The 57,671-nt window shown below is 38.5% G+C and carries 44 protein-coding genes (1 of these 44 running past the window's edge); 5 read left to right on the top strand and 39 right to left on the bottom strand.

All coding sequences use genetic code 11. The features are described 5' to 3' along the window. The 13 genes from G622_RS0108330 to G622_RS0108270 all read right to left on the bottom strand — a co-directional run. Positions 1-1,871, bottom strand: the 5' portion of a protein-coding gene (locus G622_RS0108330) for an ABC-F family ATP-binding cassette domain-containing protein (RefSeq protein WP_026510337.1). 127 nt of this gene lie to the left of the window's left edge; only the first 1,871 of its 1,998 coding nucleotides appear in the window; the start codon lies at positions 1,869-1,871; the stop codon falls past the left edge of the window. Positions 1,872-2,032: 161 nt separating this feature from the next. Continuing rightward, positions 2,033-4,297, bottom strand: a complete 2,265-nt coding sequence (gene bglX / locus G622_RS0108325; RefSeq protein WP_026510336.1) for a beta-glucosidase BglX — start codon at positions 4,295-4,297, stop codon at positions 2,033-2,035. A gap of 97 nt (positions 4,298-4,394) precedes the next feature. Next, a complete protein-coding gene (locus tag G622_RS0108320; RefSeq protein ID WP_026510335.1) occupies positions 4,395-6,590 on the bottom strand; it encodes a glycoside hydrolase family 3 protein in 2,196 nt (731 codons plus the stop codon). A 125-nt stretch (positions 6,591-6,715) separates the two neighbouring features. Continuing rightward, complete coding sequence (locus G622_RS0108315) at positions 6,716-7,798, bottom strand: hypothetical protein (RefSeq protein ID WP_026510334.1); 1,083 nt, start codon at positions 7,796-7,798, stop codon at positions 6,716-6,718. A 114-nt stretch (positions 7,799-7,912) separates the two neighbouring features. Further along, positions 7,913-9,367 (bottom strand): MBOAT family O-acyltransferase, encoded by a 1,455-nt coding sequence (locus tag G622_RS0108310; RefSeq protein WP_026510333.1) that lies wholly within the window; start codon positions 9,365-9,367, stop codon positions 7,913-7,915. 122 nt (positions 9,368-9,489) lie between these two features. Further along, positions 9,490-10,698 (bottom strand): NADP-dependent isocitrate dehydrogenase, encoded by a 1,209-nt coding sequence (locus G622_RS0108305; protein WP_026510332.1) that lies wholly within the window; start codon positions 10,696-10,698, stop codon positions 9,490-9,492. A 103-nt stretch (positions 10,699-10,801) separates the two neighbouring features. Further along, on the bottom strand, positions 10,802-11,482 hold the full coding sequence (locus tag G622_RS0108300) for a GntR family transcriptional regulator (protein WP_044914651.1): 681 nt from the start codon (positions 11,480-11,482) through the stop codon (positions 10,802-10,804). Positions 11,483-11,514: 32 nt separating this feature from the next. After that, complete coding sequence (locus G622_RS0108295) at positions 11,515-12,948, bottom strand: 2-isopropylmalate synthase (RefSeq protein ID WP_026510330.1); 1,434 nt, start codon at positions 12,946-12,948, stop codon at positions 11,515-11,517. Between the two features lie 249 nt (positions 12,949-13,197). Beyond that, on the bottom strand, positions 13,198-14,910 hold the full coding sequence (locus G622_RS0108290; protein ID WP_026510329.1) for a methyl-accepting chemotaxis protein: 1,713 nt from the start codon (positions 14,908-14,910) through the stop codon (positions 13,198-13,200). A 33-nt stretch (positions 14,911-14,943) separates the two neighbouring features. Then, the gene (locus G622_RS0108285) at positions 14,944-16,029 is read right to left on the bottom strand and encodes an Ig-like domain-containing protein (RefSeq protein ID WP_026510328.1); all 1,086 of its coding nucleotides are present in this window, start codon (positions 16,027-16,029) and stop codon (positions 14,944-14,946) included. A gap of 182 nt (positions 16,030-16,211) precedes the next feature. Continuing rightward, the gene (leuS, locus tag G622_RS0108280) at positions 16,212-18,629 is read right to left on the bottom strand and encodes a leucine--tRNA ligase (RefSeq protein WP_026510327.1); all 2,418 of its coding nucleotides are present in this window, start codon (positions 18,627-18,629) and stop codon (positions 16,212-16,214) included. 139 nt (positions 18,630-18,768) lie between these two features. After that, positions 18,769-20,718, bottom strand: coding sequence for an EAL domain-containing protein (locus tag G622_RS0108275; RefSeq protein WP_026510326.1), 1,950 nt, complete (start codon positions 20,716-20,718; stop codon positions 18,769-18,771). Between the two features lie 252 nt (positions 20,719-20,970). Further along, positions 20,971-23,061, bottom strand: coding sequence for an elongation factor G (locus G622_RS0108270; RefSeq protein WP_026510325.1), 2,091 nt, complete (start codon positions 23,059-23,061; stop codon positions 20,971-20,973). 356 nt (positions 23,062-23,417) lie between these two features. Between G622_RS0108270 and G622_RS0108265 the strand changes: the two genes are divergently transcribed. Together G622_RS0108265 and aroA are read left to right on the top strand one after the other, a co-directional pair. Next, positions 23,418-24,518 (top strand): prephenate dehydrogenase, encoded by a 1,101-nt coding sequence (locus tag G622_RS0108265; RefSeq protein WP_081675240.1) that lies wholly within the window; start codon positions 23,418-23,420, stop codon positions 24,516-24,518. Positions 24,519-24,566: 48 nt separating this feature from the next. Next, positions 24,567-25,898, top strand: coding sequence for a 3-phosphoshikimate 1-carboxyvinyltransferase (gene aroA / locus G622_RS0108260; protein ID WP_044957371.1), 1,332 nt, complete (start codon positions 24,567-24,569; stop codon positions 25,896-25,898). A gap of 110 nt (positions 25,899-26,008) precedes the next feature. On the opposite strand, the gene G622_RS0108255 is transcribed toward aroA, so the two are convergent. From G622_RS0108255 to pheS, 5 genes are all read right to left on the bottom strand, one after another. Further along, on the bottom strand, positions 26,009-26,353 hold the full coding sequence (locus G622_RS0108255) for a PilZ domain-containing protein (protein WP_026510322.1): 345 nt from the start codon (positions 26,351-26,353) through the stop codon (positions 26,009-26,011). Between the two features lie 39 nt (positions 26,354-26,392). Further along, a complete protein-coding gene (gene queA / locus G622_RS0108250) occupies positions 26,393-27,472 on the bottom strand; it encodes a tRNA preQ1(34) S-adenosylmethionine ribosyltransferase-isomerase QueA (RefSeq protein WP_242832983.1) in 1,080 nt (359 codons plus the stop codon). 146 nt (positions 27,473-27,618) lie between these two features. After that, complete coding sequence (locus G622_RS0108245; protein WP_026510320.1) at positions 27,619-29,115, bottom strand: aminopeptidase; 1,497 nt, start codon at positions 29,113-29,115, stop codon at positions 27,619-27,621. A 45-nt stretch (positions 29,116-29,160) separates the two neighbouring features. Continuing rightward, positions 29,161-31,581 (bottom strand): phenylalanine--tRNA ligase subunit beta, encoded by a 2,421-nt coding sequence (pheT, locus tag G622_RS0108240; RefSeq protein ID WP_026510319.1) that lies wholly within the window; start codon positions 31,579-31,581, stop codon positions 29,161-29,163. 45 nt (positions 31,582-31,626) lie between these two features. Next, positions 31,627-32,646, bottom strand: a complete 1,020-nt coding sequence (pheS, locus tag G622_RS0108235) for a phenylalanine--tRNA ligase subunit alpha (protein ID WP_026510318.1) — start codon at positions 32,644-32,646, stop codon at positions 31,627-31,629. A gap of 527 nt (positions 32,647-33,173) precedes the next feature. Between pheS and G622_RS0108230 the strand changes: the two genes are divergently transcribed. Further along, complete coding sequence (locus G622_RS0108230; RefSeq protein WP_026510317.1) at positions 33,174-34,538, top strand: MATE family efflux transporter; 1,365 nt, start codon at positions 33,174-33,176, stop codon at positions 34,536-34,538. A 153-nt stretch (positions 34,539-34,691) separates the two neighbouring features. Here G622_RS0108230 and G622_RS24520 read toward each other — a convergent pair whose 3' ends face one another. From G622_RS24520 to G622_RS0108215, 3 genes are all read right to left on the bottom strand, one after another. Continuing rightward, on the bottom strand, positions 34,692-35,837 hold the full coding sequence (locus G622_RS24520; RefSeq protein WP_026510316.1) for an alpha/beta hydrolase: 1,146 nt from the start codon (positions 35,835-35,837) through the stop codon (positions 34,692-34,694). Between the two features lie 132 nt (positions 35,838-35,969). After that, a complete protein-coding gene (locus G622_RS0108220) occupies positions 35,970-36,272 on the bottom strand; it encodes a HigA family addiction module antitoxin (protein WP_026510315.1) in 303 nt (100 codons plus the stop codon). A gap of 13 nt (positions 36,273-36,285) precedes the next feature. Beyond that, the gene (locus tag G622_RS0108215; protein WP_026510314.1) at positions 36,286-36,567 is read right to left on the bottom strand and encodes a type II toxin-antitoxin system RelE/ParE family toxin; all 282 of its coding nucleotides are present in this window, start codon (positions 36,565-36,567) and stop codon (positions 36,286-36,288) included. A gap of 94 nt (positions 36,568-36,661) precedes the next feature. Here G622_RS0108215 and G622_RS24515 point away from each other — a divergent pair, with 94 nt between their 5' ends. After that, positions 36,662-36,862, top strand: a complete 201-nt coding sequence (locus G622_RS24515; RefSeq protein WP_026510313.1) for a hypothetical protein — start codon at positions 36,662-36,664, stop codon at positions 36,860-36,862. Positions 36,863-37,246: 384 nt separating this feature from the next. On the opposite strand, the gene G622_RS0108200 is transcribed toward G622_RS24515, so the two are convergent. The 11 genes from G622_RS0108200 to G622_RS0108155 all read right to left on the bottom strand — a co-directional run bounded on the left by G622_RS0108200 (position 37,247) and on the right by G622_RS0108155 (position 47,129). Next, a complete protein-coding gene (locus G622_RS0108200; protein WP_044957370.1) occupies positions 37,247-38,212 on the bottom strand; it encodes a Coenzyme F420 hydrogenase/dehydrogenase, beta subunit C-terminal domain in 966 nt (321 codons plus the stop codon). 172 nt (positions 38,213-38,384) lie between these two features. Next, the gene (locus G622_RS27005; protein WP_081675238.1) at positions 38,385-38,573 is read right to left on the bottom strand and encodes a 4Fe-4S binding protein; all 189 of its coding nucleotides are present in this window, start codon (positions 38,571-38,573) and stop codon (positions 38,385-38,387) included. A 56-nt stretch (positions 38,574-38,629) separates the two neighbouring features. Then, a complete protein-coding gene (locus G622_RS0108195; RefSeq protein ID WP_026510311.1) occupies positions 38,630-40,039 on the bottom strand; it encodes a lipopolysaccharide biosynthesis protein in 1,410 nt (469 codons plus the stop codon). A gap of 255 nt (positions 40,040-40,294) precedes the next feature. Continuing rightward, positions 40,295-41,404 (bottom strand): polysaccharide pyruvyl transferase family protein, encoded by a 1,110-nt coding sequence (locus tag G622_RS0108190; RefSeq protein WP_026510310.1) that lies wholly within the window; start codon positions 41,402-41,404, stop codon positions 40,295-40,297. Further along, positions 41,376-42,410 (bottom strand): glycosyltransferase family 2 protein, encoded by a 1,035-nt coding sequence (locus G622_RS0108185; RefSeq protein ID WP_026510309.1) that lies wholly within the window; start codon positions 42,408-42,410, stop codon positions 41,376-41,378. The genes G622_RS0108190 and G622_RS0108185 overlap by 29 nt, the downstream gene beginning before the upstream one ends. Beyond that, positions 42,410-42,892 carry a hypothetical protein gene (locus tag G622_RS25685; RefSeq protein ID WP_155831436.1) on the bottom strand — a complete coding sequence of 161 codons (483 nt, stop codon included), beginning with the start codon at positions 42,890-42,892 and terminating at the stop codon, positions 42,410-42,412. Before G622_RS25685 ends, G622_RS0108185 begins: the two co-directional genes overlap by 1 nt. Positions 42,893-43,577: 685 nt before the next feature. After that, positions 43,578-44,294 (bottom strand): glycosyltransferase, encoded by a 717-nt coding sequence (locus tag G622_RS24510; protein WP_026510307.1) that lies wholly within the window; start codon positions 44,292-44,294, stop codon positions 43,578-43,580. A gap of 173 nt (positions 44,295-44,467) precedes the next feature. Continuing rightward, on the bottom strand, positions 44,468-44,962 hold the full coding sequence (locus tag G622_RS0108170) for a glycosyltransferase (protein ID WP_026510306.1): 495 nt from the start codon (positions 44,960-44,962) through the stop codon (positions 44,468-44,470). A gap of 22 nt (positions 44,963-44,984) precedes the next feature. Beyond that, a complete protein-coding gene (gene pssD / locus G622_RS0108165) occupies positions 44,985-45,446 on the bottom strand; it encodes a PssD/Cps14F family polysaccharide biosynthesis glycosyltransferase (protein WP_330363587.1) in 462 nt (153 codons plus the stop codon). Positions 45,447-46,285: 839 nt separating this feature from the next. Further along, positions 46,286-46,711, bottom strand: a complete 426-nt coding sequence (locus G622_RS24505; RefSeq protein ID WP_049945751.1) for a DUF2752 domain-containing protein — start codon at positions 46,709-46,711, stop codon at positions 46,286-46,288. 1 nt (position 46,712) lies between these two features. Beyond that, on the bottom strand, positions 46,713-47,129 hold the full coding sequence (locus tag G622_RS0108155; RefSeq protein ID WP_026510304.1) for a hypothetical protein: 417 nt from the start codon (positions 47,127-47,129) through the stop codon (positions 46,713-46,715). Positions 47,130-47,320: 191 nt separating this feature from the next. Here G622_RS0108155 and G622_RS0108150 point away from each other — a divergent pair, with 191 nt between their 5' ends. Next, entirely contained in the window at positions 47,321-47,896 is a 576-nt protein-coding gene (locus G622_RS0108150; protein WP_081675237.1) for a TetR/AcrR family transcriptional regulator, read from the top strand. A gap of 58 nt (positions 47,897-47,954) precedes the next feature. On the opposite strand, the gene G622_RS0108145 is transcribed toward G622_RS0108150, so the two are convergent. The 7 genes from G622_RS0108145 to G622_RS22185 all read right to left on the bottom strand — a co-directional run. Next, positions 47,955-49,553 (bottom strand): AMP-binding protein, encoded by a 1,599-nt coding sequence (locus tag G622_RS0108145; protein ID WP_044957368.1) that lies wholly within the window; start codon positions 49,551-49,553, stop codon positions 47,955-47,957. Between the two features lie 20 nt (positions 49,554-49,573). Then, entirely contained in the window at positions 49,574-49,813 is a 240-nt protein-coding gene (locus tag G622_RS0108140) for a phosphopantetheine-binding protein (protein ID WP_026510301.1), read from the bottom strand. Between the two features lie 23 nt (positions 49,814-49,836). After that, on the bottom strand, positions 49,837-51,222 hold the full coding sequence (locus G622_RS0108135; RefSeq protein WP_026510300.1) for a condensation domain-containing protein: 1,386 nt from the start codon (positions 51,220-51,222) through the stop codon (positions 49,837-49,839). 252 nt (positions 51,223-51,474) lie between these two features. Continuing rightward, on the bottom strand, positions 51,475-53,025 hold the full coding sequence (locus tag G622_RS0108130; protein ID WP_026510299.1) for a Y-family DNA polymerase: 1,551 nt from the start codon (positions 53,023-53,025) through the stop codon (positions 51,475-51,477). 21 nt (positions 53,026-53,046) lie between these two features. After that, on the bottom strand, positions 53,047-54,237 hold the full coding sequence (locus G622_RS0108125; RefSeq protein WP_049945750.1) for an N-acetylmuramoyl-L-alanine amidase: 1,191 nt from the start codon (positions 54,235-54,237) through the stop codon (positions 53,047-53,049). A gap of 212 nt (positions 54,238-54,449) precedes the next feature. Continuing rightward, complete coding sequence (gene pyk, locus G622_RS0108120) at positions 54,450-55,865, bottom strand: pyruvate kinase (RefSeq protein ID WP_026510297.1); 1,416 nt, start codon at positions 55,863-55,865, stop codon at positions 54,450-54,452. 216 nt (positions 55,866-56,081) lie between these two features. Further along, on the bottom strand, positions 56,082-57,671 hold a 1,590-nt coding region (locus G622_RS22185; RefSeq protein WP_044957366.1), incomplete at its 5' end, for a leucine-rich repeat protein.

Genomic DNA, 57,671 nt, shown 5'->3' with positions numbered 1-57,671 from the left:
TTTATCTTTTCGTTTCTCTCTTCAAGCTTTGCTATTTCTTCTTCGCATTTTTTTAAGGCAGCTTCAAGCTTACGTTTCTTTGCAGCTTCTTCCTTTTGTGCCTTCCAGTCAGCCGCTCCCTTGCTGTTATCTGCCTGGCTCTGGGAGGCACAGCTTCCGGCGAGTTTTCCAAAGGATGTGCCTGCTGCAGCTGCCGAGGAATCCATTCCAATGCCTTTCTTTGCCACAACAGTATCACGGTTTTCTGCAAGAACTCTCTCTGTCTGCTCATCACAGTGAGCCATATAATAATCGTAATTGCCTATATAATTGATCATTTTGCCGTGAGTAAGATCAAGAATTCTGGTGGCAGTTTTATTTATAAAATAACGGTCATGACTTACATAAAGTACAGTTCCCTCATAACCGCTGATGGCATCCTCAAGTATCTCTTTACTTGTGATATCAAGGTGGTTTGTAGGCTCATCCAGGATAAGGAAATTGGCATCAGAAAGCATAAGCTTTGCAAGTGAAACTCTTCCCTTCTCACCACCTGAAAGATCACCGATCCTCTTAAATACATCATCACCTGTAAACAGAAATGCTGCCAGAGTATTTCTGATCTCAGTATTATTCATGTTTGGATATGCGTCTGACAACTCTTCAAACAGAGTCTTCTCATCATGCAATACCTGATGTTCCTGATCGTAATAACCTATGTGAACCTTAACACCAAGGATGATCTCACCGGCATCAAGAGATTCCATTCCGTTTATTATTTTAAGCATGGTGGTCTTACCGGTTCCGTTATCTCCTATTATGGCAACCTTCTCACCACGTTTGATATCGAAGCTGATATTCTCAAAAAGCTTCTCATTACCAAACGCTTTGGCTATGGAATCAACATGCATAACATCATTGCCGCTGACACATGAAGGTGTCAGAGTAATTCTCATATCGTCCCTGATTTCAGAAGGCTTTTCAAGGCGCTCTATCTTATCGAGCATTTTCTCGCGGCTCTCCGCTCTCTTAATGCTCTTTTCCCTGTTAAACTGTTTGAGCTTATCAATAACCTCTTCCTGATGCTTGATCTCAGCCTGCTGGTTCAAATAAGCCTTCAGCTTCGCAGCCCTTATCTGTTCACGCTTTCTGGCATAATCAGTATAATTCCCAAGATAAACCTCTGCGCTGGTTTGATCTATCTCAATTACTTTCTGAGCAATCCTGTCAAGGAAATATCTGTCATGGGAAACTATAAGAACGGCTCCCTTATAATTCATTAAATAGCCTTCAAGCCATTTTATTGAATTCATGTCAAGATGGTTTGTGGGCTCATCAAGAATGATCAGATCAGGACTTTTCAGCAAGAGCTTACCAAGTGCTACTCTGGTCTTCTGCCCGCCTGAAAGTGTGGAAATTCTCTTATCAAACTCTTCTTCCGTGAAGCCCAGACCCTTTGCTACTCCGATAACCTCGCTCTCCCAGGCATAACCATTTTTAAGCTGAAAATCATGGCTCATCTGAGCATAGCGCTCCATCAACCTGTCAAGATCATCTCCCCTCAGGACATCCATCTGCTGTTCAGCCTTGCGAATCTCTTTTTCAAGATCTATAACATCCCGTTTCATTTCGCGCAGCTCTTCATATATACTGTGCGCACTATCGATATTCTGACTCTGCGCAAGGTATCCAACAGTTGTATCCTTGGAAAGAGTAACCGTTCCGGTGTCCGGCGTCAGTTCTCCAATAAGCATTCTTATAAGTGTGGTCTTCCCGGCACCATTGATTCCGACAATAGCAGCCTTCTCATTATCTTCAATATGAAAAGAAACACCTTTTAATACATCTTTTCCGTCAAATGACTTTGAAAGATCATGACAATTTAAAATCATTACAATGCTCCATTAATATAAAAGTGTGCCCGCATACAATCATCGGGCACACATTAGATTATCACGAATAAATATATTGAGCAAATATTAAACAATATTTCAGTGCTCATAACCAAAACAAAATCAAAATCCATTCCAAATTAAAGGATTTTTTTCCTCTGTTATTCAAGAACAAATTCTGCTTCGTTCTCAGTCGCTGAATCCACTCCAATATATACTTTAAATTTGCCGCATTCACTGTCTGTCTTATTCTCAATAGTCCAGAATCTGAGCATTTCCTCACAGATTTCAAAGCAAACCTGTTTTTCCTCACCGGGAAGAAGTCTTACTTTCTTGAATCCCTTGAGTTCCATGACAGGACGAACTCTGCTTCCGGCAAGATCTCTTATGTACAGCTGCATAGTCTGAGTTGCAGGTACAAGACCTGTATTGGCAATCCTTACTGATGCGATGATCTTATCCTTTTCATTTACCCCTGAGTTCTTCTTAAGTGTGGTCTTATCAAGCTCTACGTCTGATATTTCAAACTCTGCGTATGTAAGTCCATATCCAAAGGGATATCTTGCCTCATTGGGGCAATCAAGATATCTGGTTGTAAAGTTTGAAGGTCCCTCTTCAGGCTTGGGTCTTCCTGTAACAAATGAGTTGTAATATATAGGCTCCTGTCCAACGCTCCAGGGGAAGCTCATAGGAAGCTTACCTGAAGGTGAAAACTTTCCTGAAAGTACATCCCATATTCCGTGTCCTCCTTCTGTGCCCGGTCTCCAGCAGATCATGGTAGCATCAGATAAATCCGGAATATGCTCAAGATCAAGAGGTCTTCCTGTAAATACCAGAGTTACCAGCTTCTTCGCATTTTTTCTGATTCCATAGAAAAGCTCCATCTGGATGTCAGGAAGCAGTATTTCTGCGCGGCTTGTTGATTCGCCTGACTGTCCGAAATCTTCACCCAGGCAAAGAATAACAGTATCAGCCCACTGTGCAACCTCCATGGCTTCATTGTAAAGTCTCTCGTTCTCTTCCTCAAAATTATCATTATGATAGGTATTTACACCCAAAACAGTATCGTTATCCAAAAGGGTACTTCCTTTTGCAACCCTTACTACAGTCTTTTGACCATCTGCAATGTCCTTATCCTGATTCAATCCAAGATAAAGTCTTACATTTTCATCTTCTCCTGCAGCCTCCATGAGGGTTACATTTTTCTCAGGGTCAGTTGCCAAAGCCCAGGAGCTCTGCAAATTCTTCTCAACTGCATAAGGACCGATAAGAGCTACCTTCTTTTCCTTAATAGGAAGTGCTTCCTCCCTGTTCTCAAGAAGTACCAGGGATTTTCTTACAGCATCCCTTGCAATCTCTCTGCTTTCTGCAGAATATGCGATCTCATCATGCTTTTCCTTTGATGCACCGTGATATGGATCTTCAAAAAGTCCAAGATCATTTTTAAGATCAAGAACTCTGAGAACAGCTTCATCCAAAAGCTTCACATCAATATCACCCTTTGCTATCAGCTCTTCAAGATTAGCGCCATAACTTTCGGTACACATATCGATGTCCACGCCTGCCTCCATGGCGAGCTTTGCAGCCTCTTTCAGATCCTCTGCGATACCCCATGAAGTCATTTCACTGATAGCGCCCCAGTCAGAAATAAGAACACCGTCAAAGCCCATCTCCTTGCGTAAAATATCGCGCATAAGCCACTTATTTCCTGATGAAGGAATTCCATTTAATGTATTAAAGGATGTCATCACCAGTCTTGCACCGGCATCAATAGCCTTGTTGTATCCTTTGAGATACTGATCTCTTAATGCATACTCTGATAATTCGCAGTTATTGTAGTCACGTCCTGCTTCAGCTGCACCATAGGCTGCAAAATGCTTTACACAGGCTGCTACATGGTCCTTATCAGCAATAGAATCTCCCTGATAGCCCTTTACCATAGCAGAAGCCATTTCTCCATTAAGATAAGCATCTTCACCGGTTGATTCGACGACTCTGCCCCATCTTGCATCTCTTACAAGATCAACCATGGGCGAAAAGGTTACATGTATTCCGTCAGCTGCTGCTTCTTTTGCCTGTACCTCTGCTCCCTTTCTTGAAACATCGGGTTCAAAGGTTGCACCCTGAGCAAGCGGGCAGGGAAAAACAGTGTCATGTCCGTGAATTACATCAAGCATAAACAGCATAGGAATATGATGCGGATGATTTTTTATATATTCATCCTGTATTGCCTTTACCTTATCTGCTCCATAAACACCAAGAGTACTGCCTGCAAGTCTGGTTGCCTTCTCTGTAGCCGGATTATCAGCTATACCTGTTACAGCTGCATTCTTTTCAAAGGTCCAGCCCGGAACCTGCACCAACTGCATGATTTTTTCTTCAAGTGACATGTCTTTAAGTAATGCTTCTAAGTTTTCTCGTGTCATATTTAACTCCTCATAACTTTAAAATACTTCATATAAAGATTTTTTATATATAAACAGCTACTTTTTTTTGCTATTTACTTTATAAGTCTGTTTCTCATTATCTCCTGTCTTTGACATATCTGTCCCATCTCTCATCCCTGATAACGCCGCTCCAGTTGAGTCCAAAGCCAAAGTCATAGGAATTGCCCTCAGAGTCTTTATATGGCTCATAATCAAAAGGAACGTCTTCACAATGCTTCTCTATTGTGTCCATATCCTTTGGAAGCTGGACAGGAAGCATTGCAGATGGTTCAGAATCACCATTTACAATTGAAAGAACAGCCTTTGTCTCAACACCGAAATTAACAAGTATTGCATCCGCATAGGGCTCGAATTCCGCAACAATACTTGGATTATTCATGCGAATTGACACTATAACAGGCTTATCCTTCATCTGCTCTTTGGTCTTAATAACTATATCAAGGTCATGCTCATTTGCTGCTTTATTGGATTTTCCTTTATAAGATCTGTTATCGGATTCCTCTCTGAAATCGCCACCTGCAATGCTGACCTCTCTCGCATTATCTGCAGTATAGCTTCTGTACTGAAGAGTTACCGGTCTGTATCCGGTCTCCTCCGTATATCCGTCACTTATAGGACTTTCGATAAAGCATATTGCAAAATCTGCTTCCCCGGGATTTTCGGTGAATTCAAAAAATTCCTCAACATCCTTTTGATTTGCTCCCGGGAGTGAAACAGCATCCACCATGTTTCTCAAAAACCCCTTATGAGCTTCAATTGTTCTTCCGGGAATATAAACCTTTTTCTTTCCCTTTATGGGAAGAACACCATTGTTTTTAACCATGACAATACTCTTAAGCTGAGCATTAAAGCCGTTCTCTACATATTCATCACAGCCAAGAATATTTTTACTCTCATTCGGATCAAGATACGGATTCTCAAAAAGTCCACAGCGGAAGCTGTTAAGCAGAAGTCTTCTTGCACTTTCCTCGAAACGCTTTCTCATTTTTTCTTCGCCGTATCTTTCACATCCAATGCGATATGCTTCAAGAATAGGCTTTATATCGTTGTTACCGCCAAACTGATCCACACCATTTTCAATGATGCAAAGATGTCTCTCAGCCTCAGATAAATCCTCTGTTCCGTAGCATCTTGAGCCAAAGGAATCAAGCTTATCCGAAGGATCCCCTGTAATTCCCCAATCGGTACATACAACACCGTCAAATCCGTACTTATCTCTGAGAAGGTCACCTATTATGTATTTGCTGTAGCTGTTACCTACATTTTTGCCTGAAGGGTCGATGCCAAAGCTGACTGTGTAATATGGCATAACGGCTGAAGCCTTACCTGTACCTTCAAGTTTGAATGCACCTTCAATAAACGGCTTTAAATGCTCCTCAAAATTCTTGCCCGGATATACTGCATATTTTCCAAAAGCATAATGAGCATCTCTTCCTGATTCACAAGGACCGCCGCCCGGCCAGTGCTTTACCATAGCAGCAACGCTTCCATTTCCCCAGCTGTCTCCATCACCATTCTGAAGACCTTCACAATAAGCCTTTGCATATTCAGTAACAAGCTTACTGCTCTGCCCATATGTATCTGAAACTCTCATCCATCTGGGTTCTGTTCCAAGGTCAATCTGAGGACCAAGTTCAGTTGTTATGCCAAGTGCTCTGTATTCCTTTGCAGCAGTTTTAGCAAACTTCTTAACAAGATCAGGATCAAAGGTTGCTGCAAGACCAAGTCCCAAAGGCCATTTGCTGGTATCCTTCGCTTCTGTTCTAAACTCGGCAGATGCACTTCCTGCTCCGTGCCTTGGATCAGTACTTGTATTAACCGGAATTCCATGGGGCATCTCCTCACAGAGTGCCTGCATCTCATTATTCCATTTAGCAGCTACCTCACCGTTTTTAAGCACCATGGCAAGTACGTATCTCACATGATCCTCTGTCAGGAATTTCTTCTGCTGGTCAGTGAGTTCCCACTCATCAGCGCCGCTTTCATCAAAAGTCTTACCTCCTCTGTAAGTAGCTCCGTACCACCCCCCTGAAATTGCAGGCACAAGCTGGTGAGCACTATACATCATAAGACCTGCTATCTCTTCCACGCTAAGTCTTCCTGCAAGGTCCTTTGCCCTTTCCTCCGGAGAAAGTCTCCAGTCCTCATAGGGAACAAGTTCACCTGTCCGTTCTAAATCCTTAAAAAAAAGACCGTCTTTTTCGATTATCGGAGCACTACATGTTCCTAAAGACGGTCCTTCAACATTTTTGACGATTTTAAAATCTGCCATACCCTTTTTGCCTCCTTAATGTTGTACCCAATGTATTAATAATACCACACACATAGTACAAATGAAAAAGAGTATTCTGAAAATAGCAGATGTATTTTTATATTCCAAATCAATTAAGCAAATGCTCACCTGACTTCAAATTCGGCATTTCTTACCTGTTCCTCAATATTCTTTATATGCCTTAAATATGAATCATACGCAGAATCCCCTCTGTGATCCGGCAGAAGCTCTGACCCGTAAAGATTCCTCAGAGTGTTTCCAAGATAGGCGGAATATCTGTTACTTCCATTGTAATTTAGATGTGAATTGCCATCAGAAATATCTCTTCCGCTTGTGTAGTCAATTCCTATATCATCAGGATGCTTGAATACATAGTCAAAACAAACATGATCATCGCCATTTTGGTTGAGCTCATCAACATACTTTTCAAGCCAGTTATAGCGTGCTGTCTCCTCCTGCTTCATACCCTGTTGCTGCTCCTGGTTTAGGACATAAGGCACCATAGTGATATAAAGCTTCATATCATTCTGCTTTGTATACTCGATTATTTTATCAAGATACTTTTCTGATTTTTGTAAAGGCGGTTTGCACTCATCAGTTTCAATCACAGGATCTGTCATTTCCACATTATGAAAATGCGGAACAAAGCCTTTATATGAACTCAAGTCCTTTCCAAAGGCCTCATCAAAATCCTTTTTATCAAGATTATTGTACCTGTCGTGATAGCCAAAGAAAGAAGGAAAATACATATTCCACAGCTCCTGCTTATTATCAAAGGCAGCAGCCATCAGCTGCAGTTTATTAGCTGACAGCCTCATCCCGAACAGACTGTCACTAAGGAATTCATAATGATATTTATAATCCTCCATAAATGCCGCAGCGCTGAAAAAATCAAGAACTACAACCTTGGGCTTCTGGTATTTACATATTTCCTTGAGATAATGATACGAAACCCACAGGGACTGCTCTGCAGAGGAAAGGTCGTATCCTGCAATTCCGTAATCCTCAAAAAGCTTTGCGGTATTTATTCCGCAGTGTACATGACTTGAACCAAGAAAAACCACATCTATCGTGTTTTTGGGCTGGTCATAGAGAGCACGCATCTGTGTCACTCCCGCCTCTGTTTTTGTGCGCAGAATATTATCAGCTATATTAAAGCATGAAATAAAAATAATCACGCCTAACAGGCACGCGATTAATCGCTTCATTTACAATCTCCTTCGTATCGAATATTGAATTTCTCACAGATCCAATATTCGATTATATTCAATAATAAATACTATATTCCTCGAAAATTCATCTGCTTTTCATATAGATAAGCTTTAGAACTGGGCATAAACAAAACTTCTGATCTCCTCACCTGCGCCGTATCTGCCAAAGATAAGAATTATAAGCGCAAATAAAGCAAATCCGATGCCTCTGGAAAAGTCTCCCCAGCGCTTACTCATAAGTTCAGGCGGAATCTTATTACTCCTATAGGCCCAAAAATCAAACACGCTAAGCAGCATTATTGATACAGCTGCCACAAACCATTCAATGGAAGACAGTCCCAGTATAAGTCCTTCTTCTGCAGTAAATCCGGCACTAAGCCCTTTTCCATCCCGGATAAACATAGCTTTTATATAATCAAATGCATTCGACAGACTATTTGCCCTGAAGAAAATCCATGCAAAGGAAACTGTAAGAAAGCTGATCGCCCATCCTGTAATTCCTCTTACAAGAAATCTCAATTTTCCTCTATCAAGAATATTGGTAACTACATTCATAATTCCATGGAAAACGCCCCATATTATGAATGTAAATCCTGCCCCGTGCCACATTCCGCACACAAGGAAAACGACAAGTATATTAAAAGCTTTTCTAAAGCTTCCTTTTCTGTTTCCTCCAAGAGGAATATAGATATAATCCTTTAAAAAGTTACTGAGGGAAAGATGCCATCTCCTCCAGAACTGAACGATATTTTCAGCAAAATAGGGTGTCCTGAAATTCTGAATAAGCTCTATTCCAAACATCATGGATATTCCGATCATCAGATTTGTATATCCCGCGAAATCACAGTATATCTGAATCGTGTATAAGAATGTGCAAAGTAAAAGTGTAACGGGTCCAAATTCCAAAGGATTATCAAAGGTGATATCGACAGGAATCCCTATCCTGTCTGCAATAACCATTTTCATGAATAATCCCCACAAAATATAGGACAAGACTCTAACGGCTCTGTCAAAATCAAACAGCTTTGTGTTTTTACTGTTCTCGATTTTTATAATAAAATCCTCAGCCCTTTCAATAGGTCCGCTCATCCACTTTGGAAACCACATCATGTAAAGTGCAAAATTTATGAGGTTCTTCTTAGCATCAATCTTCTTAGTCGTAACATCTGCAAGATAGCTTATGGCCTGAAAAATGTAGAATGAAAGTCCAATCGGCATTGCAGCCTTTAACAGGTTGTCAGGTATATACAAACCCGGAAGATTTGCAGCAGCTGCCAGATATTTCCATCCGAATAAAACCATTGCCAGTGCTATGATTCCGATAGCTGAAACAACATTCGAAATCCTTGTCATTTCCCTTTTCTTTAAAAATGAAATCATAAGACCACACAGATACGTAAAAGCTGTGATTGCGCAGATTGTTATTATACCGATACTTTTCCCCTGCCAGATAATAAAGAACACGCTAAAAGCCAGCAGTTCGAATTTCCTTATAGCACCCGGAGAAATATGAAATAGAATAAATGTGATAAACAGAAAGCAAAAAGTTGTTAACTGAAAAACCATGTTCCCTCCAAAAACAGTTTTAGCTTTTCTATGATACAGGAAAACCGGAAAAAAAGAAAACCCACACCATTATTTAGCAATGATACTAATAAAGGTGTGGGATGGCTAAAACTTATAGTGTTTTATTTTAATCCTTCATATGTCTCTCTGATAGCCTTTATAAACTGCTCAGAGTTAAGCTTTTTAGCATTGGGATTACTTGTTATAAGAACAAGGTCTCCTGTCATCTTGCCGCTCTCAATTGTTAAAAGAGTTGCCTTTTCCATCTTATCTGCCCAGTCGATGAGTCCCTGAATATTATCAAGCTCACCGCGCTTTCTCATGGCACCTGTCCAGGCAAAGATTGTTGCTACAGGGTTTGTTGATGTCTCTTCTCCCTTAAGATACTTATAATAGTGACGCTGTACTGTTCCATGAGCAGCCTCGTACTCATAGATACCTTCAGGAGATACAAGAACTGAAGTCATCATTGCAAGAGATCCGCAGGCAGAGGATACCATGTCACTCATTACATCGCCGTCATAGTTCTTACAAGCCCAGATAAATCCGCCCTTTGACTTCATTACACGAGCTACGGCATCATCAATAAGTGTATAGAAATACTCTATTCCGGCAGCGTCAAATTTATGTCTGTACTCCTTCTCAAAGGTCTCATCGAAGATTTCTCTGAATCTTGCATCATAAGTCTTGCTGATAGTATCCTTTGTAGCAAACCAGAGATCCTGCTTTGTTGAAAGAGCATATTCAAAGCATGCCTTAGCAAAGCTCTTAATAGAAGCATCCTTATTGTGGATTCCCTGAATGATACCGGGACCGTCAAATTCCTGAATGGTCTGTCTTATCTCTTTTCCATCAGCACCTGTAAATACCAGCTCAGCTTTACCAGCACCGGGAACTGCTATCTCAACATTCTTATAAACATCACCATAAGCATGACGTGCAAGTGTGATAGGCTTCTCCCAGGTCTTAACATTGGGTTCTATTCCCTTAACAAGAATAGGTGCTCTGAAAACTGTTCCATCAAGCATTGCACGGATTGTACCGTTAGGGCTCTTCCACATCTGCTTAAGGTCATATTCTTCAACTCTGGCTGCATTGGGAGTGATGGTAGCACACTTAACAGCTACGCCATACTTTTTAGTTGCGTTGGCACTGTCAATTGTAACCTTATCATCAGTCTCATCTCTGTATTTAAGACCAAGATCATAATACTCACTCTTAAGATCAATATAAGGCTCAATCAGCTCTTCCTTGATCATCTTCCAGAGAATTCTGGTCATCTCATCTCCATCCATCTCGACAATGGGGGTGGTCATCTGTACTTTTGACATATCGTCCTCCTCTTTAATATAGTTCTTGAATTTATCTAACGCTTTACGTTCAATAGTAAAGTCTCATTATTACCTTTTATATTCATTCAAGAAGTCATTATAGTTACGAAAACATTTCTAAAAGTCCGTTCTTTACCATATTATCATAGGCACTAAGCATATGCCTATTGGCAAATTCTTCTGCTTTATCAGGATTTTTATCCCGTATAGCTTCCATTATGGCACGGTGCTCATCATTGCAGTCCTTGCCGCGCTTGCCTGCAAGTGTCTTTTGCCTTATCTGCCAGACGTACTGGTGATAATCCTTAAGCAGATGTTCAAGCATCTTGGAATCACAGGATTCATAAAGTGTTGTATGAAATCTGTTGTCCAGCTCCGCAAGCTGATCAAAATGCCCCTTTTTTTCATGGAAATCCGCAAGATATACTATCTCTTCCAGATCCTCCATCTGTTCATCAGTTATGTTGTCGCAGGCCCATCTGGCGCAAAGTCCTTCAAGTTTTGACCTTATCATGTAAATATCATGAATGTCCTTTGCACTGATACCGACCACATAAGCACCTTTATTGGGAATTATCTGAACCAGACCCTCCAGTTCAAGCTGCCTTAGTGCTTCTCTTACAGGGGTTCTGCTCACACCAAGCTCAGCACCAATTGCAACCTCTTTTAATTCCTCATGATCAGAATACTTGCCATTTAAAATATCTTCACGTATTCTGTTAAATACTCTGCCGCGAAGTGAATATTTATCTGTCACTTCCTGCTTTAAATCCTTTTTTTCCATTTTTCCCTCTATTCTATGGTCTTCACCAGGAATCATTCAGAAAGATTTTTTATCTCACCCTCACATACTTCGATTCCGATAAGTTTTGATACTTCATCGATTTTCTTAGTGAGCTCTTCGTCATACATTACGGTAACACGGCCGTTTTCATATTCACCGTCAACCCATTCCTTTAAAACCTGAACAAGCTTGTGCTCTTTTCCGATAGCATTATCACCCTTTAAGCGGTAGTGAACATTAATCCAGTGAGCAATTCCTGCAAGTCCTGAAGTATTGGAAACAGCGCTTACAGGCGGTCTTCCAAGGAACTTATCCGTATCGAATATGTTATAAATCTCCTCATTCTTAAGAAGTCCGTCAGCGTGGATACCGGCTCTTGTCACATTAAAGTTCTTGCCAACAAAAGGAGTCTGAGGCGGGATATGGTATCCCAGTTCTTTTTCATAATATCTTGCAAGGTCTGTGATAACCTGAGTATTCATTCCGTTTAATGTTCCCTTAAGCTGCGCATACTCAAATATCATTGCTTCAAGTGGTGTGTTACCTGTTCTTTCACCGATGCCAAAAAGTGAAGCATTGACACCGGAACAGCCATATAACCATGCTGTTGTTGAGTTGGTAACAGCCTTATAAAAATCATTATGTCCATGCCACTCAATGAGCTCGCTTGGAACACCTGCATTTGTATTTAATGCATAGATGATACCCTGTACACTTCTGGGAATAACAGCACCTGAGAAATTGACACCATATCCCATTGTATCGCAGGCACGTACCTTGATCGGAATTCCATACTCTTCACGCAGCTTCATAAGCTCTACACAGAATGGAACTACAAATCCATAGATATCAGCTCTTGTTATATCTTCAAGATGACATCTGCAGGCAATACCTTCATCGAGACAGTCGCGGATAACACTAAGATAATGCTCCAGAGCCTGCTTTCTTGTCATTTTTAATTTCAGAAAAATATGATAATCTGAACAGCTTACAAGGATACCTGTTTCCTTCATACCAATTTCCTTGACAAGCTTAAAGTCTTCCTTACTTGCTCTTATCCAGCTTGTAACCTCAGGAAACTTATAACCTCTCTCCATGCATTTATAAACTGCATCTCTGTCCTTTTTGCTGTAAAGGAAAAATTCGCTGGCTCTGATCATACCATTCGGTCCGCCAAGTTCATGCATCATATCATATATTTTTACAATCTGCTCTGTGGAATAAGGTGCTCGTGATTGCTGTCCGTCACGGAAAGTCGTATCAGTGATCCATATATCCTTGGGCATATTGTGAGGAACAATTCTATCGTTGAAGGGAATCTTCGGAACCTCATCATATGGGAACATATTTCTGAAAACATTAGGTTTCTTGACATCATCAAGAATATACATATGCTCTTCAATCTGTAATAGATTGTTGTGTTCATTCATTGTTACCGGTCTGTTTTGAAATGTCTGGTCCTGCATTTTAGTCCTCCTCGATTTACGTCAATTATCCTTTATGATAAGGATGAAAAACTCGTTTTGCATTATTGTATACAATAATACCATCTATGTCAACGCTTTAATGTGATAAAGCACGCTAAAAAAGAGATTAGACCATAAATCTATGATCTAATCTCTTGAAGACATAATATGTTTTAATGCAATCAATTTTAATCTGCTTTATTGCAAACAAATTTATTCTATTGTAATGCAATAGGAATAAAAATATACTCAGCGGAGTCTGAACTGATTTATAAGTCTTGTGAGGTCTTCAGACTGTTCTGTCAGTCTCTGTGATACATTGCTGGATTCCTGAGCGGTCTCAGAATTACTCTGTACAACTGCAGAGATCTGATCAATTCCGTCATTGATTTCTTCCATGCTTTCAGCCTGATGCTGTGCCATCTCTCCGGTTTCAGCTATCATGCCGGTAATCTCCTTAACAGATTCCTGCATCTTCTGAAGAGCTTCTGTTGTCTCACCAACAACATCATTACCGTTTTTGATTTCCTCCATCGTATCCTGAATAAGCTGATGCGTATTCTTGGCAGCTTCAGTACTCTGACTTGCAAGTGTGCTGATCTCCTCTGCAACTACCGCGAAACCTTTTCCTGATTCGCCTGCTCTTGCAGCCTCAATAGAAGCATTAAGTGCAAGGAGCTGTGTCTGCTTGGCAATGGACTCGATAGTATTGGTAACCTGCTCAATCTCATTAGAAGCCTCTGTAATTCTAACCATTGCATCTGTAACAAGATGCATCTTGCGTGCACTGGCATCCGCATCATCTCTAACCTGATCAGCCATTTTTCTTGATTTCTCTGCAGTCTCAGCCATGGTCTTTGTCTGAGCAGTAATGGTATTAACAGATGCAGTAAGCTCTTCTACAGCCGCTGCCTGATCCGTTGAACCTTCTGCAAGTGCCGTAGCACCCTGACTCATACCGGATGCGCCCTGTGACACATGATTAGAAGATTCACGTACATGGGCAAGAGTATCAGAAAGTGAGTCGGTAATATTATTCATAGCAGCACTGATAGGTGCATAGTCAGCTATATAAAGCGAAGGCGTAATTGTTCCTTTTGAAAAATCGCCATCAGCAACTCTTTTTAGCGTCTCTGTTATATCTGTTACAATCTTCTCAATTCCAGAGGTTGATTTACTAAGATCCTTTGCCAGTTTACCAAGTTCATCATCTGAGTCGTAATCAATGTTAATGTTAAGATTACCTTTTGCCATTTCATTGGCGGCCTTTGAAATCTCTTCAACAGGAACAAGAATTGAATGTGAGAGCTTTTTCTTAACATCTACAATGTAGATAATAAGCATCAGAATAACAACAGCGGTGATAACACTCATCACAATTCCAAGAATTACAGAACTCCTATATGCGTTCTCTGCAGCTACGGTCGTCTCTGATGATACTGTCTTAAAATCCTTTACGGTCGCATCTATTGATGGATACAAGGTATCATTAAAGTAGAAGAATATTTCTTCAGATGTGGAGCCATCATTGAACATATTACCAAGAGCCACACCATTAGCCTCAACATTCTTAAGGTCTGCAGATACTTTATTAATATCAGAAGAACTTTTAGTAAGTTTTGAGAGTTTAGACAGATTAGCATCAAATTCAGCATATTTTTCGGTAGCTTTTCCCAGCTGTTCCTGTCTTATTCCATCATCAGGTGATGACAGAGCCCACAGATAAGCTTTTGCCAAAGCCTGCATATCAATTCTGATATCTGCCTGAATATTATTCATAGTATAATATTTGGTGTAGATGGTTCTTATGGAAACCATTGCAGATACCAGTGTTATTGCCAGAATAGCAACCGCAACCGCAGACATGGTGATTATCTGCCTGAAGGTTGAATTGAATTTCTCCTGCACACTCAAGTTACGAATTTTGTTCTCGTCAACACTAACCAGGTTCTTAATACTCATAAGTCAATCTACCTCCTCATAAGAAAATGCTTATTACTTAACCTTTATCTTGTGTGTATTAGAATACTTTCCGTAGTATTTCTTTCCATCATAATTTCTGTATGCTCTGACTTTTACCTTGTATAACCCCTTTGGAAGTTTATTTACCGTAACACTCTTTTTAGTTGTATTAACCGTTACCCAGCTTCCTGATTTTTTGTATTTAATCTGGTAGCCGCTGGCATATTCTATAGCCTTGTATTTTATCTTAAAGCTCCCCTTATTCCGCTTAAGATAAGTTATTGTAGGCACGGATTCTTTGATGATACGCGTCTTTTCAAGACCAGAAGGACTTCCAACAGTAACCTTGATCCTGCCGATTTCAGCTCCGTTACCTACCTTAGCAACTATATAACAGGTCCCCACATTTTCTGCTGATATATAGGCTTTTTTGTACTCCTTGTCATCTCCTATGACTGTGGCAATATCATTATTGGTGCTCTCCCATTTAATCACATCATCGACAACCGTACCCGGATAAGAAACACCCTGAACTGTTTCAACTTCACCGGGCTGAATCTTCAGCTCATTTTCAGGAAAAATCAGCTGCGTATAATATTTACTGTCCTTAACAGATATTTCACAGACAGCAAATACAGAAGTATCAAAAGCTGAAACCACTTTTATAACAGCAGTGCCTGTACCAAGGGCAGTAACAAGGCCATTTTCAACTTTAGCAATTCCCGGACTGCTACTCTCCCATGTAACCAATGCATCATCCGGATTAATTGTCACAGTCTTGGATAAATCAATTGTTTCTCCTACCGTTATCACTTCTTTTGAGTTTTTAAAAGTAATGCTTGTAGCAGTAATTCGTATAGAAGTATTTGATTTTTCAGGATTATTTGAATCCTGATTATTGCCGGTATTTTGTGAACCCTGGTTATTACCCGTATTTCCGGTATTTGGAGCATTCTGATCTTTTCCGGTATTTGTGTTATCCTGCGCAGTGTGTGAATTATCTGTATTTTGAGTATTCTGCCCGGTTTCAGCAAATGAGTTAAATCCAAATCCTGTAAAACAAACAGAAGCTGTCAAAGCAATACAGATACCATTTTTCCAATTAATTCTTTTTCTCATTAAGTACACCTCTTTCTACAACAATTTAAGTAACTAGCTTTCTCCCCATAAGATATACTAATATACATATATTGTACTCTATACATTCGAAATAAACATCATTTGTAAACGAATTTACAAAAAAATAATAAAAGCTCCATGTTCTTTTTAGAACATGGAGCCCAAAGCGCTAAAATCGCCTATTATTTCATTACTATATTTACAATCTTACCCGGAACATAGATTTCCTTAATTATGTTACCGGTAAATTTGCCTGCAATAGCTTCCTTTGCTTTAGCAAGTACTGTATCCTTCGGATCATCCTTACCGATTGAGATAGTTGCACGAACCTTACCATTAACCTGAACAGCAATCTCAACTGTATTCTCAACAGTAAGTGCCTCATCAAATTCAGGCCAGGTCTGCTGATAAAGTCTTCCTTCACCGCCGATAACCTGCCAGATCTCTTCTGTGATGTGAGGAGCTACAGGATTGAGCATTGTAAGGAGTGTCTTGTACTCAGCCTTATTAACTGCCCCCTTCTTGTAGAAGTCATTTATAAGTGACATCATAGCTGCAATAGCTGTGTTGTACTTAAGGTTCTCAAAATCATTTGATACCTTCTTGATTGTTCTGTGCATTTCACCCTTCAGGTCATCTGAATACTCATCACCATCTACGAGGATATCCTGAAGCTTCCAAACTCTTTCAAGGAATCTTCTGCAGCCCTTAACGCCATCCTCAGACCATGAAGCAGCAAGATCAAATGCACCGATAAACATCTCATATGTACGGAGTGTATCTGCGCCGTAATCCTCAACAATGTCATCAGGATTAACAACATTACCACGTGACTTACTCATTTTCTCGCCGTTCTCACCAAGGATCATACCGTGGCTTGTACGCTTCTGGTAAGGCTCAGATGTAGGAACAACTCCCTGATCATAAAGGAACTTGTGCCAGAATCTTGAGTAAAGAAGGTGAAGTGTTGTATGCTCCATTCCTCCGTTGTACCAGTCTACAGGAAGCCAGTACTTAAGTGCTTCCTTACTGGCAAGAGCTTCTTTATTGGTAGGATCTGTATATCTGAGGAAATACCATGATGAACCTGCCCACTGAGGCATTGTATCAGTCTCGCGCTTTGCAGGGCCACCGCAGCAAGGACATGTGGTATTAACCCAATCTGTCATTGCAGCAAGAGGTGACTCACCATTGTCTGTAGGCTCATAGCTGTCAACCTCAGGAAGAAGAAGCGGAAGCTCTGACTCGTCAACAGGAACAAATCCGCACTTCTCACATTCAACAATCGGAATAGGCTCGCCCCAATATCTCTGACGTGAGAATACCCAGTCACGAAGCTTGTAGTTAACCTGTGCATGGCCGATCTTCTTCTCTTCCAGGAATGAGATCATCTTTTCTTTTGCTTCGGCAACTGAAAGACCATTGATGAAATCTGAGTTAATGAGCACGCCTGTAGCAACATCAGTAAATGCTGCCTCATTAACATCAACCTCTTCGCCATCTTTAGCAACTACCTGGATGATCGGAAGACCGAATTTCTTAGCAAACTCCCAGTCTCTGTCGTCATGAGCAGGAACTGCCATGATAGCACCTGTACCATAGCTCATAAGTACATAATCTGAAACCCAGATCGGAATCTCTTTACCGTTAACAGGATTGATAGCGCAAAGTCCGTCAATCTGAACACCGGTCTTATCCTTTGCAAGCTCAGAACGTTCGAAATCAGACTTCTTGGAAGCCTCTTCACGATACTTAAGAATCTCATCGAAGTTCTTAATCTGATCCTTGTATTTATCAAGATAAGGATGCTCAGGAGATACTACCATATATGTAGCACCAAAAAGTGTATCGCAACGTGTTGTATAAACAGTAAGAACATCCTCCGTGTCCTTGATCTGAAAATCAACTTCAGCACCTGTAGAACGTCCGATCCAGTTCTTCTGTGATACTTTAACACGCTCAATATAATCTACACCATCAAGTCCGTCGATGAGCTTATCAGCATACTCAGTGATTTTTAGCATCCACTCGCTCTTAACCTTGCGCACTACTTCAGAACCGCAACGCTCACAAACGCCGTTGACAACTTCTTCGTTAGCAAGACCAACCTTACATGATGTACACCAGTTGATAGGCATCTCCTTCTTATAAGCGAGCCCTGCCTTGAAGAGCTTAAGGAATATCCACTGTGTCCACTTATAGTAGTCAGGATCTGTTGTATTTATTTCCCTGTTCCAGTCAAAGGAATAACCTAAAGAATGAAGCTGGCTCTTAAACTTTTTAACATTATTAGCTGTTACGATCTTGGGATGAATATGATTCTTAATAGCATAGTTCTCGGTAGGAAGACCGAAAGCGTCCCATCCCATGGGATATAGAACATTATAGCCCTGCATTCTGCGCTTACGTGCAACAATATCAAGTGCTGTGTACGGACGCGGATGACCTACGTGAAGTCCCTGTCCTGAAGGATAAGGGAACTCTACAAGGGCATAATATTTAGGCTTTGAAAAATCATTGCTTGCAGCAAATGCATTTTCATCATCCCAGATTTTCTGCCACTTCTGTTCAACTTCTTTGTGATTATATAACTCTGACATTTGGGTACCTCGTTTCTGCGAAATTAAATGCATAATGAATAGATTTTCTATCTCTCTTATGAACAATAAAAAATTCTATCATATTAAAGTATCACATTCAAGCGAGGTCCCCTTACTTAAGATAAACGAATCAGAATCTTTAAGATTTTTTATCAAAATACTTCCGTAAATTCTCAATAGGTGAAGGCTTTGCATAATGATAGCCCTGAATATAGTCAAAACCTCTGTCTATACTGAATTTCTTCTGAGCCTCATTCTCAACGCCCTCAATCAGTGTAACGAAGCCATTTTTCTTAAAGAAATCTATCATATAAGTGAAAATGTCATCGACACGATAATCCTTGACCGCTTTATAAAGAAGAGATTTATCGAATTTAATAGTCTGCACAGGTACATCCACAACTCTCTCAAGATTTGAGTAACCTGTCCCAAAGTCATCCATATAAAGCTGGATTCCTTCACGGTTTAGCATACTCATGTTATATCTTACGGCATCATAATTCTCAGCCATCATGGACTCAGTAATTTCAAGTCTGATCATCTTCTGGTCAATCCTATAGCTGTGAATGATATCCATTATTTCTTTATAAAAAGTTTTATCTGTAAAATCCAATGTGGAACAGTTTATCGTAACAGCATCAAAATCATATTCCTCCACCAGTGCTTCAACTGCCCTGCAAACCTTATGCATCATTATCACGGTAAGGGCATGTATACAATTGTTCTGCTCAGCAACTTTAATGAAAGTATCCGGCGGTATCATCTTACCATCGATAGTAAGTCTCATCAGCGCTTCAGCTGTTCTGAAGGATTTATTTTCAACACTGTAAATTGGCTGAGCATAACAAATAATCCTCTCATCGTCAGGATTCATTCGTGCTCGTATATCCATGAGTGTCTGCTCAATCTTATAGATTTCTTCAAAATCCCTGAAATCAGCCCCATTAGCGAAATAATATACATTTTCGCCATCTTTTAAATATCTGTTTCTAAGATATCTCAAAAACAGCTGTGTGTATTTGTTGCCTACTGCCACAAACCTTTTGCTATCTCCGCATACTCCTACAAAATAATGGATTTTATCATCAATTCTCTCAAAGAAGCTATCAAGAATATCCCTCATCTGTTCAGTATAATTCTCAGCATCTGACCTTTCTTTTGTCTCCAGAATTGCTATGAAGGTCCCATAATTTAATCTGTACATCAGGATTTTTCTCGATATTCTTTCTATTTTTCTGCAAATTCTCACCACTTCCATTGAAAACGCTTCATAATTCGGAACAATAGAACTGTCTGCAAGCTGAGGAAAATCTATGTAGGCTATATAGAATACTCTTCCTGCCCTTTCATTTGTCTGGAATCTGCTCTCGAAAGCACTGATATTCTGGCATCCTGTCTCCTCGTCATAGGAATTAGAGTGAAACAGCTGATAACCTATTACGAAAGGAATCACATAGGTAACCGCACTGAATATAGCATGGGTTGCTATTATCTGCAGGATAAGTACAGCAACGTCAATTGTAACCGATATCACTGTCGCCCTGAAAACAATTCTGGATATATTTTTACGGCGCAAAGTAGTAATAACCATACATATAATGCAACATAAAATTCCTGCAACACAGTAAAATCTTGTAAAGTGTGTGATATCGATTCCGTCTGTTCTTACGAAAAACAGCCTCTTCAGAACGATCAGATAGATCATTACAGCAAAATAGATAGTCGAAAGCGTAATATAAATCATTATCAGAACAAAACGTTTTCTGAATCTGCCCTCGCTCAATAGATTAATATAGTTAAAGTAAATGAACAAAAGTATAGCATATAAAGTAAGAAACAGCGTCAAAGCTGCGGTAAATACATTTCTGTTATAGTAGACAGAAACAGTACTGGCCATTCTAACGATAACGATCTGCACCATAATCGCAAATATGGAAATAATTGTTCCTGTCAGCAAAAAAATATATGTTTTAGACTGCTTAGGCTTAGTAAGAAACATAAAAACAAGAATCAGCACAGCAAACAAAAGCCCTGCAATCTCACCTATAATGTCATATCTAAGTTGAAAAAACAAAGGATTATACGGCATTTCAACCTCACAATAAATCAGCGCATACTAAACCACGGTATTACGTTTATACTATCATAAACATATAAGCACCGATTAAAGAAACTCTTAAATAATTATGAAGTCCTTATTACAACAAGTAACCTTCCATGGAAGTGCTCTCAAGTACTCTGCTTTATTTATTTGCTCTATGGCATAAAACTATATGACATAAAAATATATGACATAAAAAACCGGCATCCCTTTCGAAATGCCGGTTCCATTTTTTTACTATTAATCTTCTATTCCGTTTTCCTTAACTTTTTCAGCTCTTGCAGCTACTTCCTTCTGCTGGATATCTGAAGGAGCCTGCTCATATCTTGTAAAGCTGTACTCGTAATCACCTGCACCACCTGTCATTGATCTCAAGGTTGTGCAATATCCAAAGAGTTCCATCATAGGAATGTCAGCCTCGATGACCTGTTTTCCATCGCCTGTAGGATTCATACCAAGCACACGACCTCTTCTCTTATTAAGGTCACCCATTACATCACCGGTAAATGAATCCGGAACTGTTACCTTAAGAGTAGCTATAGGCTCAAGAAGTACAGGTGTAGCATCCATGAATCCCTTCTTGAAGGCATTGCTTGCAGCAACCTTGAATGCCATTTCAGAAGAGTCAACCGGATGATATGATCCATCATAAAGCACAGCCTTAACTCCCACTACGGGATATGCTGCAAGAGGTCCTCTCTGAGCAGCTTCTGCTATACCCTTTTCTACTGCAGGGAAATAGTTCTTCGGAACTGCACCGCCGACAACTTCTTGCTCGAATACATAAGGCTTGCTGTCATCACCTGAAGGCTCGAAGCGCATCTTAACGTGTCCGTACTGGCCGTGACCACCGGTCTGCTTTTTATACTTGTACTCAACATCTGAGTTCTTACGAATCGTCTCTCTGAAAGCTACCTTCGGCTTATCAAGGTCAATTGCAACCTTGTACTCATTAAGCAGCTTACTAACAGCAATCTCAAGGTGCATATCACCCATACCATAGATAAGTGACTGATGGTTTTCAGCATCATTAACAATCTTAAGTGTTGCATCCTCAGCAGCAAGCTTAGCAAGAGACTGTGCAATCTTATCGATATCAGCCTTATTCTGAGCCTTATATCTCATATAGGTGTAGGGCTCTGAAATATCCATCTTAGCATACTGAACAGGATTAGCCTTTGTTGAAAGGGTATCACCTGTTGAAACATCAAGCTTCTGAAGGGCACCGAAATCACCGGCATGAAGCTCGGGAACTTCAATTGTCTTATTGCCCTGCATTACATAAATCTTACCGATCTTAACCTCTGAATCCTTATTGGTATCATACATTACATCATCGGTCTTGATAACGCCGGAGCGAACCTTTATCATTGAGTATTTACCAATGAAAGGATCCATCATTGTCTTAAACACGAATGCTGTCTTAGGTTTTGAGAAATCGAAGTTAGCTTCGAATATCTCGTTGGTCTTCATGTTGATACCTGCCATCTTACGGTTCTCAGGAGCAGGCATGTATTTAATAATATCGTCCATCAGTGTGTAAACACCCTGTGCAAGAATGCTTGATCCCATTTCTATAGGAACAATTGATCCGTCACATACATTATTTCTGAGCGCTGATCTGATCTCCTGCTCTGAGAAGGTATCTCCACTGAAATATCTATCCATAAATTCTTCACTTGTTTCGGCTACTGCCTCCATAAGTGTATCTCTATACTGTTTCAAATATTCAAGGTTATATTCGGGAACTTCACACTCAATGGCATCTTTGCCCTCCCAGCGGAAGCCCTTTTCCTGAATTACATTTACATATCCTACAAACTTCTCATTTTCACGGGTAGGAAGGTTGAAGGGTGCGATTTTCTTTCCGTATTTATCTGTAAGATCCTGCACAACCTGTCTGTATGAAGCATCGTCGATATCCATGTCAGATACAAAGAACATACGCGGTATGCCATATTTCTCGCAAAGATCCCATGCTCTCTCAGTTCCAACTTCCACGCCTGCTTTACCGGAAACAACGATAATAGCTGCATCTGCTACGCTCATTGCCTCCTGAACCTCACCGATAAAATCGAAAAATCCGGGGGCATCAAGAAGGTTGATCTTGTGATCTTCCCATTCCAGCGCAATGTTAGTTGTGCTGATTGAAAACTGTCGCTTCTGTTCCTCTTTATCAAAGTCACTAACGGTATTGCCGTCAGATACTTTACCCATTCGGGAGGTAATACCTGCAAGATAAGCCATTGCCTCAGCAAGTGAAGTCTTTCCTGCTCCCCCATGACCTAAGAGTACGACGTTGCGTATTTTGTCACTTGTGTAAACTTTCATCTTTTGTTCCTCCAAGTCTTAAATTATGTTGGGAAATTTAACTAGAAAAATTAAGATTCCCCCCAAACCCTATGCATACATTTTACTAAAATTGTGCATACAATACAAGTAATTCAATCAAATTTGCACAATAGGATAAAAAACTCATGTTTAGAAGATATGAATTATCAAGTATTTATGGGAAATATATCCGTGCAAATTCATTGATTTTCGCACTTTAACGTGATATAGTTTAGTAGATTTTAAGCGTATTTTATAGGGAAACTTTTTTCTTTTATCCCAATAATCAATCATTAACAGTGGGCAAAGATAGAAACAGCTCATAAAAACTATAGATTTTAAGGAGACCAATCCAAATGAATACTGATAATATCACTTGCGGCTTTGTAGGTTTGGGTCTTATCGGTGGTTCTATGGCCAGAGCTCTTAAGGCCAAGAATCCTAATATCCGCATTATTTCTTACACACCTCATATTGAGACTTCTCTCAAAGCAAAAGAGGACGGAATAGTTGATATAGCATGTGACAAGATAGATGAGAGATTCTCAGAATGTGACTACATTTTTCTGTGTGCACCGATAGAGCGAAATAACGACAATTTAAAACTAATAAAGCCTTACCTTAATCCCAAGACCACTCTTACTGATATCGGTTCTGTTAAGACCAGTATCCATGAGCATGTGAAGGAGCTTGGCTTAGAGGACCAGTTTATCGGTGGCCATCCAATGGCCGGTACTGAGAGAATCGGATACATCAATTCCAAGGCATCTATACTGGAGAATGCATTTTACATCCTCACCAGAACCGAGAAGACTTCTGATGAGAGACTTGCCAATTACAAAGAGCTTGTAGAGCTGATGGGTGCAACCCCACTTATAATTCCATATACGCAGCATGATTTTATTACAGCTGCAGTGAGCCACGTTCCGCATGTAATAAGTGGATGTCTTGTTAACCTGGTGCACGACAGTGACTCCGAAGATGGTCTTATGAAAATGATCGCAGCCGGTGGTTTCAAGGACATCACAAGAATATCTTCTTCTTCACCTGTGATGCTGCAGCAGATCTGTCTTACAAACCACAAAAATATATCTACACTGCTTGATAAATACATTTCTTATCTTACAGAAATGAAGCAGGTAGTCGATGAGGTTGACGGAAATGCTCTTATGAATTTCTTCTCAAATGCAAGAGAATACAGAGATTCATTTAATGACCTGAGACGAGGACCTATTCAGAAGACTTATGTTATCAGAGTTGATATAGCTGATGAACCGGGTAATATTGCATCAGTTGCCACTCTCCTTTCCGTAAACGGAATCAATATCAAGAACATCGGCATCGTACACAATCGTGAATTTGAACATGGCACGTTAAGTATAGAATTTCATGATGACAAAGCCATGGAGAAGGCATTAAAATTATTAGAGACTCATGGATATCCGTCAATCGACTGATACCTTTAGGCTAAAATATACTACTTGATTAAAAAGAGGGAATTAACCATGATAAGCATTGAAAAAAGTTCAAAGCCATTGACCGGCAGTATTTTTGTTCCTGGGGATAAATCTATTTCGCATAGAAGTATCATGTTTGGGGCCATTTCAGAAGGAACAACTGAGATTACCGGTTTCTTGAAAAGCGGGGATTGTCTGTCAACAATCGAATGTTTTAAACAGCTCGGTATTCAGATTGAGCATTCACAAAGACCTATGAACGGAGTGCCGACCATAACAGTCCACGGTAAGGGACTTCATGGTCTTACTGCTCCGTCAAAAACAATTTATACCGGCAACAGCGGCACTACAACAAGGCTACTTGCCGGAATTCTTGCTGCTCAGCCATTTGATTCCATGATCACAGGTGACAGTTCCATAGAAAAAAGACCTATGAACAGAATCATCAAGCCTCTTACCCAGATGGGTGCTGACATATCTTCTCTTAAAGGGAATGAATGCGCTCCTCTCATTATTAAGGGTGGAAAAAGGCTTCTTGGTATCACTTACCACAGCCCTGTTGCTTCAGCTCAGGTTAAATCATGTATTGTGCTGGCAGGACTCTATTCTGAAAGTGATACAGTTGTTTACGAGCCTGCTCTTAGCAGAAATCACACTGAGATCATGCTCAGAGCTTTTGGTGCTGATATTCACAATGAAGTTGATGTCAAGGGAAGCTCCGCAACTATTCTTCACCCGGGATCACCTCTCCACGGTATTAAGGTTAATGTACCCGGTGACATATCTTCAGCCGCATACTTTATAGCTGCTGCTCTTCTTGTTCCGGGTTCTGACATTGTGATACATAACGTCGGGATCAACAAGACCAGGTCAGGAATCCTCAGCATTCTTACTCAGATGGGCGCAGATATTCAGCTTGAGAATTACGATGAGTCCATCGAGCCAAGAGCAGATCTTCATGTTCGTTACTCAGATCTTCATGGCAATGAGAATGGAAGATTCGAAGTATCAGGAAAGCTTATCCCTACCATGATCGATGAGCTTCCTATCTTTGCTGTAGTAGCTGCAACCGCTAACTGCACTACTATCATTAAGGATGCTGCCGAGCTTAAAGTAAAGGAATCAAACCGAATTGATAGTGTTTGCAAGAATCTTAAAGCTATGGGTGCTGATATTGAACCCACAGATGATGGAATGATCATACATGGCGGAAAGCCGCTTTATGGCGCTGACATTGATTCGGAAGGTGATCACAGAATAGCCATGACCTTCGCTATTGCTGCACTGGCTGCAGAAGGCGCAACAAGAATTATAGATGATAAGTGTGTGGGAATTTCATATCCTGAATTTTTCAAAGATTTGAGAAGTCTTATAAAATAATTCCAGGAGTCTTAATAAATTATTCCAGGCAGTAAGCTTGTCTATCATTTTTTGCATAAATAAAATCGACTATATTACAAAAGCCTTCCCGTTACCGGGAAGGCTTTAAATTACATCTCTTCTAACGTCTCCTGAACAGTCTCATAAACAGAAATCCTCTGTCTGTCATATTCAGGCATACCTATGAAAATCGCGCCATATTCATAACTGTCTTCCAGCGCAGTACCTCTGACAATTTTGATAAAGACATGAAGAACCTCTTTGGTCCAAAGAGTAAGGTTACATTCATAGTTATCACCCATGGTCAGCTGTAAATCTGACTGGAATCCCATTCCCGCTCTTGAAGCATTGATAACAGAAATGGCTACAGCCTCAGGCTCACAGTCACTTCCAATGGGATTCATTATAAGTTCGCCATCAAGATCAAGTCTTCTATACTTTCTTCTTTCTTCCATAATATCCCCCTCGAATACTATTGTAACTGTAATTATAGCCTAAATTTCGTCATCAGTAAAGAAACAAGCATCCCCAAAACTGAAAAACCTATATCGTAATTTAATAGCCTCGTTATAGGCGTTAAGCACGTTTTCTCTGCCAGCAAGGGCTGAAACAAGCATAACAAGAGTCGATTCCGGCAGGTGGAAATTTGTTATAAGACAATCTGTCACCTTAAATTTATAGCCGGGATATATGAAAATTGAAGTATTATCTGCGCATGCCTCTATATTACCATTTTCATCTGCAGCACTCTCAATAGTTCTGCAACTTGTAGTTCCAACGCAGATAACTCTGTGTCCGCTTTTCTTTGCTTTATTGATTTTCTCAGCAGCTTCGGCAGTAACCTGATACCACTCAGTGTGCATGTGATGTTCAAGAACATTTGTGACCTTGACAGGTCTGAAGGTACCAAGTCCAACATGTAGAGTTACATAGGCGAGGTCTACACCTTTGTCCTTTATTTTATCAAGAAGCTCTGTAGTAAAATGAAGACCTGCTGTAGGTGCAGCTGCTGATCCTTCATATTTCGCATAAACTGTCTGATACATATTTTTATCCTGAAGCTTATGTGTAATATAAGGCGGAAGCGGCATCTCACCAAGCTTATCCAGAACTTCCTCAAAAATTCCTTCATAGTAGAACTGAACAAGTCTGTTACCTTCTTCAACTATATCAAGAATTTTCGCAGTAAGGCTTCCATCACCGAAAGTAACTTCAGCACCGGGACGAAGCTTTTTACCCGGTCTTACAAGAGTCTCCCATATATCATTTTCTCTTCTTTTAAGAAGAAGAATTTCAACTGCAGCTCCGGTATCTTTTTTTGTACCAAGAAGTCTTGCCGGAATTACCTTCGTGTCATTTAGAACAAGGCAGTCTCCCGGCTGCAGGTAATCAATAATCTCATGGAAAATCTTATGCTGAATCTTCCCCGTGTTTTTGTTCATAACAAGAAGCTTGGCATCATCTCTTGCAGGAAGAGGATCCTGGGCTATAAGCTCCTCGGGAAGATCAAAATAATAATCACTGGTGCGAAGTCCGAGATTGGGATCATTCACATCTGTATTTGTATTGCTCAATTTAAACTCCTCAACTAATAACGACTGTTTATATCTAATGCTGCAGCAATATATCGATATCTTAGATTCCAAAAATCTAAAACAATAATTATCTACAACAGCAACAATCATCCGGCAGATGGATATTCTGCCGGATGAAAACAAAATTACATATTTGTAAGACTTGCCTTTTCAAGGAATGTCTTATAGCTTCTCAGTGCTTCATAGATATCAGCCTTGGAAGTTGCCTCCCACGGAGCATGCATGTTAAGAACAGCAACACCACTATCAATTACATTCATGCCATAAAGAGCAAGGATGTATGCGATTGTTCCACCGCCACCTACATCTACCTTACCAAGCTCAGCAGTCTGGAATGTTATATCATCCTCTTCGAAGATGCTTCTGATATGTGCAATATACTCAGCGTTAGCATCATTAGAACCGGACTTACCACGGCTTCCTGTAAACTTATTGATAACAGGTCCAAGTCCAAGATAAGCTGCGTTCTTCTTCTCAAACTGACCTGCATACATAGGATCAAATGCAGCACTTACGTCAGAAGAAAGCATGCATGAGTTTGCAAGACATCTTCTAAGCTTAATTTCGTTGTAATCACCACAGAGGTTCATGAGCTCTGCTACTGCATTCTCAAAGAATCTGCTCTGCATACCTGTAGCACCAACACTGCCGATTTCTTCCTTATCTACAAGGATGCAGCAGCCTGTTCTTGTCAGATCCTTAACTTCAAGAAGTGCCTTCATGGAAGGATATGCACACACTCTGTCATCCTGGCCATAACCAAGGATCATTGAACGGTCAAAGCCTGCATCTCTTGCTTTTCCTGCAGGTACAATCTCAAGCTCTGCTGAAAGGAAATCCTCCTCCTCAATACCATAGAGATCGTTAAGAATACCAAGAATTCCTCTCTTAACAGCTCCGCTTATCTTGCCGTTTTCTTCTTTTTCTGCCTTCTCATAATCTACGGCATACTGCTGGCCTTCTGTGAGCTTGGAGCTCTTCTTCTCGTCCTTTTTCTTCTCATCGCTCTCAATTACAAAAGGTCTGCTACCAACGATAAGATCAAGAGCTTCACCCTCAACTACCTGTGAAGCCTTCTTGCTCATAAGGTCACCTGAAAGGTGAATAAGAAGATCACTGATGAAGAATACCGGATCATCCTCATCCTCACCAACATTAAGCTGAACTGTAGTGCCATCCTTCTTAACAACAACACCGTGAATTGAAAGCGGGATTGCTACATAAAGATATTTCTTGATTCCGCCATAGTAATGTGTATCGAGGTATGCAATGCTTGTATCCTCATAAAGGGGATTCTGCTTAACATCCATTCTGGGAGAATCGATATGTGCTCCAAGGATGTTCATACCATTTTCAAGAGGCTCAGAACCAATCTGGAACATAGCGATGGACTTGTTCATCCATACGCTATAAACCTTATCACCCTTCTTAAGCTTGGTGTTTGAACCAATAAGTGTGTTGAGTTCGCGATAGCCTGCATCCTCGATCTCATTAACTATAGAATCGATAGCTTCGCGCTCTGTCTTTGAATTATCAAGGAAGTTCTTGTAAGAATCTGCAAAAGCTTCAACTTCCTTAAGCTGTTTTGCAGTGTATTTTGTCCATACGTTAGTACTTTTCATTTTGTCTCCTTTTCTTATACAGCTCAAAAAACATATGCTGAATAATTAACTTCTAAGAGAAATATTCATGCTTTCAAGGCCATTTAAAATCTTCTTCATAGCGCCGTTTACTTCGTCATCAGCAAGAGTCTTTTCCTTGTCTCTGAATGCAAGTGAATAAGCCATAGACTTAAAGCCCTTATCAATCTGAGAACCTTCATAGATGTCGAACAGTTCGAGCTTTTCAAGCTTCTTACCACCGCGCTGCCTGATCATCTTCTCAATCTCACCGGCTGTAACCTCTGTAGGAACAACCATACTGATATCACGTGTAACTGCAGGGAACTTAGCGATTCCTGTGTATACACGGTTATAATTTGCATGAGGCACGATTGCAGGAAGATCAAGAACTGCAATGTAAGCTCTTGTTCCGATTCCATAATTATCGAGTACTTCAGGATGTACTTCACCAAGGTAACCTATAACTTCGCCCTTGAATGAAATCTGAGCCTGGCGTCCGGGATGAAGGAATACCTTACCTGCCTTTGCATCATATTCAAGATCGTTATCCATTCCGATCTGAGCAAGGAATTCTTCAACAGCACCCTTCATTGTGAAGAAGTCACCTTCTCCATAGAATCCAAGTACGAACTGTGATCTCTCATCAGGAAGCTCAGTTAAAGGAAGCTCCTTTGCAAGATAAACGTTTGCTATCTCATAAAGCTTAACATCCTTATTTCTGCGCTTGTAGTTTGTAGCAAGGCTTGTAAGAATAACGTTAAGCGGAATAGTTCTCATAATTGAGAAATCTTCACCAAGAGGATTGGAAATCTTTATAGCTTTTCTCTCGGGAGCATCTTCAGGTAAAAGTAATTTATCAAATACCTTGGGACTTTCAAAAGAGTAGCCATAAGCCTGTGAAAATCCGCAGAACTGAGCAACTTCTCTTGCTGTCTTCTCAACTGTCATCTTGAATGTAAGCTTACCTGTAGTAGGTGCATTCTTAGGAAGTGTCATAGGAATCTTATCATATCCATAGAATCTTGCTACTTCCTCAGCGATATCGCACATACCGATCAGATCCTGTCTGAAGCTCGGGATAATAATCTCGTTAGAAGCTTCATCATATGTAAGCTCTTCTCTTGCGAAAATATCAAGCATTGTCGGTGTATCAATATCTGTTCCGAGTAGCTTATTAATTCTGTCAGGCTCAAACTTAATTCTGTTAAGAGGCTTGATAGGTGACTTTTCTTCAACAATACCTGAAGTAACCTTACCACAGCCAAGTTCATTAATAAGCTGGCATGCACGGTTTATAGCGTCCTCTGCGTTGTTAGGATCAAGTCCTTTTTCAAAGAAGCCTGATGCATCTGTACGAAGTCCGACTCTCTTGGAGCTCTTACGGATGTTAGGTCCATTGAAGGTTGCTGCTTCAAAAAGAACAGTCTTAGCTGACTCTGTGATCATGGAGTTTTCACCGCCCATTATACCACCAATGGCAACTTCTTTTTCTCCATCACAGATCATGATAACTTCACTGTCAAGCGTTCTCTCCTGACCGTCAAGTGTCACGAACTTCTCGCCATCCTTAGCACGTTTAACAACAATCTTATTACCTGCGATTGTTGAAAGATCAAATGCGTGCATAGGCTGACCATACTCAAGCATTACATAGTTTGTGATATCAACTATGTTGTTTATAGGTCTTACACCATTAGCTGCAAGTCTTCTCTGCATCCACTCAGGTGAAGGCTCAACCTTAACATCTGTCACTACTCTTGCGCAATAACGGCTGCAAAGATCCTTATCCTTAATCTCAACAGAAATGTAATCTGATGCCTTTTCAGAAGTCTCCTCTACTTTCACCTCAGGAGCCTTAAAAGGAAGCTTAAATGTAGCAGCTGCCTCTCTGGCAATACCAAGGATGCTGTAGCAGTCTACTCTGTTACTTGTTACTTCGAACTCGAAAACAGTGTCATGAAGACCAAGAATATCTACCGCATCAGCGCCAACCTCTGTATCTTCAGGAAGAATGTAAAGTCCATCCTCCGGTGCATCGGGATAAAAATCTTTGGATGAACCGAGCTCTTCGATTGAGCACATCATTCCCTGGCTGGGAATTCCGCGAAGCTTTCCGGCTTTGATTTTGATACCATCTTCAGGATTCGGGCTTCCGTCATGACCGCCTGCAACTCTTCCGCCATCAAGAACAACGGGAACCTTATCTCCTTCCTTCATATTCTTGGCACCAGTGACGATTTGTATCATCTCTGAACCGATGTTAACCTGGCAGATAACAAGCTTATCAGCGTCCGGATGGGGCTCAATCTTGTCAATCTGACCAACAACTATTTTATCAAGGTTTTTATCAAGGCGATGAAAACTTTCGCCCTTTGTTCCGGAAAGAGTGAGTGCATCAAGAAACTCCTGATCGCTTACATTTAAGTCCGGTACATATGCTTTTATCCAATTTAAATTAGCGTCCACTTTTATTCTCCTCTAAAAATGATAGTTTATATCCGATTTTATATATTAGAACTGCTCTAAGAATCTGATGTCGTTCTCATACAAAAGGCGCATGTCATCAATCTCATACTTAAGTACTGCAATACGCTCAAGACCAAGACCGAATGCAAAGCCTGTGTATTCATTAGGATCAATGCCACTCATCTCAAGTACATGAGGATGAACCATTCCGCAACCAAGGATCTCTATCCAACCCTCACCTTTACAGAAACGGCATCCCTTACCACCACACTTGAAGCAGCTGACATCCATTTCTGCTGAAGGCTCTGTGAACGGGAAATGATGAGGTCTGAATTTAACCTTAACATCCTCGCCAAAGATCTCTTTTGCAAACTCAGCAAGAGTTCCCTTAAGATCAGCAAATGTGATGTCCTTATCAATTACAAGACCTTCAATCTGATGGAAGCTGGGGCTGTGTGTAGCATCAACTTCGTCTGCTCTGAATACACGGCCGGGAGCTATCATTTTAATAGGAAGCTTGCCCTTCTCCATCTCATGAACCTGTGTAGATGAAGTCTGTGTACGAAGAAGTAAGTCTCCGCTGATATAAAATGTATCCTGCTCATCCTTTGCAGGGTGATCTGCAGGAATATTAAGTGCTTCAAAATTGTAATAGTCCTTCTCTACCTCAGGACCTTCTGCTACTTCATAACCCATTCCAATGAAGACATTCTCAACATCCTCAAGAGTAATGGTATTGGGATGACGATGTCCGACATTGTTCTTCTTTGCAGGAAGAGTTACGTCAATTGTCTCACTTGCAAGCTTAGCCTCTCTTACGGCTGCCTCAAGACGCTTCTTCGTGTTCTCAAGACTCTTCTCAATCTCTTCACGAACCTCGTTCACCATCTGACCAACCTTAGGTCTGTCCTCAGGTGCCACATCCTTCATGCTCTTAAGGATACCGGTAAGCTCACCTTTTTTACCAAGAAAATTAACACGGATATCATTCAGCATATCAAGGCCTTCAGTATCGCCTATCTGCTTAAGTGCACTTTCCCTGATTTTGTCTAACTGCTCTTTTATCATTTCTACCTCCTAAAATGAAAAGTCCCCTACATCGCAAAGATGTAAGGGACGAATATAATCCGCGGTACCACCCTGATTCCTGCCAAAAATAGCAGACTCTCATTTCAAATCTTCAGTTGTAGCTCCAATGCGAAATTTCCGTACTGTCTTTACCTGACAGGCTCTCAGCCAGTGACCTGTCTCTCTGAAATAGGAAAACAGAACATCTTGGGGGTATGCCCCACATCTTCAACGCTCTGCAAACTAGTTTAACGATGAGCATAAAAAAAGTCAAGGTGAATATGCCCTAAAACTTCATTATTTACAACCTATAAACTTTATAAATTGGCTAAACATCAGCCTCGGGAAACTCCTAAGATCATTTGCTTCGATTTGCTGCTATAAATCAATTTCTGAGGAAAATCAGCAGCCTATATGTTATCATTATAAATACAGCAAGTTTGCACTTAGCCCGCGAAAAACACTAAGTGCTCTGCACAAATTAAATTGTGTAAAAAACTTAGCTACAACAAGGGGTTACGAAGATGATAGACAGAAAACAGAATTATCGATCTCAGATTTTGAAACTTACTATTCCTATAGTTTTTCAAAATCTTCTTAGCGTGGCAGTTAACTCTGCTGACGTTATCATGCTGAATTATGTGGGACAAAGCCACATATCTGCAGTTTCACTTGCTGCTCAGTATGCAAGCATCCTTTTTATGGTCTTTTACGGACTTGGCACCGGGGTTACCATGCTTTGCTCACAGTACTATGGTAAAGGTGACATGCGTGCTATAGATGTGGTGGAGGGAATCGCTCTTAGATTCTCATTACTTGCAGCAGTTTTATTCGCTTCAGCAGCAATGTTTTTCCCCACTCTTATGATGCGTGTATTTACACCGGATCCGGAACTTATAGCTATAGGTGCTACTTATTTAAGAAATATCAGCGTTGCGTATCTCTGCTGGGGCGTAATTGAGATATATCTTGCAACATTAAGAAGTATCGGAAGAGTCTCCATTTCTACCGTATTAAATACAATAGCATTTTCACTGAATATATTACTTAATGCAGTATTTATATTCGGTCTTTTCGGTGCGCCAAAGCTTGGTGCTGCCGGAGTTGCTCTTGCAACTTCTATCTCAAGAGTGATCGAGCTTATTTTATGCATAATAGTTTCAATAAGAAGCAAGGATGTCAAGCTTAAGCTCTCCTATATGTTTATCAGAAATGATCTGCTTCTCAAGGACTTCTTTAAAATGGCGCTTCCTGCAATGCTTAATGATATTTCATGGGGGCTTGCTTTTTCAATGTACTCCGTAATTATCGGACAGTTCCTTGGAACAGATGTGGTAGCAGCTTATTCCTTCACTTCTCTTGCAAGGAATTTCGGAACAATCCTTTGCTTCGGTGTAGCTAGCGCAGGTGGAATCCTTCTTGGACAGATAATTGGTGAGAACAGGCTCGAAGATGCGGACAAAGCATCAAAGACATTGATGAAAATTACTGTGCTTTTCGGTGCCATCGGAGGATTTATCATTTTCCTGTTAATCCCCATATTCCTTAATTTTGCAAATCTCACACCTGCAGGAAAAGATTATCTGAAGATAATGCTTTTGATCAATACCTACTATGTAATGGGTGCAGCAGTTAATACGACCCTCATAGCCGGAGTATTCCGTGCAGGGGGCGATAGCCGATTTGGCTTTATCTGTGACACAATCGATATGTGGTGCTATGCCGTACCGCTGGGCTTCATTGCAGCCGCTCTTCTAAAACTGCCTCCCATGTGGGTATACTTCCTGCTCTGCACCGACGAATTTGTAAAATGGCCATGGGTTATCAATCACTACAGAAGTCGGAAATGGCTAAAGAACATCACACGAGATAATCTGGATCTGAACTAAGTAGCCATAAAACTTTTGCATTCGTGCTGTGTATTTGGGTCTCTTCATAAAAAAGGCAGCTGTAGACGATCTGTACAACTGCCTTTTTTATTATTCTTTTGCTTTTTAAGACTTTTACAAACATTTAGCCTTGCCAAAAATACATTTCAAATTTCATTTAAAAGCGATCTGCGCAAAGTTATAGAATCCCTGGTACCAGATATGGAAATCATGACCTCCATCCATCTCCTGCCACATAAAGTTCTCTCCTTCCGTGAACTTGTCGCTAAGTGCAGGAAGATTCTTAGCTGCTGCAGAGGAACTCTGGTATGCAATCCTATCCTGAAGACCACATATATTATAGAAGTAATAAATCGGATATTCGCAATCCTTTAGAATCTCTGCGGTTTTCGTAGCAGGATAGCTTGTGGGTGCTGCTGAAAAAGCTCCAAAATATCCAAACATATCATTGCACTCATCAAGTCCAATATTTATAGTCTGCATTCCACCCATGGAAAGTCCTGCTATTGCCCTGTGAGCACGGGCCGCAGACAGGTCATATCCATTCTCATCATACTCGCCATAAGTGCTATAGTGTGAATCCATGTATGGAATGAGATCGTTCCTCAATTCTTCGCCAAATTTATAGAAAGAATCGATTGCTTTTGTGTTCTTATCTGTATCTGCTCCGGCTCTTCCATTTGGAGTTACAACAATAAAGGGCTCGATATCACCATAATATGTAAGATTATCCATTATTGCCTTGACCCTGGAAGTACTCTTGGTAAGTCCCCACTCATCCTCATCACCGCCTATACCGTGCAAAAGGATCATCAGATTATACTTCTTTGAAGGATCATAGTTCGGAGGAAGATATACATTAGCTTCCTTTGTTATCTCGCTTCCATCTCCGGCATAATTGTGCCCTGTGTAGGAAATATGCTCTATTGTTCCTGCTTCATCTGTTCTGAGATTCGTATATTTAGGTAGAACATGTTCACCAATCTCTGCAGTAGGTACGCGCTCCTCGCTATCATTACCTTCTTCGCTCACCGTAGCTTCCTCTGAAACAGATGTCTCCTGAGCTATTGCCTCAGCATAGGCATTGCTGTTATCAGGTTCATCTGAAGCTTCTGCATCAGTGTCTCCAGCATTATCTGTAGCTTCAATATTATCTGTTTCCTTAGCATTATCAGTTTCAGCTTCACTTATAATAGATGTTTCCGCTTCCTGCACATTTGCTGTTTCAGCATTTACATTTCCACAAGCTGTCAAAAGTCCCATAGCCATAATAAGTCCCCATATAGATTTCTTTCTCAATTAGTAACCTCCCAAGCAAAGACATTAAAAGTATTCGCTGATATACAAGTTATCACACATAATTATTAAGTCTCTACTTGAATATTGCGAAGATTTACTCAAATTAGAAGTTTTGTAACCAAAATGGACCATTTAGCCTTGCATCAAATTATAAGGTCTAATATCTGACATATCAACAATCTTACCTGATACCTTAAGCATATCGAGATCATACTGATTTTGTATGTTAAGCCAAAACAGCGGAGTAGTTCCAAAATACATTGCAAATCTCATAGCAGTGTCAGCAGTTATTCCTCTCTTGCCACTTATGATATCACTGATCCTTGATTGAGGAATGTGTATCTCCTTGGCAAGTCTATATGCTGTTACATTCATTGGTTTTAGGAACTCTTCCTCTAATACTTCTCCTGGTGATGTGGGTTCTAAATCCATCATATAGGCCACCTCCTTAGTGATAATCTCCAATTTCTTCAATGATTACGTTTCCGTTATTCCAATAGAAACAGATTCGATATTGATCATTTATTCTGATACTATGCTGTCCTTCACGATCACCTTTTAATTCTTCAAGGTGGTTTGAAGGTGGTATTCTCAAATCATTGATGCTTGCAGCTGAGTGAATCATTACAAGCTTTCTTCTCGCTGTCTTCTGAATGTCATGAGGCAGCTTTGTCGAGAATTTCATATTCCATATTTTTTCGGCTTCTTTGTCATGCCATTCTGTTATCATTTACTTCTGCTCTCCATTAGTACTTCTGATTTTAAGATATAGCTATTCATCTATTTTGTCAATTGCTTCCTCGATAATTCAGTAAAGAAATATAATGAAAGAAAATGGCATCTCAAAAAGTAGCTATTGCTATTACGCCAAAGTAATGAAGGAACCTGATAAGTACTTGCAATTACGAGAAAATGTAAAGAAGATCTTTACTGATTCAAAATATGTATATGTCTATAGAAGAATTCATGCTGGTATAGCAAATAACGGCGATACCATTTCTGAAAAAGGATCAGGAGGATTATGAATGAAGAATGGCTACATGTAATAGCCATAAAGAAGCAAAAAATACAATTCATATCAGGGCAAGATTACACCCGCCGTAGAGAATGTTGTGGCACGTGATTTGCGTGCAGATAAGCCTAATATAAAGTAGCTTACAGACATTACAGAATTCTCTATACAAGCAGGAAAAGTATATCTTTCACCAATCATAGATTGCTTTGATGGCTTACCTGTTTCTTGGACAATAGGTGTCTCACCTATTGCAGATCTTGTTAACACTATGCTAGATTGTGCTATAAAACGCTGGAGGAGGGTGAGCGCTCGATTGTGCATAGTGACAGAGGGCACAATACCGCTGGCCAGGATGGATTGAAAGAATGGAAGCAGCTGTCTTAACAAGATCAATTTAATATAATGATTTTCGTAAAAGTTTTTTTATCATATGTTTAGCCTTATGAATAGCATCATTATTTCCATATTTAGCTGCTACATACCCAAAATCTCTGCAATTTAAGTCATCCCAAAACTCGCTTCGATTTACAGGTTCTGGAAATGGGGCCTCCAAAGGTGGTTGCATACTATCTTCTATTCTACACTTCCTAACCTCTATATCTGTCAAACTATGAAATAGTCTTTCTGCAGTACGATTATTAACAAGCACAAGTGAAACTCCCTTATTATCGTCAAAACCAGGAGCCGCTTTATCAATCCCCCAGTAATCTGCGATAGTAATATCTCCTGGATGTAAAATACTCTTATAAGCACAACTATAGCACGATGGTCTAATACACTGATGAGCATAAAAAAGATTTTTAAATATTTCACTATTCACCTTACTACCATTAGCAAAGTTCAAAGTTTCTATATGTGTGTTCCACCCAAATTCTTTTTTATTTCTAAAATCAAATCCAATGCACTTACTTTTCATATTTATTTCTTGCCATTGAATATAATTATGAAATACTTTCGGACTCGGAACACCATGGCATACAATATCCACACAAAACAATTTCGAATTATCATCTCCAATATAATTTAATAATCCAGCAACTTGGCATGAGGTACCAGTGAATAACACCCTTTTCCCAGAATCAAGGTCATATCTAACCTTCTTAAACATATCTCCAATATTACTTTGAATATACTTTGAACCCATCATTCTATCACGTTCAAATTGAGTAGTTGCTCTCATATGAACTGCATCTAAATTATTATCAAGCACACATCCATATACTACACCCCCATCATTAATAAACAAATCAGAAATTGAAGTAAAAAAGCCACCGGATCTAGAATTCATCCTAACATCCATATTTTTATGCTTTACAGCATATACTAATGGCTCTCTAAATTCGATATTTTCAAAAGTCATAACAAAAAATCACACCCGCCTCTATTGATTATTCTTTTAAACTAACATTATTACTTGTTCCAGGTTACTATTTCATCGTCTTTATATCAATCACGTATAGAATAAGACTAACCTTATTCTCACATATACTAATCACGCTAATTTCAAAATACTATTTTCAACAAAAAGTATGTCACCTCTTTTGTGGACATACTTTTATACAAAGATTGCATGATATACATTGATTACTATCTACTGACGGGTACATAAATCCCTCATCGTCAGGAACCATTGATATAGCCATTCGGGGGCAAATGGAATAACATGCAGCACATCCACAACAATCTTTCTTATAAACATACAATACTGGTTTATTTTTCATCTATAATATACTCACTCTATTATAATTAATTAGATTATTGTTAATAAAATCACACTTCAAGTTGCAAGAACTTTTTTAGCAATAATATGTTTGATAGTTTTAATTATGTCATAATTTGTATATAAAGCATAAAGAACACTTAATACAATGGCAAAAATTTTTAGTAAAACATTACTAGAATAAAAACAAACAAAAAGAACCACTATCATAAAAATATTCCTTATAAGAATTTCTTTCTTAACAGATAATTCCATCCTTTTATTTAAATCGTAATATCTTACAAAGAACATAGCAGCAAACGCTACTAAAGTTGAAATCGATGCAGCATATAATTGGAATTTTCGAATCAATGCTATATTTACTAAAATATTAATTCCCGCAGCAAGTGCTGATGTTATTGCAACTTTTTTTGTTTCTTTCTGTGCTATATATATAGTACTATAAAGCCCTACAAGTACTCTAAAAAGCATTGCCACCATAAGTATAAATACATGGTTATAACCATCGCTATAAGCCTTATTAATTAACAATGGATATAAAAATGGCATCAACGAAATCAATACATATCCAGCAGATGAAAAGAAATTAAATAAATATCCTATAGTTTCTGAAAAATAAGTATCCCTGTCCTTGTCTTGATAGTGAAGACTCACAGATTCAGTCAAAGACATATTTAATACATTATAAAAATTTATAAACATTGTAGAGAATTTATTAGCAGCAGCATAAATTCCATTTACAGCAACACCAAGGATTTTCGATACAATAACCCTATCTGAAGCATTAACAACCCACCACGCCAAATCATTTGGAATCAAAGGAAAAGAGTACTTTAAAACATTTATAAAAATCCTTACTCTAACATTTTTATAAGAGATATATTTCCAACAATTTGTCGAGAATAATAGGTAAATAATTGTTACTATCTGAGCTATTATTGTAGCAATAAATAACCCTTTTATTCCAAGCCTTAATATTGTCAAAGTAATGACACTCATAGCTGTAGTTGTTGTGACCGAAACAAAAGAAGCAATTGCGTATGACACGTTTTTGCCCAAACCTCTCTGAAATTGCATTAGAATCCCAACATACAAACTAAGAATAATATAAATGATTAAAAATGTGGCATTTTCCAACTTAAAATATAAAGATATAAACTTAAAAACACTTATAAAAACAATTCCCTGCAATGTACTAAATAATAGAATTGTTGAAAACACTTCACTTTGCTGCCTTAAATTATCCCTACACTCTAGTATATATCTAAATAATCCCTGATCTAATTGTAAATTAACTAATGGCAAAAGTATGGCAGAATAAGATAATAACAAATCATATGTTCCATACTCTGATGTAGATAAAACAGAAGTATATAATGGTAACAAGAAAAAATTCACAAATTGAGTACATATTTTTCCTATAGTTAATATTGCAGTATTTCTTGCCAACTCTCTCTGACGATTCATTTCATGGGTTCTCCTAAACAGTAATATACCTTATCTTTAACATTATTACGGCGCATGAATTCATAATACTATTATTGCACAATTAAATCACGCCATCACATTTTAACGAACAAAAGCAGAAAAAACCATTATTAAATAATGAATTTTAAATGCTAAAATTGAAGAAACTTTCAACTTAAACGAAGCAATTTGAACATATGCAAAGAACTAAATTTCTTCTAACTCTTCCATCAATTAAATATTCACATACAATTATTAAAATCCTATACTTTTTAATAACAGATCTGATGATTTTTTTCTACTTACATCAAGTGCTTTAGCAACTTCGTCCCAATTAATATTCTCAGAAACTACCCCATAAGAAATATCTCTATTTCCAACATGCAATTCGTTCATCAGGTCAGAAAGACGCAGTCTTCTTCCTTCATCAGGAATTAAATAAAAAAAAGGCACTTGCATATTTATGGCCAATGCTGACCCATGAAAAGAAGTTGAAAATACTGCCTTAGCATATCTAACCAAGTGAACAAATTCATATGGTCCTATGTTATTTAGCGCTTTCTTTATAATCCCATTTCTTTTAATGACACTTTTACACCCAATCAAAACCAATTCACATTGATTTTTCTCAGCATATTTATAGGCTGCATCAAAAATTTCATTAGAGCGAAGGACTAAATAAACTAGTACATATCTTCTATGAGAATAATCAATACCGGATTTTTCAGAAAAATCATACCAATCTCTAGTATTTAGTAAAAATGTCGGGTCTAAAGTGACAGATGACTCTATATTACAATACTCTTTCAGCATCTTTTTTCCAGACTCTTCCCTAACTAAAACACTTTTAAAGCATGATATATAATTTTTAAACAGTTGATAATCATCACTGTTAAATCTATTATTTCCAAAACTGGCAGAATAACTTACTTTTTTATTGTTATCTCTTACAAAATCCAAAAAATAAAACATATTGTGACCCGTAATATTTACATTCCAAATCTGATCACTTCCTGCAACATAGTAATCAAAATCTAATTCTATCTTTTGCCCTTCAATTATCTTATTCGTAAACTCAATCTCTTTAGCTTTACATTGTTCAAATAGCCTTTCTCGTTGTAATTTTTTTAGATATATATCCGTCCTAAATATAATGTCATACAGTATCTTAAGTTTGTTTATAAGACCTTTTCTTTTAATCAAATTATTAGAATACTTATATTGCTGTAAAAAGTCCTTATTTTCATAATCAATAACCTTTACATCGCATTTGTTATTATTAAGAAAATTGAACAATGCATACTCTTGCAAGAATGCTCCATAATTATTCGCATCATTAAATGTAACTATTGCTATTTTTTTCACGCATTTTCACCTTTATTCTAAATAAAATAAAATACAGTAAATCTAAATGAAAACCAAATAGAAGGATACCTAAATATGATTTTAGATCAAACCCCATATATCTATTTCTTGTCTTCGCTAATGAATGAGAAAAACCATATTCTCTCTTTTTACTAATTATATCTAGACATATTTTAGAGAAGCTTCTTCCAGTATCTCTAAATGAATTCTGTACAAATCGCAAATATGTATTAGCGACCATACAATCATATCCGTTTGAATAACTCGGATTTGCCATTATAATATTTTCATAAATCCAATTGTTTACATAATTCATATCATGTAACAATGAAGGTATATACTTAGTGGACATCGATGAAGGTCCCAATTGATATTGATAGAATTCTTTATCAATAATACTAATTTTCCGAGAAAAATTAATTGATTTAACAAAAAACAAATAATCTTCAGATATTTTGATGCCATCCGGAAATTGCAAATCATTTGTTCTCAATAGTTTTAGTGAGTATAATGCTCTCCAAGCATATCCATAAATATTATTTTTAGTAGATAAAACAGTCTCTAACACTTTATACTTATTTGCATTACTATATTTTAAGTAATTTAGTATACTTGTATCATTTTTCCTATCACTATTTCCAATTATACTAAAACCAAATATAGCTATGTCGGTATCAAACTCAATGCTTTTCATTAACTCTTCAATAGCGTTTTCTTTAAGACAATCATCTGAATCCAGAAATAATAAGTATTCACCACTAGCATTCAAAATACCAACATTTCGTGCGTTGCTTACTCCCTTATTATCCTGATCAAAGATTCGTATTCTTTCATCTTCAGTTTGGATATTTCTTAAAACAACACCTGTATTGTCTCGTGATCCATCATTGATAATTATTAGCTCAATATTCTTATATGTTTGATTCAATAAGCTCTCAATACAGTTTCTAATATGTTTTTCTCCATTATAAACTGGTACGACTATACTTACTAAGCTGTTTTGCATTATCTCTTTACCTCCAAAAAACTGAAGCTCAATCTTTTACCATGTATTGGATACATTGAAATGCAAGATATAGTAATAAAGTAAATACTCCAAGAAAATGTACTAGTCAAACCTGATGAAACGATATGATTAAGTACCATAAATACCATAAACAAAAAAGTATATATCCGTTTCTTTGAAAAAAACAAATATTGATAAACAAAAACAAACGCAGGTATAAAGCCAAGCTCTAAAATAATCTTTACAAAATCCATCTCCAACGCACCATCAAAAAACTTATACATAAATTCAGTAGAAGATCCAAAGCCATATGTAATCCAATGAGATGATAATAACCACCTCATTCGATCGCTTCTAGTCATAGTTAGTTTAGACATATCTATGTCAAATTTTTTCTCTATTACACTAACACTATCAGGCATAACTGCAAAATAATATAAAATCCCTACTGTAAACATTATTGCTACAGTAAATAAAAACATTTTTTTTGATACTCTTCGATTACAGCTTTCAAATAATGAAATTACATACAGAGCAACGGCCATTACTATAAATAGCCGCTTAAATGTCATTAATACAAATAGCGCACTTAATATGAAATACACCTTGTTCTCATTGTAATAACAAAAGAACACAAAAAAAGCTAAAGCTAGTCCACAATAAGTAAAAGATTCTAGCTCAGAGTACGAATCTCCAAAACTCGAAGAAATAATTGCCACATAAATTTGCTTCAAATTTAAGTCTAATGACCTTATATAAAAAATTAAAGTTAAGATTAAGCCTGATTGAAAATTAAAAAATAATGTATTTATACTCCAATTATTTATACACAAGTATCCATATATCATAGGAAATACAAGAAAAATTAATTCTTCAACAGATCTATAGCTAAAATGATTTATCAATAAAGATCTAAAAATAGAATATATAGAAATAATGAATATGAAAGGGATAAATCCACAGTATTCATTTCTCATGATTTTTTTTTTAGCTGACCCCAGCTTAAAATATGAAAATAACTCAAACATGACGCATAAGAGTAAAACCATATACTTCATCTTAGAGTACTGATTTTCAGCTGTATCGCTAGATGTCAAACAATATGAAACTAAAAGAATTAAAAACAATAATCTATGAAGCTTAATCACCATTATATCAACCTAAAAATTAACAACATTCAATATAATCCAAAACATTGTTATACATTTTGTTCCAAGATTTATACTCTTTACAAAAATCTAAGAATTTCTTCCCATGAGAATGCATAACCAATAATTCAGAATTGGATGCAATATAGAAGCCATCTTCAATTATCCTATATGCTACCTCAACATCTTCTCCCCCGTCGCCAAGTTCTAGCGCAAACGGATGCTGCAATAATAATTCTCTTCTCGCATAAGCATTACTACAACTAAAAATCCCTGGATGTATTTTATTTTCAAGCTTAATTTTATTATTCCTTCTAAAAATCTTATTCTTCAAATAACCTAATGTATTAAAAGCTTTTTCAGTCAAACTACCATCCGGCAAAGCTATAACATCACCATACCCTGCACCAATTAAAGAGTTTTGAAACATGCTATTTATGTCTTCTAAAAATGTATCTTTTACAGGTACAGAATGTCCGCTCAAGAAACAAATAATATCTCCTTGCGAAAGTTCCACACAAACATTACTAGCATAACTGTAATTAAAATCTTTCTTTTTTATCTTTTCTATCCTACAATCATATTCTGAAGCAATTTTCAATGTATCATCTGTAGATTCTGAATCCAAAATAATGACCTCAAAGTTGGAATACGTTTGTCTTTTCAAACTTTCTAATACTTCACGAATATGCTTTTGCTCATTATACACTCTAATTACTACACTTATCTTATACATAATATCCTTACCTCAATTTCAAATCACCTAACCATTGACACATTACATCACATAATAAACATAATTGCAACAAGTGTTATTAATCCTAATTTTTGAAAAAAGAGTAAAAACTTATACCCATAGAAATATTAACTTTACACCATTTACGCTGTATAACAATATACCAACTTTATTCATCTACTCACCAATTCTTTAATATTTTCTTCAAAGCCCTCAATAAATTTATCGTTATTACTGCTTCTACCAACCTTCATTTTCCCAACAATCTGATTATATTCCTGTATAATTTCGCCTAAGCGCTTCTCATCTTCTACGAGGATTATACTTTTCATTCGATCACTAATCATTCTACAGAATGTAAGCTGATGATCATTTACATGCTCATCAAATTCTTTTTTTCTGGGAACAACAATTGGAACCTTGCCTTTTTGAAGCGGTGCGATAAACGAGCTTGGGCCACCATGTGTAATTATAATTCGAGCTTTATCCATATTTTTATTCATTTGCTGAAAAGAAAACAATCTACTCCATTTAGCAAATTTCGGCTCATAATTTGAAAATCCCGTCTGGATAATGACTTCTTCATCATTTTTTTCTGCCCATTTATCCATATATTCAATAAGCCTATTAAATGGTTGCTCATGTGTTCCAACTGTTACAAATATCATTTCGTGTAAACTCCTAGCTCAATCAAAATATACATCCCAAGTTAATAGCTTTAGGATATACCTTCTTCATTTCTTCCCATTCTACAAAAAACTTATCAGTTACAGGATAACAAAGTCTTCCTGCTATTGTAGGTGCATCTATTCGATCAAATACTTCAATATATACAGTCTTAGCACCAATAAGTTTACCAATCCAAAAAAATGGAATTGCAGGTGCTGCACCGGATGTAATAATTAGTGTGGGACGTTCTTTAAACAGTATCCTGATTGCTCTAAATGTGTTTATAATTAGCGCCTTAATACTACGATTAGAAGGATAATATGCCGGATATATCTTTTCTCCTTCCAATAGACTCCTTGCATCTTCCTTATCAAATGTTACCCAAAACCTATCCTTATCCTGCCAATATTTCTTAAGCATATATAGATGTGCAAGATGCCCCCCTGATGATCCAACAAGACAAATTTTCAGATTCTTCCCCATATTATTTTCTCTCCTTTTTTCATACTTTCCCCTCAATAAATTGCTCAAAACATCATATTTAGCATAAATTATCAGCTATCCCATAACCATTAACATATCTATATAATTTACCTATATATAACAACTATCAATAGCTGTTATTCGACTTATACTGGAAGATTGCAATCCCCACTGCAAAACTATAAAAGTACAATTAGCATACTCAGATAACATATTATTGATGCATCCACAACAATCTCCGAGGTGATGAATCAAGTAATATGATGTCTTATTCTTATCAATCTATCTAAAAATCCATAGCTGATGTAACAATCGTGGTATTTGAAAAGATATAAATCATTGATGATGAAAGCTCACATAGAATTAAGAAAAGCACCATATATTCTAAAGTAATAACACTTCAATCACCAGCCAGAGTTCTATAATCAAGATGTATCTCTTAAGAATGTAGAGAAATCTGTAGCCTATCTCATCCTCTCATATGAATTGTGTTTAATTTTTTCAAAATAAATTCAATTCCTTGAAACTTATTTTTTACTAAAAGATATTATACTAATCACCTCTAGATTATTGCAATATGAAATTTATAATTTTTTAATATTTTTTTTATAATTTTATAATTTGCATTATCATTTACTTTCAAAGAGTTTGATAACTTTTTGAATAGTAAGACACAATATCATATTTTAACTTTATTAAAGGACAAATATCAAAATACAGCTGTAGTCTCTGAATTGACTGACAGCTGCTTATTCTCTGAATATAAGAATACTTTTTATGGAATATCTAAAGAAATTTCCAAATGATTGAAATGATTAAATATTCAAGAAAATTCATAATCAATATGCAAGTGAAAGAATAGACGGTATATTACGATACACACAAAATACCACCATCACAATACAGCAAAAAACCAGAAATATATTTTCCCATAGTTTCATTTTTGTACTGCCGGTGCGTATGATATTTATGCCTTTGTAGATAAGATAAGCCACAATTATCGGCATCATGGTTACTGAAAGGACATTGTAGTGAACTGCTCCATGTATATTTCCTTTTGCAAGCTCAATAGCAGCATGCGTCATGCCGCACCCCGGACATTGAAGTCCGGTAAATAGTCTGAATACGCATGGAATACCAAAACCGGTAAGTGAAAAGACTATTGTGTTCGCAAGTAGAATTCCCACAATTATTGCTGTATCAGTAAAAATTGATCTGATATTTGGATTTTTAAATTTTTTGTTTATACGCTTTATTTTTTCCATATTATATTATGCTCTTTAAAATAAGAAGAGATAGAATATCATTTATCCATATCTCAGTTTTATCAGAAAGTACCAATGTTCCTTTATATGTATCTATGCGCTTTACCCTGACTTCTCTTGTAACATATTCGCCGCCGCTTTTTAATTCATCCGGTACAAAAAAGGTAACTGTTACTACTCTCTCGCCATCCCTTAATTTTAACTCAAGGTCAGATAACTTCTCATTTATTTCTGCCTTCTTTTCTTCCGTAAGTTCGATTTTTTCTTCAGTATATCTGGCTGTTTCAGCCACCGCATCATCATATCCGGTCAGCGCCGCAAAGGGCATAAACTGCGCCGCCCTGTTCTCAATCGGCATAGGCTGATGATTCTTCGAAACAGGCCTTTTAATATTTATAATGTCATCATATTTTCCCATAAAAATCCTTATCGAAACAATTATGGCTAATAGCCACAGTTTCAAACTTGGTTCAACTATTTTTGATCATATATCTGATTCAATTGAACATATTCGATTAACAGTTTTAATTATACCCTAAAACTGATAGAATCTATGTATTATGTTTAAGGATATTGTATATCGTTTTTCATACACCGGAAAGGCTAATCATGAACGAACTTGACGAGAGATACAGCACCGCGGAAGAAGCAATTATTGATGCATTCTTTTTACTTATTAAAGAAAAGGATTTTGAAAAGATCACCGTTGCAGATGTGATAAAGAAAGCCGGCATTGTGCGCAGCACTTTCTATAATCATTATGAAAATATCCCCGCGCTTGTAAGCGCAGCCGAGGATAAAACTATTGATGATATATTTCACATGATGGAGTCCTTCCATCCCAAAAACGACAAGGATCTATGCAAATCCTACTTTTTAGCCATCTGCAATTACACAAAGAAAAACCCCTTTCTTTCAAGTCTCCTTGAAAGCGCAAGGGGCGATGTATTCTTTGGAAAAGCTATGACAATGTTCCATCAATATGTCACCACAGTATCTGATACAATTTCCGGCAGCAATGTGTCCAAGGAAAAGTACTCGTATCTCATAGCCGGGATTATTGGCTGTAACATCGGCGTACTCCATAAATGGATAGCTGAAGATTTTAAGACAGAAGCAGAAAATGTAGCAGATATACTTACTACTATTTTCCTGAATGGAATTCTTCCATTTATGTGTGAGTAACTATGACAGGAGCTGCTGTCTTTTTGTATATTACTTAAGCTCTCATCAACAATCAAACTCATGCAGCAGGATTCTCTTTAAGGGCATCCTGTCTTTTTATTTTACCTGTAGAATTTCTTATAAAAGGTGTACGCCTGATCACGATAGCTGTTATATGGCGATATGTGGGCTGTCCGCTATTGTATTCATCTATAAATCTCTGAATCTCTTCACGAAGTTCCTCCGGTGATAATCCCTTTTTATCAACTAGCTCTGTCTCCGGATAAATCCTTGCAGTCAGTCCGTTATTTTCACCAGTTACAATAACTTCTGAAATAAGCGGATTTAACGAAAGTTTATTCTCAATTTCCTCAGGTGATACATTTTCACCATTAGACATGATGATGAGATTCTTCACTCTGCCATTAATGAAAAGATAACCATCCTCATCGAGATATCCTTTATCTCCGGTATGAAGCCATCCATCCTTCAATGCATCTTCTGTCTCTGCAGGCATTTTATAATATCCCTTCATAACACTCGTGCCGCGGACAAGAATCTCGCCATTTTCAAATGCAAGCTCCACGTTATCAACTGGCCGCCCTATGGAACCGGGCTTGTGATTACTTACAGTATTGGTTGTAATAACCGGTGAACACTCGCTCATGCCGTAACCCTCAAGGATATCCACTCCGTACTCAGCAAACTTCTCAATATAAAAGGGATCAAGATGCGCACCGCCGGTAAATATAATTCTGAGATTACCGCCAAAAACTTTTGCTGCAAGAGCCTTCTTAATCATTAAACTACTCTCTTCTGTCGATGACTCCGCCTTACTTATTCCAACTTCTGATGATCCATCATCTTTATTCACTCCAACTCTTAAAAATGCATCTGCTTCTGCTGCAGCAATCTTCTTATAAATAGTCTCTATCATCAGCGGGACCATAAGCATTACTTCAGGCTTAAAAATGGACATGTTTCTAACCATGTGCATAAATGAATCATTGATGCATATGGTTGCACCAAGAGAAAGTGTCTTAAGATAATCCATAACAAGACAGTATGCGTGATGAATCGGAAGGACACTTAATGTAACACATCCAGGCTTTGCATCATATTCAACTGCTCTGACATTGTCTGAAAGATTCTGCTGAGTCAGCATTACACCCTTACTTTTTCCGGTGGTTCCGGAGGTATAGATTATGGTTGCAATCTCATATTCCATAGCTCCGGGAACATCGAATTCTGCCTCAGAGAAATTGGAAAACTCATTTTCTGTAAGCATCCATATTCGCTTTATTTTTGGACAGTTTTCATATACCTTCTTATATAAATTAGCTCTGGAAGCACCGAGAAAAAGTGCCTCTGAATCGGATCTGTTAAGTAGCTCTATCAGTTCATCATCAGGAAGTCCTGCATCCAACGGAACCGCTATATTAGTACCTGTCACTATTCCAAGATATCCCTCCAGCCATTCCGTAGAGCTTGCTCCGATAAGCGCAATATGCGAACCTCTAAAGTTCTCCTTTTCCAAAAGTGTTCTCACATTTCTTATAATGTGATCCAGCTCACCATAGCTTTTTTCATGAATATTCTTTTTCTCAAGCCACCTTAAAGCTGTAATATCTCTAAAATCATAAACTGCTTTATCCCATATATCCCTTATATTTCTCATACACACTCCTTATTCGTTATTCAACCAGCCATCTCAAGTTCGTTAAGAAGCTCTAATGCCTCCCCTACTGTATGGATTGATGTTGCTTTTTCCTGCTCCAGCTCCACATCAAATTCATCCTCAAGCTCTCCTAAAAATGACATAAAATCAAGTGATGAAAAACCCAGATCCTCACGAAAGCGAAGTGCGTTTTTCATATCCTTTGCTGATACCTCACAGTACTGTGCAATTATTTCCTTAAATTTCATTTCTTTACTCATAACCTGTCTCCTCCTATTATCTTTCAGACTGTTTCCATAATGCTTCCTACTGTCATATCCGGATTTTGAACCCCCATAAAGAGGATTCGCATCAGATAATAATTAAGCAGCTCCATATCCTTTTCATTAAGCTTCACTGTCTGATAATGATACGAAAAATTCATGCCACCATCCTCTGTATGGGATACTGTCAGATACATTTTCTTAGTGGCTGCACCATTGGCAAACCACTTGGCATGCATCGGAATATTTTTAAGAAAAGGATTGTCCATCTTAACAGTCATGGGCTGATAAGTCAGGTAGCAGCTCTCATAGGTGGTATCATCCGGCGTGTTATATCTTTTTCTGATCTCGTCATAAATCAGCGTGGGATCGTAGTTGCTATGCATATAAATCTTATTCTGAATTGTCTGTATTTCAAAAGCAGCTGATAAAAAATCAGTATCAGAACTTATGACTGTCCTGCAGGGGAACATTATCGTTCTGCTTCCACCTGAAGTCCATTCGTCCTTAGTTGACCTTCTGGAAATAAAATTCTGAACCGAAATATCCTCCTGCCCGTCATTCTGTTTTGACAGATATGTCCTTAGTCCCAGTAATAAAAGGTTAGTCATTGATAACCCGTGATTGATGCAGAAATCCATCAGTTCCTTTGTTGGTCCGGGGTCCAGTTTATAATCCTTAACTGCAACAAATAACTCTTTTCTTTCTATATCAGCGCTTCGAAGCTTTTTGTTATTATGCCTTTTTCTCGACTCTTCCAGCACTGACGGCCCCTGAATATCTGAATACACCGGTTCACCATACATATCCAATTGCTCGTCCCAGAATTTCTTATCCTTTATGAACCGCTTTTCATTTCCTGCTTTTCTTAAATCAGATTCAAGTACCAACTCAAAATCGGCCAGATCCTGCGGATACTCTGAGCCAAACCTATAATGGGTGTACAGCGACATGATATCGTTTGTCATGACCATAACTCCACAGGAATCAATGAGCCTGTGATCCATGTGTATGAAAAACCCACGATACCCTTCAGGAAGCTTTATCATAAAAACTTCGCACATAGGAATGTCATCTCCATCAAAGGTCTGATATGCCCAACTTTGCATAAGGTCATCAGCTTCTTTAAGGCTCATCCCGGATAAATCCTTTAACGGTATATCCCGGTGATCCTTTTTAATTATGTACTGACTGATCTGACCATCTTCATCTGCTTTTGTAAAGCGCACCCTCATGCAGCCATAGCGTTCCATTTCAAGTTCGATACACTTTTTTAATAACCCAAAATCAAGCTCTGCCTTTAGTGCTGCCACGACGCTAAGCCCTGAAACCTGCTGCGTGCCGTATTCTCTTATCCATCTGTAATGCATCTTTTGTGCCGCTGTAAGCGGATATACTTTTTTCATAACGTTTCCTCATAAGTTCTTGTTTTCTTTAACAACACAGACGTTATCATAATAGTTTCCGCAAGGCCATACCCTGAAGCTCTTAATGAACACATGCATAAAAAATGACCGAAACTTATCGAACACTTTTTCATAAAACGTTCGTTAATTCGGTCATTCTGCAAATCCCATATATAACTTTTCAAATAACTTCAACTTCTTAATATCCAACAATGATAATCATTTTCATACAAAATCATCATTATTAGGTCTTCAGGCCTTGTGTCCGCCAATCTGCCTGCCTCTCTCAAGTCCGGTGGCACCCTCTTGCAGACTGGTTCCCTTCACAATGGCATTATTTCCAAATCTTTTCTTTATTTCCAGAGCTGCCTTTTGCAGAACAAGCTCCTTCTCATCAGCGGCCTTTTCCTCCTTCTTATGGAGCTCCTTCTCTTCATAGTTCTCAAATAATGAAAGCTGCTCAAAGGATTCATCTTTTTTCTTAATCGCATCAGCCTCATCAATCACATGAACTGCCGTTATATTTAAGCGCCTTATGAGAAGTATAGGGTTAACATGCTCTTCATATATACATAGCGCAGCTTCAATAATATGACTGGACAAAGCCGTGTAAGCACTAAGATTATAACTGCCATGAGCGTGCTCAGGCGTATTCCTTCCGTAATAGTCCTTCTTTATCTTCCCATGATACTTCTTCATGATTTCCGGATTGTTTAGGCTTTCTATGTCATAACCCACAGTAAGCACCACCTGATCCGTAACTTTACCTGCTTCCAAAAGCTGCATAGAAAGCGCATCTGCCATTTCACGCACTATTATCCTTGCCTTTTCATAGGTGTACGGACAGTGCAGGACCTGACCCTGACTAAGGCTGTTATTTTCAGGCTTAAACTTTTTTATCATCTCCATGGTGCAGGGCTCATACCCCCATGCATGGTCAATCAAAAGCTCAGCATTTATTCCGAAGGTTTTATATAGAAGCTCTTCATTATGAAAATCGTTAACTCCGCCGATGCTGCACCTTGCCACATCTCCCATGGTATATAAACCGAAGGAATTGAGTTTTTTCACATACCCTTTTCCCACTCGCCAAAAATCCGTCAGTGGCTGATGCTCCCAAAGCTCTTTGCGATAACTCATCTCATCAAGCTCAGCTATCCTGACGCCATTTTCATCAGCCTTGGCATGCTTTGCCATTATATCCATCGCCACCTTACAAAGATATAAATTGGTGCCGATTCCGGCTGTTGCTGTAATCCCGGTATTGGCCTCAACCGCTTTTATCATTTCGCTGGCAAGCTCCTTCGGAGTCTTCTTATAAATCTCAAGATACTTCGTGGCATCAATGAAAACCTCATCTATTGAGTACACATGAATATCTTCAGGTGCAATGTAGCCCAGATAGACCTTGTAAATCTTAGTACTGATTTCCATATATCTCGCCATTCTGGGTACAGCTGCAACAAATGAAAGTTTCAAAGACGGATTGCTTTGAAGCTCTTCCTCGTCGTCGGATTCACCTGTAAAAACATGACCTGGAGCTTTTCTTAATCGCGCATCATTTATCTCTTTTACTTTTTGTTCAACCTCAAAAAGTCTGGCCCTTCCCGGAATCCCATATTTCTTAAGAGCCGGAGAAACTGCCAGACATATAGTTTTGGAAGTCCTGCTTCTGTCTGCAACAACGAGATTAGTAGTAAGCGGATCACGGCTTAAATCCTGACACTCAACTGAAGCATAAAAAGACTTTAAATCTATTGCGATATATGCTTTTTTTCTATCATTTTTTTCCTGTGAATTCATAGTCTAAATATTTAGCATTGATCAATTTGTAAAGTAATTATCTATACCGTTAGCAATTCCAGCAACCATTTTCTGCTGATAATCTGCGTTTGCCATGTTGGTATCGTCAGTCGGATTAGTCATGTATCCCATCTCAATTATGGTTGAAGGAACATTAGCCCAGTTTATTCCGGTCATGGTATCAGTCTCCCATACATACTGCTTCTTACAGCCCGTTGCAGCAACAAAAGAATCCAGCACACAGTCAGATAGTTTTCTGGACTGGGAATAATACGCAGCATTATATGGATTGTTAGGAGTCTGGCATATAGTCATGGCACCATTTACCGAAGTGTCCTCAGAACCGTTAGCATGAATCCTTATAAATGCCTCCGCACCTGCATTGTTTGCTATCTGTGCACGGTCAACATTACTAAGGCTTACATCATTCGATTCTCTTGTCATAACAACTGTGTATCCCCTGTTTGAAAGCTCTGCCTTTAACTTTAAGCCTATGTCCAGGGCTAATTGGTATTCTGCAAGTCCTGTAGTTCTGCCGGAAGTTCCACCTGTGACCTTCATTTTCATGTTGGTAGAACCGGGGCCATTTGGCTCCTTGTCTGTCATCGCCTTACTTTGATGTCCCGGATCTATAACAACTATGTGGCCTCCGGTTTGAGGCGGTGCTGAAACGCTAATCACGTCTGCGCTGTTTGATTCATCGGAAGGAGTCTCTGTTGGTACGTCAGAAGCATTATTCGTTGCATTAGTGTCAACTGCATTATTCTCAACATCTGCGTCAGTTGTTTTTTCTACATCCGCATTATTTTCTGCTGAAGCTGCTTCATCTTGTCCATTTTCTGCTGATGTTACCTCAGCTTCACTATCTGCTGCTTCGGTTACTTCGCTTTCATTTTCTGCAGTTGTTTTATCATCTGCATTTATTTCCGTAGTTTGCGCCTCAGTTTCATCAGCTTTTTCAGTCTGAATCCCATCTTCAGATTCCAACGCAGTATCATCGTTTAGTGTTTCAGCTATATCTTTCGTATCCGATGATGCTGAGGAATCGATTTCATCACTGGTTTCAGTTGTACCATCAGATTCATCATCTATTTTTTCAAATAAACTACTATAATCATTCTCATTTATCTCAATATCTGCTCTCTTACTACCGCACCCGGCAAGTGTAAGTATGAGAACAAGTAGGATTGAAATATTTTTTATTTTCTTCATGATAATAACCTCTGTATACCTTTTCAATATTTCTAATTTTACATAATGAGAAGAAAATATGCAAAAAAGTCCGGTTGGTAAATCCAATCGGACTTGATTTTGCTCTGGTTTTCTGATTTTATAGATACCCGCCATCTTGCCTGGCGGCACGGATTAACCTATCCATAAAAGGTTTTGATGGTCTCCTGATAAACTTTAACACTCATCTTACATTAAACATCTTCAATTTTTATAAGGTTTGTGTTACCGGATTCACCGTTGGTAACGCCACCTGTTATTACGATTTTATCGCCTTCCTTTAAATCAAAGGTTTCAATAGCAACCTTCTTGGCACTGTAGAAAAGGACATCTGTTGAAGGGAATACATCACACATCTTGGGAGTAACTGCCCATGAAAGTGAGAGCCATCTCCAGGTCTTCTCATTTGTTGTAAGGCCAATGATATCAACAGGAGAACGGAATCTTGAAACCATTCTGGCTGTACGTCCGGAAAGTGTGCAGGCTACAATTGCCTTGGCATCAAGATCTATTGCCATTCCGCAGGTAGCATGAGAAATTGCATCTACATCATTTTTGATAAGGAAATCATAGTTGTAGAAACGCTTGTTGTAGTGGATGTTCTGCTCTGTTGTCTCAGCAATCTTAGACATAGTTTCAACTGCCTGAACCGGATAAGCGCCGGCAGCTGTCTCACCAGAAAGCATGATAGCACTTGTGCCATCATAAACAGCATTTGCCACATCAGAGGTCTCTGCTCTTGTAGGACGAGGATTGTGGATCATTGATTCAAGCATCTCAGTTGCTGTTATAACTCTCTTACCGAGCATACGGCACTTGGTAATAAGATCCTTCTGGATTGCAGGAAGCTGCTCAAAAGGAACCTCAACGCCCATGTCACCTCTTGCAACCATGATACCGTCACACTCTGTACATATCTCTTCAATATTGTCATAACCGGACTGATTCTCAATCTTGGCAATAAGCTGAACCTTATCATTGCCATTATGAGCCTTAAGGAACTCATGTACATCCACCAGGTCCTGTTTCACAGAAACAAATGAGCATGCGATGAAATCAACATCATTCTGTACACCAAAAAGAATATCGGACTTATCCTGCTCTGAAAGATAAACCTGCTTGATATGTTTTCCGGGGAAACTCATACTCTTTTTATCTGAAAGCTCACCGCCTGTTATTATCTCTGTCTCAATCTTAACTCCATCAGTTGAAAGAACCTTGAACTCCAGAAGTGCATTATTAAGGAGAATTCTGTCTCCCTTAAATAATTCCTTAGCAAGATTCTTATAGCTTACGGAAACAATGGTGTCATCACCCTTGATATTCTCTGTTGTAAATGTGAATTTCTTACCTGCTTCAAGGTTGACTTTTCCATCCTTGAAAGTGCCAATTCTATACTCAGGTCCCTTGGTATCAAGAAGAATAGCAATAGGAAGCCCCAGTTCCTTACGTACTTTCTTAATTCTCTTAATTCTTGTAAGTTGCTCCTCATGATCTCCATGTGAAAAATTAAGTCTTGCCACGTTCATTCCTGCCTTGCAAAGAGCAGCAATCATCTCCTCTGATTCACTGGCAGGTCCGATGGTACATACAATTTTCGTCTTTCTCATAAAATCTCCTCTATAATATACATTAAATAAAATATAAAAACATGCTGAATAGGCATAGAAAAATTCTGCCCAAATTATAATAATATATCGTCAGTTAACAATCTATGTGTAATTTCACTAAGATTATTGCCTATTTTACATAGTTTATCTAAGGAATACGTTTTCATACAGCACATAAAAAGACTCCCGAATTTCTTCGGGAGCCTTGATGAAAGATTATTTTACTAATGCATTTGTTTGCTTTCTAATCTTTTTAACAAGCTTATTCTTTTTAGAACCTTTGAGACCCTTAACTTTGATGACTGCACTACTATGAATCTTCTTAAATGCACTGCTCTCTACTTTGAGTTTCTTGTTAGCTTTTATCTTTACTGACTTAAGCTTTTTACATTTATAGAAAGACTTTCTTCCAATTTTCATAACGTTTAATCCAATTGAAAGCTTCTTGAGTTTCTTATTCTTCGTACAAGCATTCGTTTCAATCTCAATTACAGGATATGTAACACCATCAACAGTAACTGTATTGATTGAAGCGGATTTCATATCACCAATTTTAAGAACTCTTGCTTTAGCATCTACACCGATGTGATATGTGATGCCTTCCACTGTAACTGTCATAGGAAGACGGGATACATTCTCTTCTTCCTGAGATGCCTCATCAGTATTTCCACTTGGCTGCTCAGTGCTATTGTCTTCGCCGGTGTGATTTGCAAGTGTTTCACTGTCCTGATTATTGTCGTTAGCATCTTGTACTGCATCATCGGATGAATCTTCATCGAATTCATCTTCTTCCTGCTCCTCATCTTCCTCAAGAGTTTCCCCATCACTTGAGGCATTTCCAGTAGCATCATTAACAGAATCAGAAACTGTGTTTTCAGGCTCTGTGATATCTTCATTGCTTTCGAGCTCAGGAGAGTTCTGTTCTGCATCAGAGTTTTCCTCGGCATCAGTTGATTCTTCTGCGTCACTTGCACTTTCAGATTCGCCGCCTGCTCCGGATTCGCTTCCACTTGCTGACTCGTTGTCTGCTACAGATTCACTTCCGCTTGTAGAATCGCTGCCTGCTCCTGCTGCGCTTCCACCTGTAGAATCGCCGCCTGCTCCGGATTCACTTCCGCCTGTGGACTCGCTGCCTGCTCCTGCTACAGTTCCGCCTGTCAGTACGCTACCTGCTCCTGTTTCGTTTCCGACAATCTCTTCATTACCTGTGCTGGAACCGCTACCAGATAACTTATCAGAGTTCTTTTTGCTATCATCCTCAACAGGCATGACAATATTGTTTATATTATCTGACTCTCCAACATTTTTACTTTTTTCATTCTTAACAGAATTACTATTCACAGTATCTGTTTCCCCAGTTTTATTGTCCGTATTTTCAGGTTTAGTAACCTTTTTGGACTCTTCCTCTAACTTTTCGATTGCAGAATTAAGATAATTATTTGCTGTTTTAAGTTCACTATCTGTTGCTCCTGCTTTATTTGCTGCTTCGATTTTGCCTTTAGCTGTTTCGATAGTTGCTGATGAAGGTTCATCGTCTGCTGCTTTTGCTGCTGTTTCTGCTTCTACTATTGCCTTGGCTGTTTCCGCATTCTTGATTTTTCCATTTGCTGTTTTAAGTTCATCTTGATCAACCTTTGCATCAAGTGCGTCCTGAACTGCCTTCTTTGCAGCAGTGATGTTAGCCTCTGTAGGCGTTGTCTCTGCATTCTCAGCTGCTGTGTTTGCTGCATTTAATGCTTCATTCTTTGCCTTTGCAGTTTCTGCATTCTGGATCTTTTCCTTTGCTGTCTGTAGTTCCTTCTCTTC

This window comes from Butyrivibrio sp. LC3010 (genome assembly GCF_000424385.1).
Lineage (GTDB): Bacteria > Bacillota > Clostridia > Lachnospirales > Lachnospiraceae > Butyrivibrio.
Note: the sequence above shows the minus strand (reverse complement) of the source record. Positions and strands in the feature narration are given on the sequence as shown.

Bases quoted from the DNA above. Each gene is read 5' to 3' on its own strand.
- G622_RS24515 (WP_026510313.1), top strand. From the start codon at position 36,662: ATGAAAGAAAATGGCATCTCAAAAAGTAGCTATTGCTATTACGCCAAA.
- pssD (WP_330363587.1), bottom strand. From the start codon at position 45,446: ATGGGGAAGAATCTGAAAATTTGTCTTGTTGGATCATCAGGGGGGCAT.
- G622_RS27005 (WP_081675238.1), bottom strand. From the start codon at position 38,573: ATGAAAAATAAACCAGTATTGTATGTTTATAAGAAAGATTGTTGTGGA.
- G622_RS0108170 (WP_026510306.1), bottom strand. From the start codon at position 44,962: ATGATATTTGTAACAGTTGGAACACATGAGCAACCATTTAATAGGCTT.
- G622_RS0108140 (WP_026510301.1), bottom strand. From the start codon at position 49,813: ATGAGTAAAGAAATGAAATTTAAGGAAATAATTGCACAGTACTGTGAG.
- G622_RS0108135 (WP_026510300.1), bottom strand. From the start codon at position 51,222: ATGAAAAAAGTATATCCGCTTACAGCGGCACAAAAGATGCATTACAGA.
- G622_RS0108285 (WP_026510328.1), bottom strand. From the start codon at position 16,029: ATGAGAAAAAGAATTAATTGGAAAAATGGTATCTGTATTGCTTTGACA.
- G622_RS0108195 (WP_026510311.1), bottom strand. From the start codon at position 40,039: ATGAATCGTCAGAGAGAGTTGGCAAGAAATACTGCAATATTAACTATA.
- G622_RS0108315 (WP_026510334.1), bottom strand. From the start codon at position 7,798: ATGAAGCGATTAATCGCGTGCCTGTTAGGCGTGATTATTTTTATTTCA.
- G622_RS0108155 (WP_026510304.1), bottom strand. From the start codon at position 47,129: ATGGGAAAATATGATGACATTATAAATATTAAAAGGCCTGTTTCGAAG.
- G622_RS0108265 (WP_081675240.1), top strand. From the start codon at position 23,418: ATGAATACTGATAATATCACTTGCGGCTTTGTAGGTTTGGGTCTTATC.
- G622_RS0108145 (WP_044957368.1), bottom strand. From the start codon at position 49,553: ATGAGAAATATAAGGGATATATGGGATAAAGCAGTTTATGATTTTAGA.
- G622_RS0108200 (WP_044957370.1), bottom strand. From the start codon at position 38,212: ATGACTTTTGAAAATATCGAATTTAGAGAGCCATTAGTATATGCTGTA.
- G622_RS25685 (WP_155831436.1), bottom strand. From the start codon at position 42,892: ATGTTTTTATTTACTGTAGCAATAATGTTTACAGTAGGGATTTTATAT.
- G622_RS0108230 (WP_026510317.1), top strand. From the start codon at position 33,174: ATGATAGACAGAAAACAGAATTATCGATCTCAGATTTTGAAACTTACT.
- G622_RS0108245 (WP_026510320.1), bottom strand. From the start codon at position 29,115: ATGAAAAGTACTAACGTATGGACAAAATACACTGCAAAACAGCTTAAG.
- G622_RS0108125 (WP_049945750.1), bottom strand. From the start codon at position 54,237: ATGAAGAAAATAAAAAATATTTCAATCCTACTTGTTCTCATACTTACA.
- G622_RS0108295 (WP_026510330.1), bottom strand. From the start codon at position 12,948: ATGCAGGACCAGACATTTCAAAACAGACCGGTAACAATGAATGAACAC.
- G622_RS0108215 (WP_026510314.1), bottom strand. From the start codon at position 36,567: ATGATAACAGAATGGCATGACAAAGAAGCCGAAAAAATATGGAATATG.
- aroA (WP_044957371.1), top strand. From the start codon at position 24,567: ATGATAAGCATTGAAAAAAGTTCAAAGCCATTGACCGGCAGTATTTTT.
- G622_RS0108300 (WP_044914651.1), bottom strand. From the start codon at position 11,482: ATGGAAAAAAAGGATTTAAAGCAGGAAGTGACAGATAAATATTCACTT.
- G622_RS0108185 (WP_026510309.1), bottom strand. From the start codon at position 42,410: ATGCAAAACAGCTTAGTAAGTATAGTCGTACCAGTTTATAATGGAGAA.
- G622_RS0108255 (WP_026510322.1), bottom strand. From the start codon at position 26,353: ATGGAAGAAAGAAGAAAGTATAGAAGACTTGATCTTGATGGCGAACTT.
- G622_RS0108220 (WP_026510315.1), bottom strand. From the start codon at position 36,272: ATGATGGATTTAGAACCCACATCACCAGGAGAAGTATTAGAGGAAGAG.
- G622_RS0108310 (WP_026510333.1), bottom strand. From the start codon at position 9,367: ATGGTTTTTCAGTTAACAACTTTTTGCTTTCTGTTTATCACATTTATT.
- leuS (WP_026510327.1), bottom strand. From the start codon at position 18,629: ATGTCAGAGTTATATAATCACAAAGAAGTTGAACAGAAGTGGCAGAAA.
- G622_RS0108275 (WP_026510326.1), bottom strand. From the start codon at position 20,718: ATGCCGTATAATCCTTTGTTTTTTCAACTTAGATATGACATTATAGGT.
- G622_RS0108130 (WP_026510299.1), bottom strand. From the start codon at position 53,025: ATGAATTCACAGGAAAAAAATGATAGAAAAAAAGCATATATCGCAATA.
- G622_RS0108290 (WP_026510329.1), bottom strand. From the start codon at position 14,910: ATGAGTATTAAGAACCTGGTTAGTGTTGACGAGAACAAAATTCGTAAC.
- G622_RS24510 (WP_026510307.1), bottom strand. From the start codon at position 44,294: ATGTATAAGATAAGTGTAGTAATTAGAGTGTATAATGAGCAAAAGCAT.
- G622_RS0108320 (WP_026510335.1), bottom strand. From the start codon at position 6,590: ATGGCAGATTTTAAAATCGTCAAAAATGTTGAAGGACCGTCTTTAGGA.
- G622_RS0108270 (WP_026510325.1), bottom strand. From the start codon at position 23,061: ATGAAAGTTTACACAAGTGACAAAATACGCAACGTCGTACTCTTAGGT.
- G622_RS0108305 (WP_026510332.1), bottom strand. From the start codon at position 10,698: ATGTCAAAAGTACAGATGACCACCCCCATTGTCGAGATGGATGGAGAT.
- bglX (WP_026510336.1), bottom strand. From the start codon at position 4,297: ATGACACGAGAAAACTTAGAAGCATTACTTAAAGACATGTCACTTGAA.
- pyk (WP_026510297.1), bottom strand. From the start codon at position 55,865: ATGAGAAAGACGAAAATTGTATGTACCATCGGACCTGCCAGTGAATCA.
- G622_RS24505 (WP_049945751.1), bottom strand. From the start codon at position 46,711: ATGGAAAAAATAAAGCGTATAAACAAAAAATTTAAAAATCCAAATATC.
- G622_RS0108150 (WP_081675237.1), top strand. From the start codon at position 47,321: ATGAACGAACTTGACGAGAGATACAGCACCGCGGAAGAAGCAATTATT.